Annotated in this window: 69 protein-coding genes and 5 pseudogenes (2 of these 74 only partly in view); 20 read left to right on the forward strand and 54 right to left on the reverse strand. The window is 41.4% G+C overall.

What is annotated here, in order from left to right:
* From J4N44_RS09320 to thrS, 6 genes are all read right to left on the reverse strand, one after another.
* Positions 1-353, reverse strand: the 5' portion of a protein-coding gene (locus J4N44_RS09320) for a VOC family protein (RefSeq protein ID WP_252044332.1). 37 nt of this gene lie to the left of the window's left edge; the window shows 353 of its 390 coding nt (coding positions 1-353); its start codon is at positions 351-353; its stop codon lies beyond the left edge, outside the window.
* A 12-nt stretch (positions 354-365) separates the two neighbouring features.
* A complete protein-coding gene (locus tag J4N44_RS09325; RefSeq protein ID WP_050939841.1) occupies positions 366-746 on the reverse strand; it encodes a RidA family protein in 381 nt (126 codons plus the stop codon).
* A 338-nt stretch (positions 747-1,084) separates the two neighbouring features.
* Positions 1,085-1,438 (reverse strand): 50S ribosomal protein L20, encoded by a 354-nt coding sequence (gene rplT / locus J4N44_RS09330; protein WP_004727974.1) that lies wholly within the window; start codon positions 1,436-1,438, stop codon positions 1,085-1,087.
* Positions 1,439-1,478: 40 nt separating this feature from the next.
* Positions 1,479-1,673 (reverse strand): 50S ribosomal protein L35, encoded by a 195-nt coding sequence (rpmI, locus tag J4N44_RS09335; protein ID WP_005445589.1) that lies wholly within the window; start codon positions 1,671-1,673, stop codon positions 1,479-1,481.
* Positions 1,674-1,796: 123 nt separating this feature from the next.
* Positions 1,797-2,348, reverse strand: a complete 552-nt coding sequence (infC, locus tag J4N44_RS09340; protein WP_074050532.1) for a translation initiation factor IF-3 — start codon at positions 2,346-2,348, stop codon at positions 1,797-1,799.
* A 3-nt stretch (positions 2,349-2,351) separates the two neighbouring features.
* A complete protein-coding gene (thrS, locus tag J4N44_RS09345) occupies positions 2,352-4,280 on the reverse strand; it encodes a threonine--tRNA ligase (RefSeq protein WP_005445593.1) in 1,929 nt (642 codons plus the stop codon).
* Positions 4,281-4,575: 295 nt separating this feature from the next.
* Between thrS and J4N44_RS09350 the strand changes: the two genes are divergently transcribed.
* Entirely contained in the window at positions 4,576-5,565 is a 990-nt protein-coding gene (locus tag J4N44_RS09350; RefSeq protein ID WP_005445595.1) for a DUF3187 family protein, read from the forward strand.
* Between the two features lie 4 nt (positions 5,566-5,569).
* Here the strand turns inward: J4N44_RS09350 and J4N44_RS09355 are convergent, their stop codons facing one another.
* Positions 5,570-6,313, reverse strand: a complete 744-nt coding sequence (locus J4N44_RS09355) for a sporulation protein (protein ID WP_009697351.1) — start codon at positions 6,311-6,313, stop codon at positions 5,570-5,572.
* Positions 6,314-6,506: 193 nt separating this feature from the next.
* Here J4N44_RS09355 and hutC point away from each other — a divergent pair, with 193 nt between their 5' ends.
* From hutC to J4N44_RS09385, 6 genes are all read left to right on the forward strand, one after another.
* On the forward strand, positions 6,507-7,214 hold the full coding sequence (gene hutC, locus J4N44_RS09360; RefSeq protein ID WP_005445599.1) for a histidine utilization transcriptional repressor HutC: 708 nt from the start codon (positions 6,507-6,509) through the stop codon (positions 7,212-7,214).
* A 121-nt stretch (positions 7,215-7,335) separates the two neighbouring features.
* Positions 7,336-8,586 (forward strand): imidazolonepropionase, encoded by a 1,251-nt coding sequence (gene hutI, locus J4N44_RS09365; protein WP_252044335.1) that lies wholly within the window; start codon positions 7,336-7,338, stop codon positions 8,584-8,586.
* A gap of 1 nt (position 8,587) precedes the next feature.
* Positions 8,588-9,601: a formimidoylglutamase gene (hutG, locus tag J4N44_RS09370; protein WP_009700164.1), complete on the forward strand. Its 1,014-nt coding sequence runs from the start codon at positions 8,588-8,590 to the stop codon at positions 9,599-9,601.
* Between the two features lie 113 nt (positions 9,602-9,714).
* Positions 9,715-11,412, forward strand: coding sequence for a urocanate hydratase (gene hutU / locus J4N44_RS09375; RefSeq protein WP_009700165.1), 1,698 nt, complete (start codon positions 9,715-9,717; stop codon positions 11,410-11,412).
* 11 nt (positions 11,413-11,423) lie between these two features.
* Positions 11,424-12,959 (forward strand): histidine ammonia-lyase, encoded by a 1,536-nt coding sequence (gene hutH, locus J4N44_RS09380; RefSeq protein ID WP_005445608.1) that lies wholly within the window; start codon positions 11,424-11,426, stop codon positions 12,957-12,959.
* A 569-nt stretch (positions 12,960-13,528) separates the two neighbouring features.
* On the forward strand, positions 13,529-14,254 hold the full coding sequence (locus tag J4N44_RS09385; RefSeq protein ID WP_047517083.1) for a DUF3581 domain-containing protein: 726 nt from the start codon (positions 13,529-13,531) through the stop codon (positions 14,252-14,254).
* 82 nt (positions 14,255-14,336) lie between these two features.
* On the opposite strand, the gene J4N44_RS09390 is transcribed toward J4N44_RS09385, so the two are convergent.
* Positions 14,337-14,798, reverse strand: a complete 462-nt coding sequence (locus J4N44_RS09390; protein WP_005445612.1) for a methyltransferase family protein — start codon at positions 14,796-14,798, stop codon at positions 14,337-14,339.
* A gap of 92 nt (positions 14,799-14,890) precedes the next feature.
* Positions 14,891-17,926 (reverse strand): D-2-hydroxyglutarate dehydrogenase YdiJ, encoded by a 3,036-nt coding sequence (gene ydiJ, locus J4N44_RS09395; protein WP_009697343.1) that lies wholly within the window; start codon positions 17,924-17,926, stop codon positions 14,891-14,893.
* Between the two features lie 259 nt (positions 17,927-18,185).
* Between ydiJ and J4N44_RS09400 the strand changes: the two genes are divergently transcribed.
* The 7 genes from J4N44_RS09400 (at position 18,186) to J4N44_RS09430 (ending at position 24,017) form a co-directional block, all read left to right on the forward strand.
* Positions 18,186-18,869 carry a DUF3334 family protein gene (locus J4N44_RS09400; protein ID WP_005445615.1) on the forward strand — a complete coding sequence of 228 codons (684 nt, stop codon included), beginning with the start codon at positions 18,186-18,188 and terminating at the stop codon, positions 18,867-18,869.
* A gap of 145 nt (positions 18,870-19,014) precedes the next feature.
* A complete protein-coding gene (locus tag J4N44_RS09405; RefSeq protein ID WP_005445617.1) occupies positions 19,015-19,710 on the forward strand; it encodes a DUF2786 domain-containing protein in 696 nt (231 codons plus the stop codon).
* 156 nt (positions 19,711-19,866) lie between these two features.
* Positions 19,867-20,535: a YiaD family glycine zipper/OmpA-like lipoprotein gene (locus tag J4N44_RS09410; protein WP_005445618.1), complete on the forward strand. Its 669-nt coding sequence runs from the start codon at positions 19,867-19,869 to the stop codon at positions 20,533-20,535.
* A 76-nt stretch (positions 20,536-20,611) separates the two neighbouring features.
* Positions 20,612-21,589 (forward strand): J domain-containing protein, encoded by a 978-nt coding sequence (locus J4N44_RS09415; protein WP_252044336.1) that lies wholly within the window; start codon positions 20,612-20,614, stop codon positions 21,587-21,589.
* 181 nt (positions 21,590-21,770) lie between these two features.
* Positions 21,771-21,956 (forward strand): hypothetical protein, encoded by a 186-nt coding sequence (locus J4N44_RS09420; RefSeq protein ID WP_005445621.1) that lies wholly within the window; start codon positions 21,771-21,773, stop codon positions 21,954-21,956.
* Between the two features lie 361 nt (positions 21,957-22,317).
* Positions 22,318-22,710, forward strand: a complete 393-nt coding sequence (locus J4N44_RS09425; RefSeq protein WP_009697340.1) for a SulA-like leucine-rich domain-containing protein — start codon at positions 22,318-22,320, stop codon at positions 22,708-22,710.
* 203 nt (positions 22,711-22,913) lie between these two features.
* Complete coding sequence (locus J4N44_RS09430) at positions 22,914-24,017, forward strand: phosphoribosylaminoimidazolesuccinocarboxamide synthase (protein ID WP_005445626.1); 1,104 nt, start codon at positions 22,914-22,916, stop codon at positions 24,015-24,017.
* 242 nt (positions 24,018-24,259) lie between these two features.
* On the opposite strand, the gene J4N44_RS09435 is transcribed toward J4N44_RS09430, so the two are convergent.
* From J4N44_RS09435 to J4N44_RS28200, 9 genes and pseudogenes are all read right to left on the reverse strand, one after another.
* Positions 24,260-24,583 (reverse strand): DUF6793 family protein, encoded by a 324-nt coding sequence (locus J4N44_RS09435; RefSeq protein WP_252044338.1) that lies wholly within the window; start codon positions 24,581-24,583, stop codon positions 24,260-24,262.
* Between the two features lie 265 nt (positions 24,584-24,848).
* Positions 24,849-25,295 carry a hypothetical protein gene (locus J4N44_RS09440; protein ID WP_017817978.1) on the reverse strand — a complete coding sequence of 149 codons (447 nt, stop codon included), beginning with the start codon at positions 25,293-25,295 and terminating at the stop codon, positions 24,849-24,851.
* 60 nt (positions 25,296-25,355) lie between these two features.
* Entirely contained in the window at positions 25,356-25,811 is a 456-nt protein-coding gene (locus tag J4N44_RS09445; RefSeq protein WP_029791151.1) for a hypothetical protein, read from the reverse strand.
* 132 nt (positions 25,812-25,943) lie between these two features.
* A complete protein-coding gene (locus J4N44_RS09450) occupies positions 25,944-26,189 on the reverse strand; it encodes a hypothetical protein (protein ID WP_017817976.1) in 246 nt (81 codons plus the stop codon).
* A gap of 665 nt (positions 26,190-26,854) precedes the next feature.
* Positions 26,855-27,106 carry a DUF2442 domain-containing protein gene (locus J4N44_RS09455; protein WP_252044340.1) on the reverse strand — a complete coding sequence of 84 codons (252 nt, stop codon included), beginning with the start codon at positions 27,104-27,106 and terminating at the stop codon, positions 26,855-26,857.
* An 842-nt stretch (positions 27,107-27,948) separates the two neighbouring features.
* Positions 27,949-28,183, reverse strand: a pseudogene (locus tag J4N44_RS28195) (hypothetical protein); the annotation flags it as partial.
* Positions 28,184-28,591: 408 nt separating this feature from the next.
* Positions 28,592-29,023: a GNAT family N-acetyltransferase gene (locus J4N44_RS09460; protein ID WP_045490299.1), complete on the reverse strand. Its 432-nt coding sequence runs from the start codon at positions 29,021-29,023 to the stop codon at positions 28,592-28,594.
* Between the two features lie 793 nt (positions 29,024-29,816).
* A complete protein-coding gene (locus tag J4N44_RS09470) occupies positions 29,817-30,089 on the reverse strand; it encodes a hypothetical protein (RefSeq protein ID WP_050903611.1) in 273 nt (90 codons plus the stop codon).
* 8 nt (positions 30,090-30,097) lie between these two features.
* A pseudogene (locus J4N44_RS28200) lies at positions 30,098-30,355 on the reverse strand (type II toxin-antitoxin system YafO family toxin); the annotation flags it as partial.
* A 62-nt stretch (positions 30,356-30,417) separates the two neighbouring features.
* Here J4N44_RS28200 and J4N44_RS09475 point away from each other — a divergent pair.
* Positions 30,418-30,570 (forward strand): annotated as a pseudogene (locus J4N44_RS09475) (IS30 family transposase); the annotation flags it as partial.
* A 43-nt stretch (positions 30,571-30,613) separates the two neighbouring features.
* Here the strand turns inward: J4N44_RS09475 and J4N44_RS09480 are convergent.
* The 13 genes and pseudogenes from J4N44_RS09480 to J4N44_RS09570 all read right to left on the reverse strand — a co-directional run bounded on the left by J4N44_RS09480 (position 30,614) and on the right by J4N44_RS09570 (position 37,479).
* Positions 30,614-30,916: a type II toxin-antitoxin system RelE/ParE family toxin gene (locus J4N44_RS09480; RefSeq protein WP_252044342.1), complete on the reverse strand. Its 303-nt coding sequence runs from the start codon at positions 30,914-30,916 to the stop codon at positions 30,614-30,616.
* Positions 30,904-31,158 (reverse strand): annotated as a pseudogene (locus J4N44_RS09485) (type II toxin-antitoxin system Phd/YefM family antitoxin); the annotation flags it as partial. The pseudogene J4N44_RS09485 and the gene J4N44_RS09480, both read right to left, overlap by 13 nt.
* Before the next feature lie 196 nt (positions 31,159-31,354).
* Entirely contained in the window at positions 31,355-31,771 is a 417-nt protein-coding gene (locus J4N44_RS09495; protein WP_226982075.1) for a hypothetical protein, read from the reverse strand.
* Positions 31,768-32,202: a T6SS effector amidase Tae4 family protein gene (locus tag J4N44_RS09500; RefSeq protein ID WP_050939856.1), complete on the reverse strand. Its 435-nt coding sequence runs from the start codon at positions 32,200-32,202 to the stop codon at positions 31,768-31,770. Before J4N44_RS09500 ends, J4N44_RS09495 begins: the two co-directional genes overlap by 4 nt.
* Before the next feature lie 259 nt (positions 32,203-32,461).
* The gene (locus J4N44_RS09505) at positions 32,462-33,262 is read right to left on the reverse strand and encodes an HNH endonuclease (protein ID WP_252044345.1); all 801 of its coding nucleotides are present in this window, start codon (positions 33,260-33,262) and stop codon (positions 32,462-32,464) included.
* A gap of 119 nt (positions 33,263-33,381) precedes the next feature.
* On the reverse strand, positions 33,382-33,915 hold the full coding sequence (locus J4N44_RS09510; RefSeq protein ID WP_252044347.1) for a GNAT family N-acetyltransferase: 534 nt from the start codon (positions 33,913-33,915) through the stop codon (positions 33,382-33,384).
* Positions 33,912-34,181 (reverse strand): type II toxin-antitoxin system TacA family antitoxin, encoded by a 270-nt coding sequence (locus tag J4N44_RS09515; RefSeq protein ID WP_038193591.1) that lies wholly within the window; start codon positions 34,179-34,181, stop codon positions 33,912-33,914. The genes J4N44_RS09510 and J4N44_RS09515 overlap by 4 nt, the downstream gene beginning before the upstream one ends.
* Before the next feature lie 220 nt (positions 34,182-34,401).
* Positions 34,402-34,680, reverse strand: a complete 279-nt coding sequence (locus J4N44_RS09525; RefSeq protein WP_031852102.1) for a hypothetical protein — start codon at positions 34,678-34,680, stop codon at positions 34,402-34,404.
* A gap of 209 nt (positions 34,681-34,889) precedes the next feature.
* Positions 34,890-35,360, reverse strand: coding sequence for a hypothetical protein (locus J4N44_RS09535; protein ID WP_188052486.1), 471 nt, complete (start codon positions 35,358-35,360; stop codon positions 34,890-34,892).
* A 133-nt stretch (positions 35,361-35,493) separates the two neighbouring features.
* Positions 35,494-35,637 carry a hypothetical protein gene (locus tag J4N44_RS28255; protein ID WP_252044349.1) on the reverse strand — a complete coding sequence of 48 codons (144 nt, stop codon included), beginning with the start codon at positions 35,635-35,637 and terminating at the stop codon, positions 35,494-35,496.
* A gap of 483 nt (positions 35,638-36,120) precedes the next feature.
* The gene (locus tag J4N44_RS09550) at positions 36,121-36,414 is read right to left on the reverse strand and encodes a hypothetical protein (protein WP_252044352.1); all 294 of its coding nucleotides are present in this window, start codon (positions 36,412-36,414) and stop codon (positions 36,121-36,123) included.
* A 178-nt stretch (positions 36,415-36,592) separates the two neighbouring features.
* Positions 36,593-36,925, reverse strand: coding sequence for a hypothetical protein (locus tag J4N44_RS09560; RefSeq protein WP_009387531.1), 333 nt, complete (start codon positions 36,923-36,925; stop codon positions 36,593-36,595).
* Between the two features lie 143 nt (positions 36,926-37,068).
* Complete coding sequence (locus J4N44_RS09570; RefSeq protein ID WP_021033956.1) at positions 37,069-37,479, reverse strand: cytidine deaminase; 411 nt, start codon at positions 37,477-37,479, stop codon at positions 37,069-37,071.
* Positions 37,480-38,168: 689 nt separating this feature from the next.
* Here J4N44_RS09570 and J4N44_RS09585 point away from each other — a divergent pair.
* Positions 38,169-38,744 carry a hypothetical protein gene (locus tag J4N44_RS09585; protein ID WP_252044356.1) on the forward strand — a complete coding sequence of 192 codons (576 nt, stop codon included), beginning with the start codon at positions 38,169-38,171 and terminating at the stop codon, positions 38,742-38,744.
* Between the two features lie 106 nt (positions 38,745-38,850).
* Here J4N44_RS09585 and J4N44_RS09590 read toward each other — a convergent pair whose 3' ends face one another.
* The 15 genes and pseudogenes from J4N44_RS09590 to J4N44_RS09725 all read right to left on the reverse strand — a co-directional run bounded on the left by J4N44_RS09590 (position 38,851) and on the right by J4N44_RS09725 (position 49,352).
* On the reverse strand, positions 38,851-39,153 hold the full coding sequence (locus J4N44_RS09590) for a type II toxin-antitoxin system RelE/ParE family toxin (protein WP_252044358.1): 303 nt from the start codon (positions 39,151-39,153) through the stop codon (positions 38,851-38,853).
* Complete coding sequence (locus J4N44_RS09595; protein WP_005448240.1) at positions 39,141-39,398, reverse strand: type II toxin-antitoxin system Phd/YefM family antitoxin; 258 nt, start codon at positions 39,396-39,398, stop codon at positions 39,141-39,143. The genes J4N44_RS09590 and J4N44_RS09595 overlap by 13 nt, the downstream gene beginning before the upstream one ends.
* A gap of 201 nt (positions 39,399-39,599) precedes the next feature.
* Positions 39,600-39,872, reverse strand: coding sequence for a hypothetical protein (locus J4N44_RS09605; protein WP_005445731.1), 273 nt, complete (start codon positions 39,870-39,872; stop codon positions 39,600-39,602).
* Between the two features lie 8 nt (positions 39,873-39,880).
* The gene (locus J4N44_RS09610; RefSeq protein WP_069510005.1) at positions 39,881-40,285 is read right to left on the reverse strand and encodes a type II toxin-antitoxin system YafO family toxin; all 405 of its coding nucleotides are present in this window, start codon (positions 40,283-40,285) and stop codon (positions 39,881-39,883) included.
* 3 nt (positions 40,286-40,288) lie between these two features.
* A complete protein-coding gene (locus tag J4N44_RS09615; RefSeq protein ID WP_155414572.1) occupies positions 40,289-40,465 on the reverse strand; it encodes a hypothetical protein in 177 nt (58 codons plus the stop codon).
* A gap of 254 nt (positions 40,466-40,719) precedes the next feature.
* Positions 40,720-41,364, reverse strand: coding sequence for a Type 1 glutamine amidotransferase-like domain-containing protein (locus J4N44_RS09625; RefSeq protein ID WP_061065168.1), 645 nt, complete (start codon positions 41,362-41,364; stop codon positions 40,720-40,722).
* A 768-nt stretch (positions 41,365-42,132) separates the two neighbouring features.
* Complete coding sequence (locus J4N44_RS09645; protein WP_252044371.1) at positions 42,133-43,482, reverse strand: hypothetical protein; 1,350 nt, start codon at positions 43,480-43,482, stop codon at positions 42,133-42,135.
* Positions 43,483-43,632: 150 nt separating this feature from the next.
* Positions 43,633-44,046 carry a hypothetical protein gene (locus J4N44_RS09650; protein WP_252044372.1) on the reverse strand — a complete coding sequence of 138 codons (414 nt, stop codon included), beginning with the start codon at positions 44,044-44,046 and terminating at the stop codon, positions 43,633-43,635.
* A gap of 135 nt (positions 44,047-44,181) precedes the next feature.
* Positions 44,182-44,558, reverse strand: a pseudogene (locus J4N44_RS09660) (hypothetical protein).
* A 142-nt stretch (positions 44,559-44,700) separates the two neighbouring features.
* Positions 44,701-45,108, reverse strand: coding sequence for a hypothetical protein (locus J4N44_RS09670; protein WP_005448070.1), 408 nt, complete (start codon positions 45,106-45,108; stop codon positions 44,701-44,703).
* Positions 45,109-45,416: 308 nt separating this feature from the next.
* On the reverse strand, positions 45,417-45,689 hold the full coding sequence (locus J4N44_RS09680; protein WP_045132854.1) for a hypothetical protein: 273 nt from the start codon (positions 45,687-45,689) through the stop codon (positions 45,417-45,419).
* Positions 45,690-46,298: 609 nt separating this feature from the next.
* The gene (locus tag J4N44_RS09695) at positions 46,299-46,712 is read right to left on the reverse strand and encodes an RDD family protein (RefSeq protein ID WP_114321754.1); all 414 of its coding nucleotides are present in this window, start codon (positions 46,710-46,712) and stop codon (positions 46,299-46,301) included.
* A gap of 158 nt (positions 46,713-46,870) precedes the next feature.
* On the reverse strand, positions 46,871-48,037 hold the full coding sequence (locus J4N44_RS09705) for a DUF4062 domain-containing protein (RefSeq protein WP_029811084.1): 1,167 nt from the start codon (positions 48,035-48,037) through the stop codon (positions 46,871-46,873).
* Positions 48,038-48,186: 149 nt separating this feature from the next.
* Positions 48,187-48,819: a hypothetical protein gene (locus J4N44_RS09715; RefSeq protein ID WP_045604826.1), complete on the reverse strand. Its 633-nt coding sequence runs from the start codon at positions 48,817-48,819 to the stop codon at positions 48,187-48,189.
* Positions 48,820-48,962: 143 nt separating this feature from the next.
* Positions 48,963-49,352, reverse strand: a complete 390-nt coding sequence (locus J4N44_RS09725) for a DUF4345 domain-containing protein (RefSeq protein ID WP_074050579.1) — start codon at positions 49,350-49,352, stop codon at positions 48,963-48,965.
* A 206-nt stretch (positions 49,353-49,558) separates the two neighbouring features.
* Here J4N44_RS09725 and J4N44_RS09730 point away from each other — a divergent pair, with 206 nt between their 5' ends.
* Together J4N44_RS09730 and J4N44_RS09735 are read left to right on the forward strand one after the other, a co-directional pair.
* Complete coding sequence (locus J4N44_RS09730; protein WP_005377003.1) at positions 49,559-49,807, forward strand: type II toxin-antitoxin system Phd/YefM family antitoxin; 249 nt, start codon at positions 49,559-49,561, stop codon at positions 49,805-49,807.
* The gene (locus J4N44_RS09735) at positions 49,797-50,087 is read left to right on the forward strand and encodes a type II toxin-antitoxin system RelE family toxin (protein WP_005377002.1); all 291 of its coding nucleotides are present in this window, start codon (positions 49,797-49,799) and stop codon (positions 50,085-50,087) included. The genes J4N44_RS09730 and J4N44_RS09735 overlap by 11 nt, the downstream gene beginning before the upstream one ends.
* Before the next feature lie 144 nt (positions 50,088-50,231).
* Here J4N44_RS09735 and J4N44_RS09740 read toward each other — a convergent pair whose 3' ends face one another.
* The 4 genes from J4N44_RS09740 to J4N44_RS09765 form a co-directional block, all read right to left on the reverse strand.
* Complete coding sequence (locus tag J4N44_RS09740) at positions 50,232-50,660, reverse strand: GNAT family N-acetyltransferase (protein WP_252044377.1); 429 nt, start codon at positions 50,658-50,660, stop codon at positions 50,232-50,234.
* A gap of 153 nt (positions 50,661-50,813) precedes the next feature.
* Entirely contained in the window at positions 50,814-51,887 is a 1,074-nt protein-coding gene (locus J4N44_RS09745; RefSeq protein ID WP_074050580.1) for a GTP pyrophosphokinase, read from the reverse strand.
* Positions 51,888-52,665: 778 nt separating this feature from the next.
* Positions 52,666-53,079, reverse strand: a complete 414-nt coding sequence (locus J4N44_RS09760) for a hypothetical protein (protein ID WP_074050581.1) — start codon at positions 53,077-53,079, stop codon at positions 52,666-52,668.
* Entirely contained in the window at positions 53,072-54,007 is a 936-nt protein-coding gene (locus J4N44_RS09765) for a ParA family protein (RefSeq protein ID WP_074050582.1), read from the reverse strand. The genes J4N44_RS09760 and J4N44_RS09765 overlap by 8 nt, the downstream gene beginning before the upstream one ends.
* A gap of 712 nt (positions 54,008-54,719) precedes the next feature.
* Here J4N44_RS09765 and J4N44_RS09775 point away from each other — a divergent pair.
* Complete coding sequence (locus tag J4N44_RS09775; protein WP_074050584.1) at positions 54,720-54,911, forward strand: hypothetical protein; 192 nt, start codon at positions 54,720-54,722, stop codon at positions 54,909-54,911.
* A gap of 2 nt (positions 54,912-54,913) precedes the next feature.
* A complete protein-coding gene (locus tag J4N44_RS09780) occupies positions 54,914-55,090 on the forward strand; it encodes a hypothetical protein (protein WP_155771768.1) in 177 nt (58 codons plus the stop codon).
* Positions 55,091-55,262: 172 nt separating this feature from the next.
* Here J4N44_RS09780 and J4N44_RS09790 read toward each other — a convergent pair whose 3' ends face one another.
* The 4 genes from J4N44_RS09790 to J4N44_RS09810 all read right to left on the reverse strand — a co-directional run.
* Positions 55,263-55,613, reverse strand: a complete 351-nt coding sequence (locus J4N44_RS09790; RefSeq protein ID WP_005537156.1) for a hypothetical protein — start codon at positions 55,611-55,613, stop codon at positions 55,263-55,265.
* A 133-nt stretch (positions 55,614-55,746) separates the two neighbouring features.
* Positions 55,747-56,256, reverse strand: coding sequence for a YajG family lipoprotein (locus tag J4N44_RS09800; protein WP_074050590.1), 510 nt, complete (start codon positions 56,254-56,256; stop codon positions 55,747-55,749).
* Between the two features lie 223 nt (positions 56,257-56,479).
* The gene (locus J4N44_RS09805; protein WP_339374562.1) at positions 56,480-56,698 is read right to left on the reverse strand and encodes a DUF2314 domain-containing protein; all 219 of its coding nucleotides are present in this window, start codon (positions 56,696-56,698) and stop codon (positions 56,480-56,482) included.
* A 172-nt stretch (positions 56,699-56,870) separates the two neighbouring features.
* A protein-coding gene (locus J4N44_RS09810; protein WP_074050591.1) for a hypothetical protein crosses the window boundary here: on the reverse strand, positions 56,871-56,879 show its final stretch. The gene runs 525 nt beyond the window's last position; 9 of the gene's 534 nt are visible here — the last part of the coding sequence; its start codon lies off the right edge, out of view; its stop codon occupies positions 56,871-56,873.

Raw genomic sequence — 56,879 nt, forward strand, 5'->3', positions numbered from 1 at the left:
TTACCATCTGGGTCTCTAATGTAAACCGATAGGATGTTACCAATTGCACCTATCCGTTGAACAGGACCATCAATAACCTCGACAGAATGGGAGTCTAAATGGGAGAGCACATTTGCAATTGGCGTATCACATACAAAACATAAATCAGCACTCCCAGAAGCTACTTGACTTGCCTTAGGTTCAAATTCATTGCCAAGCTGATGCAAATTGATCTTCTGCCTTCCATACACAAGTGCAACACGCCCCTCACCAAAGGTGATGCTTTCCATACCAAGCACTCGCTCATAAAAATCCACCGTGGTTGCAATGTCTTTTACTGTTAAAACCAAATGGTCTAATCGATTTATTTTCATCCCTACCTCTTATTACAACGCCTCGCTTGAGATTACTGCCTCTATTTCTATTGCCAAATCAGCATGGATCAAGGCACTTACTTCCACCAGCGAACACGCCGGCAAGTAGCCCTCATAGAAATCAAATAGTACTGAACGAATCGCCGCGAGTTGACTCATATCAGTAATAAACACCGTCAACTTCACCAGATCACACTTCTCTCGTTGCTCTTCAGCCAGTATTTGCGATAGATAAGATAAAACTGTCTTTGTTTGATCTACTAGCCCCTCAGCTTGGCTGGAAGAGCCTAACGCAGTCAACCCTGAAACATATAAGGTCTCACAGTGTCTAGTAGCATGAACATAAGGACCTGAAACCTGTGGCAAAAATTCATAACTGATTCGTTGAACCATACATTCCTTCCCTAGCGGTTAAATTTTCGTTTGTTCAGTTGCTCTTTCTAGTCGTGGAGCAACGCCATAGTTCCCTTAATGATGTCCTCTAACGGCTGCGCCTTGGTGTCTTTCCTAGCTCTTTTGCTCGTTATGCCAATAAACCCTACCACAGATTAATAACAAAATGATTTAGCAAGCACTGAGATGGAAGTGAGAAGTGAGAAGTGAGAAGTGAGAAGTGAGAAGTGAGAAGTGAGAAGTGAGAAGTGAGAAGTGAGAAAACTTACGGATAACAAAACAAAAAGCAATAAAAAAGGAGAGCTAATGCTCTCCTTCTCTTAATCCTAAACTGCTAATTAAAGAGCAGCTTTCGCTTTTTCAACTAGAACAGCAAATGCTGCTTTGTCGAATACTGCGATGTCCGCTAGGATCTTACGGTCGATCTCGATAGATGCTTTCTTAAGACCGTTGATGAAACGGCTGTAAGATAGACCATTTTGACGAGATGCCGCGTTGATACGTGCAATCCATAGTTGACGGAATTGACGTTTCTTAGCGCGACGGTCACGGTAAGCGTATTGACCAGCTTTAGTAACTGCTTGGAAAGCTACGCGGTAAACACGTGAACGTGCACCGTAGTAACCTTTAGCTTGTTTTAGAACTTTCTTATGACGTGCACGAGCTTGTACACCACGTTTTACGCGAGGCATTATGCTTCTCCTAAACTAAACGATTGATAACTAAAAAGAATTAAGCGTATGGCATCATACGAACAACTGCAGCCACTTCACAACGAGGAAGGATTGAGTTTGGACGTAGTTGACGCTTGTTCTTAGTAGTACGCTTAGTCAGGATGTGACGTTTTGTAGCGTGCTTGTACTTAATACCACCAGCAGTTTTCTTAAAACGCTTAGCAGCACCTTTGTTGGTTTTCATCTTAGGCATGATGAATAACTCCGCATTGAGTAGGTTTAATAAACAACGTAATTAGGGCGAACAAAACCCAGCCGCTATACCTTTTATTAGAAGGAAAGGCGGCTAGGTTTTAATTACTTGATGAGCCGTTAATTACTTCTTTTTAGGGGCAAGAACCATGATCATCTGACGACCTTCGATCTTACTTGGGAAAGATTCCACTACAGCAAAGTCTACAGTGTCTTCTTTCAAGCGATGAAGAACGTCAACACCGATGTCTTGGTGTGCCATTTCTCGGCCACGGAAGCGAATTGTTACCTTCACTTTGTTGCCTTCTTCAAGGAAACGCGTCAGGTTGCGTAGTTTTACCTGATAGTCTCCAATATCAGTTCCAGGACGGAATTTTACTTCCTTAATCTGAACCTGTTTTTGCTTTTTCTTCTGCTCTTTAGCAGATTTGCTCTTTTCAAAGAGGAATTTGCCGTAGTCCATAACACGACAGACTGGCGGCTCAGCGTTAGGACTGATCTCCACAAGATCCATGCCTGCTTCTTCAGCAGCTGCGATCGCTTCTTGAATCGATACAACACCAACTGATTCACCGTCAGCGCCAGTTAGTCGAACTTCACGAACGCCACGAATTTCACCGTTCATACGGTGTGGGTTTTGTTTTACCGGCTGTTGGCCGCGTCTTCCGCCTTTAATAGCTTATTCCTCCAGATTGAGCTTACGGCTAGAGATCTCGTCTTGGATGTATGCGATAAAGTCATCCACTTTAAATTTACCGAGATCTTTACCTTTACGAGTACGTACTGCGATTTCGCCTGCTTCCATCTCTTGGTCACCGACAACAAGCATATACGGTACACGCTTCAAAGTGTGTTCGCGGATTTTAAAGCCAATCTTCTCATTTCTCAAGTCCGCTTTAGCTCTAATTCCACTTTTTTGTAGTTTTTGTACTACTTCCTGAACATAATCTGACTGTTTATCAGTAATGTTCATAAGAATTGCCTGTTCTGGCGCCAACCAAGTTGGGAAGAAACCAGCATATTCTTCGATAAGGATACCAATGAAACGCTCTAGTGAACCTAGAATTGCACGGTGAATCATTACCGGTACAAGACGTTCATTGTTTTCACCTACGTAAGTTGCACCTAGGCGACCTGGTAGGTTGAAGTCTAACTGAACAGTACCACACTGCCACGCACGGTCTAGACAGTCGTATAGCGTGAATTCAATCTTAGGACCGTAGAACGCACCCTCACCTTCTTGAATTTCGTATGGGATTTCCATCGATTCAAGAGATTGTTTCAATGCTTCTTCAGATTGATCCCAGATTTCGTCTGAACCTACACGTTTTTCTGGACGAGTGGACAGTTTCACTACGATGTTGTCGAAACCAAATGTTTGGTACGTATCGTACACCATCTTGATACAGTTTGTTACTTCTTCTTGAATTTGGCTCTCAGTACAGAAAATGTGAGCGTCATCCTGAGTAAAGCCACGTACACGCATAATACCGTGTAGTGCACCAGATGGTTCGTTACGGTGACATGAGCCGAACTCAGCCATACGTAGCGGTAGGTCACGGTACGATTTTAGACCTTGGTTAAAGATCTGTACGTGACCTGGACAGTTCATTGGCTTAATCGCGTATTCACGGTTTTCAGAAGAAGTTGTGAACATCGCATCAGCGTATTTGTCCCAGTGACCAGAGCGTTCCCAAAGAACTCGGTCCATCATTAGCGGACCTTTTACTTCTTGGTAACCGTACTCATCTAGCTTAGCGCGAATGAATACTTCTAGATCACGGAAGATAGACCAACCATTGTGATGCCAGAACACCATACCCGGCGCTTCTTGCTGCATGTGGAATAGGTCTAGTTGCTTACCAATCTTACGGTGGTCGCGCTTCGCCGCTTCTTCTAGGCGAGTTAGGTGCGCTTTCAGAGCTTTCTTATCGTGGAAAGCTGTACCGTAGATACGTTGAAGCATTTTGTTGTCGCTGTTACCACGCCAGTATGCGCCTGCCACATTTAATAGTGTGAAATGTTGACAGAAGCTCATGTTAGGTACGTGTGGACCACGACACATGTCGATGTATTCTTCATGGTGGTAAAGACCTGGACGATCATCACGAGATACGTTTTCGTCTAGGATTTCCACTTTGTATGGTTCTTCACGTGATTCAAACGTATCACGTGCTTCCTGCCAGCTTACTTTTTTCTTAACCACTTCGTACTTGGTTTTCGCTAGCTCTTTCATACGCTTTTCAATCTTTTCAAGATCGTCTTGCGTTAGAGACTCGTCTAGGTCGATGTCGTAGTAGAAGCCGTTGTCGATTGTTGGACCAATCGCCATTTTAGCTTGAGGGTAAAGCTGCTTAAGAGCGTGACCAAGAAGGTGAGCACAAGAGTGACGAACGATTTCTAGACCGTCCACTTCATCTTTAACTGTGATGATCTCTAGGCTTGCGTCTTCTTCAATTAGGTCACACGCATCTACGCGGTTACCATTTACACGACCAGCGATAGTTGCTTTTGCAAGACCAGGACCGATCGATTGCGCAACTTCCATAGTAGAAACTGGGTTGTCAAATTGACGCTGACTGCCGTCAGGAAGAGTAATAATAGGCATGCTATGTCCTTTACAGTGGTGTTGCACACCAAGCAACACATGTTATTCAAATTAGAAGATATTTCGAAAGTTGATGACGGTCGCTCGGTAACACGAATACCGGACCTTCATCAGAACGAGGATTGTACCTAGCTCACATTTAGAATGCAAAGAGCGATTTCAAAATGTCATCTAAACTTCATTACTACCAATTCAACACTAAGCCCAAATTGTATAATTATTACAATTGAACGGCATTCAAAACATGAAGACACTATAGTTAATTTATTGAGTAATCTCATTTTAGGCTTTCATCATGATGGATTTAAGATGGCAACCTACTCTTTTGAGTTGCGCCTTGTTTCTAAGTACCCCAGCGTTCAGCGCATCCGATTTGTATGGTCCACTGCGCTCTTATGCGCAATCTCCAATACAAGTGGTCAGTCATACTAACGTACTTCGCTCTGGGTATAGTCTTCCCTCTGGCTACGTTGAAGCATATGGCTCGGGCACCATCGCAAGTGTCTGGGCTCACACAAGCGATTATTCTCTCGATTACTATCACAACCAACTTGAGCTCGGTGGAAAATGGCAAATCAACGACCAGTGGCAATGGGAACTGAACTATCGTTGGGTCTTTGCTGCAGACAACCATTTAGATGGACTGACCGAAAGCTTTCACGACCTATTTGGTATCGGACAAAATGGGCGAGATGAAGTCGACAAGAACCGCTTTTATATGTCGATGCCCGAGTACGACATTTTAATAGAGGATTTTGAAGGTGAAACACTGGCAAACAACCTCTCAACGTATATCCAATACCAAATAATACAAAATGAACATCATGGTTTATCTGTCGGTGGTAGTCTCTACTATAACGATGTCGCTCACGGCTCCTTTAAAGGAAGCAGTTTTGAGCAAGGAGTACAAATTAACTACAGCTACCGACTCAATGCAGCCAATGTATTCTATTCCATGGCGGGGATGACGTTTCGAAATAGTGATCGAGCGCTTGTTGACTTCCCATACCGGCACAACACGGCAGCGCTTGCAGGCGGATATCGTTATGCGTTAAACAACAATCACCACTTTATCCTTGAATATCATTGGTATCAGGGCTCCACTGAAGGTCCAAGCGAGTTTGCTGACGCATCGAATGAGTTTGTTATTGGTTATCGCTATTTGATGGAGAACTCTGCCATTGAAATCATGGCGATTGAGAATGCGAGAAACATGGATAACAGTACCGATATCGCCTTCACTTTTGGATATCGGTACCTATTCGTTCCAGAAACGGAAAGTTAGATGTTTACAGATTCAATGTCGGCGCAACTGCTGCCGCAACTTCTGAATCAGAAGCTCCAATCGGTAACGAGAAAGAACGGTATTGATCGCCTGACATACTAAATGAACGGTCGATCTCTGCTAAACAGTGGATAATCCCACCATCTAGGATAAATGAGAGTTCGATCTCTTTAGTTGACACAAAACCGTTATTACGAAATTCCAGTTCTTGATAGATGCCCGAGCGTGAAGAGAACGTATTGCCACGCAAGAAGCCTTTCTCGACATCCGCTTTCACCATAGTAAAACCCGCTTGTTCGATGGCTTGGATTACACGCGAAGCAACTGGTAACGGCTTAACCTCGATGTAATCTCTATCACGCGGGTCAATCGCAAAGCCAATATCTAGCGTAGTTTCTACCCAAACATGGCATTGATTTTTCTGTGCACTCACAGCTGTGATTGGTGTTTCGTCATGAAGTTTGAGCTCGAATGGCACTTGTTTTTCTTCATTCGGTTGAATGACAAACGGTTCGACCGCTTTAAGTTGGTCTATCGTGAAAGTTTGGTAACTGATACTGTCATCCACTTCCACTTTCATTTCGGTGTTGAGCTTGATGGTAATGGCATCAATTTGTTGCTCTACGTCACCACCTTTGATTTGAACATGACCGCGCAGTGTTGCCCCTTGGTACACGCTCATTTCATCTAAGATCGTATCGACTTTAGCTGAGCCGATCCCAAGCGACGCTTTGAGTTTTTTAAACATGCGATTCCTTTGTGACTGTCTATTTTCATTGTTTTGATAAGTCTCTGTTTACACAACTGCAGAAACTCCTGCAAGTAATAGACGACAAGAATGCGGACTAATTCCTTTTATCACTGCACAAAATAGGTATGTTTGTTTGCAATTTGTCCATAGATTACGCACTATTTGTATAGTCAATTAAAAGGAAATCTTTATGTCTGCGCCACTCTACATGCAAATCAAGCAATTCATCCTCGATAAAATTGACTCGGGAGAGTGGATAGTTGGGCATCGTATTGCGACAGAGATCGAGTTGACTGAGCAGTTTGGTGTGAGTCGAATGACCGTCAACAAAGCCATTCGGGACTTAGTCAATGAGGGGAAACTGCAACGTCGCCCTCGCCTTGGGACTTTTGTTTGTGATCCGGCGGAGAAATCAGAATCGCCCCTTTTAGACATTCGCAATATTGCCGATGAAATCAGTAATCGCGGACGAGAACACCGCAGCGCAGTGTTACAACAAATCGCTATAAAAGCCGATGACGCTATTGCAACCAAGCTTGGCGTGATGTTAGGCACAACAGTATTTTATAGTGAAATCATACACTTTGAAGATAACAACCCGATTCAACTTGAATTGCGTTGGGTCAACAGCCAATATGCGCCAAATTATCTACAACAAGACTTCACTTGTAAGACGCCAAACCAATACCTATCAGACAATTGTCCACTGAGCGCCATAGAGCATACGGTCGAAGCGATTATACCGGATGGACGCGTTAAGCAAGACCTGAAAATGCAAGCCAATGAACCGTGCTTACTCCTCAATCGCCGGACTTGGAGCCAAGATAAACTGGTCAGTACAGCCCTTCTGTATCACCCTGGTAACAAGTACAAATTAAGCTCTAAGATCCTGTTATAAACTGGACGTTACTTCTTCGTTTCGATCACATTTCCGCAACATTAGCCTTGTCAGTGATGCTTTTTTCTCCTATTTATTTGTATATACATTTAAAGAATACGAATTGAAAGGAACGACAAGAATGGATCTGTTGATTGAGAACGCCCGTTTAGTCACGATGCAAGAAGGAGAACATGGTTACCTGCCTTCTCCTCCTGCCCGCGTTGGCATTCGTTCGGGAAAAATCGTTGCCATCAGTACCACAGAAAAAGGCAAAGACAGTGCACAAACCGAATCCATTCTGAATCCAGATCATTACGAACAAACGCTTGACCTTCAAAACAGGTTGTTACTGCCAGGGTTAATAGATTGCCACACCCACCTCGTATACGCGGGTAATCGAGCCAACGAATTTGAAATGCGCCTCAATGATGTGCCTTACGAAACAATCGCCAAGCAAGGCGGCGGTATTCTCTCTACCGTTTATGCCACACGAACCGCAACTAAAGAACAACTAATTGAGCTCGCTTTGCCACGCCTTGACGGTTTGATTGCAAGCGGCGTCACGTCGATTGAAGTCAAATCCGGTTATGGCTTAACTCTGGATGATGAAATAAAAATGCTACGTGCAGCCAAAGCCTTGGAACATGAACGTAAGGTTAAGATCACAACCACCTTACTCGCTGCTCATGCGCTTCCTCCAGAATATAAAGATTGCGCTGACGACTATATTCAGCATATTTGTGACGACATTATTCCTCTTGTCGCTCAAGAAAATCTCGCCGCCAGCGTCGATGTGTTTTGCGAATCGATAGGCTTTAACTTAAAGCAAACCGAACGCGTCTTTCAATCGGCTACCCAACACGGATTAAGAGTGAAAGGCCATACTGAGCAGCTTTCTATGCTTGGCGGTACCGCTTTAACCGCTCAATACAATGGTCTGTCTACCGATCACATCGAATACCTAGATGAACAAGGCGTAATAGCTTTAGCCAACTCTCCAACGGTTGCGACGCTGCTCCCCGGCGCGTATTACTTCCTACGTGAAACCCAATTACCACCGATTGATTTACTCAGAGAACACAAGGTTCCAATGGCGATTGCAACAGACATCAACCCAGGAACATCCCCGTTTGCCGATTTAACCTTGATGATGAACATGGCATGCACACTTTTCCGTTTAACACCACAAGAGGCATTGCGTGGTGTTACGCAAAACGCTGCAAAAGCATTGGGTTACGGAGAATCTCGTGGCGTCATTGATATTGGCTGTGATGCCGATTTCTCCATCTGGGATATCGAGCATCCAGCAGACCTCAGCTATCAAGTCGGTGCAAAACGCTTAGTAGGTCGTATAGTGAATGGTGAATACGTTTCCCACGGAGGGCATTAAAATGTCTCAATCCGATGTAAATCACCCACCCTTTCACTGGCAAGGTCGTCACGATGCCGAAGATGGAGAACAAGGAAAGCGTGTCCACCACGTGATCAAAAATATCTCCACCGAAGAACTACCACATTTAAGCGAAGGCGTTTCAATACTTGGCTTTGCTACCGACGCAGGTGTGGCGCGTAACAAAGGTCGCATTGGTGCGAAGAAGTCACCAGATTTAATCCGTCGTGCCTTAGCCAATCTTGCATGGCATCAGGACGCGCCACTTTACGATATAGGAACCGTCGTTTGTGAAGACGATTTACTAGAGTCAAGTCAGAATCTGTGCGCGCATACTATTGCTCAAGTCCTACCCTATAGCCCTGTCGTCGTCTTGGGTGGAGGGCACGAAATTGCGTGGGCTTCATTTTCTGGATTGGCCAAATACTTCAAAACCCATCACCCAGATAAGCAGCCAAAAATCGGTATCATCAATTTCGATGCACACTTTGACTTACGCGCTTTTGAAAGCCCCATTGCAGAGGTAAAGCCAAGTTCTGGTACACCATTCAATCAGATCCATCATTTTTGTCAGCGTAACGATTGGGCATTTCATTACGCCTGCATAGGTGTCAGTCGCAGCAGCAATACTCAGGCTCTTTTTCAAAAAGCAGATCAACTCAACGTCTGGTACGTGGAAGATAATCAGCTTTGTTACATGAACCACAGCTATCATTTAACCCAGCTCCAGCACTTTATCGATGACTGTGATTATCTCTATCTGACGATTGATTTGGACGTATTTCCAGCGGCAACTGCACCTGGGGTAAGCGCGCCAGCAGCGAGAGGCGTAAGCTACGACATCCTTGCACCGTTTCTCGATCGAATACTGCATTACAAGAACAAACTCATGTTGGCAGACATTGCAGAGTACAACCCCACTTATGACGTCGATAGCCAAACGGCTCGATTGGCAGCACGTCTGTGCTGGGATATTGCCAATGCCATGGCAGAGAAAGACCATAAACCCAAATAACCGAATTCAATAACACTTAACTCGAATAATGGTTAGTTCTCATGCCAAGTTATTTGAGGAGAAGTAGCCAAGCAGAGACTTGGATATAAACGTGAAACTAAAGGAGTCTTAAAATGACACAGCGCCAGGGACAAGATCCACGACTTGATACGAGCAGAACAATTCGTGCTCCACACGGTACACAACTGCGCGCCAAATCTTGGCTGACGGAAGCGCCACTTCGTATGCTGATGAACAACCTTGATCCAGATGTAGCCGAGCACCCTCACTCGCTTGTCGTTTATGGTGGCATTGGTCGAGCAGCACGAAATTGGGAATGCTTCGATAAGATTGTTGAAGTGTTAGAAAGACTCGACGATGACCAAACTTTACTCGTCCAATCAGGCAAACCTGTCGGCGTTTTTCCGACGCATAAAAACGCGCCGCGCGTGCTGATTGCGAACTCAAACTTAGTGCCACATTGGGCGAATTGGGAACACTTCAATGAGCTCGATAAAGAAGGCTTGATGATGTACGGTCAAATGACCGCAGGCAGCTGGATTTACATTGGCTCACAAGGCATTGTTCAAGGTACTTATGAAACCTTTGTGTCTGTGGCGAAAAAGCACTTTAAGGGTGATGCCAAAGGTCGCTGGATCTTAACTGGGGGCCTTGGTGGCATGGGTGGTGCTCAACCTCTTGCTGGCACCATGGCTGGCTTTTCCATGATTGCGGTCGAGTGTGACGAATCACGCATCGATTACCGCCTACGCACCGGTTATGTTGACAAAAAAGCAACGTCTTTGGATGAGGCACTAGCGATGATCAAAGAATCTGACGCACCAATTTCAGTTGGTCTATTGGGCAATGCAGCAGATATCTTCCCGGAGCTTGTAGAACGTAACATCACACCAGACGTAGTAACAGACCAAACCTCTGCGCACGATCCATTGAATGGTTACTTACCTCAAGGTTGGAGCATGTCACATGCAGCAGACATGCGTTTACAAGATGAAGCGAGCGTAGTTAAAGCAGCCAAACAGTCGATGGCGATTCAAGTGAAAGCTATGTTGGAGCTTCAAAACCGAGGCGCGGCAACGCTCGATTACGGAAATAACATCCGTCAGATGGCTTTAGAAGAAGGTATTGAGAACGCGTTTGACTTCCCTGGCTTTGTACCGGCTTACATTCGCCCGTTATTCTGTGAAGGCATCGGACCGTTCCGCTGGGCAGCATTGTCTGGAGACCCAGAGGACATCTACAAAACCGACCAAAAAGTGAAAGAGCTGATCCCAGATAACCCACATCTACATAACTGGCTAGACATGGCACGCGAACGCATTCAGTTCCAAGGTCTACCAGCACGTATCTGCTGGGTTGGTTTAAAAGATCGAGAACGTTTAGGTCAAGCCTTTAATGAAATGGTGAAAAACGGTGAGCTCAAAGCCCCTGTCGTCATTGGTCGTGACCATCTAGACTCAGGGTCTGTAGCAAGCCCGAACCGTGAAACCGAAGGCATGATGGATGGCTCAGACGCCGTTTCAGACTGGCCACTACTAAACGCATTGCTGAATACCGCAGGGGGGGCGACATGGGTATCTCTTCACCATGGTGGTGGCGTAGGTATGGGCTTCTCACAACACTCTGGCATGGTGATTTGTTGTGACGGCAGTGATGACGCGTCGGAGCGCATTGCACGTGTTCTACATAATGACCCAGCAACGGGGGTTATGCGTCACGCTGATGCAGGATACGACATCGCAAAACAATGTGCAGCTGAGCAAAAACTGGATTTGCCAATGCTCAATGAAGAACTGAAAAAGCTGAAGTAAGGATGAAAGACATGCTCAATTTAACGCTAAAGCCAGGTCATATTAGCTTAAACGAACTACGCCAAGTGAGCCGCTCACCCGTAAACCTTACTCTGGATCCAAACGCGATTCCAGCAATAGAAGAAAGCACTCAAGTGGTCGATCGAGTGATTGCAGAAGACCGGACGGTTTACGGCATTAACACCGGCTTCGGTTTGCTAGCAAATACACGCATTGCACCAGAAGATTTGGAAACACTGCAGCGCAGTATCGTGCTTTCTCATGCGGCTGGTATCGGCAAGTTCATGTCAGACGAAACCGTTCGTTTGATGATGGTATTAAAGATCAACAGCCTCGCCCGTGGCTTCTCTGGCTTACGTTTAAAAGTCATCAACATGTTGATTGATTTGGTGAATGCTCAGGTCTACCCATGCGTCCCTCAGAAGGGCTCTGTAGGCGCATCTGGTGACTTAGCGCCATTAGCTCATATGAGTACGGTTCTTCTTGGTGAAGGTCAAGCTCGCCATAATGGCAAAGTGATATCAGGTCTAGAAGCACTGCAAATCGCCGGTCTTGAGCCAATCACTCTTGCTCCAAAAGAAGGGTTAGCACTGCTTAATGGTACTCAAGCGTCAACAGCATTTGCACTAGAAGGTTTGTTCATTGCCGAGGACCTGTTCTCATCAGCGACGGTTTGTGGTGCGATGTCAGTAGAAGCGGCTTTAGGCAGTCGTCGTCCGTTCGACCCACGTATCCATCGTGTTCGTGGTCATCGTAGCCAAATGGATGCCGCCTTGGCGTACCGCCACCTGTTAGAGGCGACCAGCGAGATTGGTGAATCTCATACCAACTGTGAGAAGGTACAAGATCCTTATTCACTGCGTTGCCAACCTCAAGTAATGGGAGCTTGTTTGCAGCAAATTCGCAATGCAGCAGACATTCTACAAGTGGAGGCCAACTCTGTGTCGGATAACCCGTTGGTCTTTGCGGAAGATGATGACATCATCTCCGGCGGTAACTTCCATGCAGAGCCAGTCGCTATGGCAGCGGATAACCTTGCACTTGCGATTGCTGAAATTGGTAGCTTGTCAGAGCGACGCATGGCACTGCTTATAGATAGCGCTCTATCTAAGCTTCCTCCCTTCTTGGTCGACAATGGCGGCGTGAACTCCGGCTTTATGATTGCTCAGGTGACATCGGCAGCATTGGCAAGTGAAAACAAAACATTGGCTCACCCAGCTTCTGTCGATAGTTTGCCAACATCCGCAAACCAAGAAGATCACGTTTCGATGGCTACTTTTGCTGCTCGTCGTTTAAAGGAAATGGGAGAGAATACACGTGGCATTTTGGCGGTTGAATACTTGTCAGCTGCTCAAGGGCTAGATTTCCGTGCGCCAAACAAATCTTCAGAGCGTATCGAAATTGCCAAGCAAATGCTGCGTGAGAAAGTGTCGTTCTACGATAAAGACCGCTACTTCGCGCCAGATATCGAGCAAGCCAATGCACTACTCAAGCTCGCTCTGCACAACGCATTAATGCCAGAAAACTTACTACCAAGCGTGCATTAATTCATAGTGAGTGATGACTTTAAAGGCTCCTGCGTGGAGCCTTTATTGTATTTATATATACCCAAGTAACCTCGAGATGCTAGGTTCAGCGAGAATGACTTGGTTTGTAGACGCGGCGGCGATTTAAAGGTCTAGTGGATCTAAATCAAGAATCGCCAATAAAATATACAAGCCAAGGTCCTTACTATTTGTAAAGAGTACCCTTTGGAAGCGTGTCATTGACTCGCTTTTCTATTAAACCAATGGCTAAGTCAAACAACTTGGAAATAGCTGGCTGTTACGCTGCGTTGTTTTCCTTGCTTGCTTTCGGTAAGTAGGGAATCAATGACAACGCTCTGAACCCTGCATCTTGAAATCACTTGGGTATATACTCATCGCCCGAAGCGAATGGTAAATTCCTGATTTATAGCCATACTGAATAATGTGACACAAAAGCACTCTTTTTGATGCTTAATTGCCCTGCGTTATCGTTTCATTGTTAAGATACAGTGAAGTTTTCACTGGATGGACCATTGCTACGCAGATATTCGCATATAATCCCTGACAGTTTTGGTTACTACGTAAAAATTATGTTTCTAACACCTTATTTTTCAAACACTAATCACCAATTTCAGTTCACTCGTGAGCAAGCAAGTCACTTCGCTAAACGCGTCGCTGGTGATTACAACCCTATCCATGATGAAGACAACAAACGCTTTTGTGTGCCGGGCGATTTACTTTTTGCCGTATTGCTAAGCAAAGAAGGGGTAAGCCAAAAGATGCGTTTCGATTTCTCCGGAATGGTGAACGATGGCGTAGCGCTTCATATCGAGAATAAGTGTGAAAAAGAAAGTGCCGTAGTCGATGAAGCAGGTAAAGAATACCTGCACATGTCTCGTGAAGGCGAAACTAACCTCAACCCTGAGTTCATTGAACACGTGGTGACTAACTACGTTCAATTCTCTGGCATGAACTTCCCTCACATCATGGTTCCTCTGATGGAAGAGAAACAAATGATGATCAACTGCCAACGACCATTAGTGATCTACGAAAGCATGGAAGTAGAATTCTGTCGTTTAGACCTAACTCATCCAGAAGTAGATTTCACTGGTGCGACGTTCGATGTTGAAGGTAAGCGCGGCGTAGTAACACTAAACTTTGCCTTCAAAGAAGATGGCGAAGTTGTTGGCAAAGGCATCAAGCGCATGGTTGCGAGTGGTCTTAAGCCATACGACCAAGATGCAGTGGACGATTTGGTTCAACGCTTTAACGAGCGCAAGGATGCCTTCCTAGCAAAGTTTGCTAAGGCAGCATAATCATCCCACTGCCGACAGATTTCAAAAAGAAAGCCCAGCGTGTTGCTGGGCTTTCTTTCATCTGTAACTCGGTATCTTTGCGTCAAATCCAGCGACGCACTTGGTTTTTATAATCCAAATAGTCTTCGCCAAACAACCTCTCTAACGCACGTTCTTCTGGTTTTATTTGATAACGGTTCATGTAGGCCACAAACAATACACCACATAAAATGACGCTTAAGTGTTGCCACCACAAACCTATAGCGACAATAACTAATAATAACGCCACATACATTGGGTTACGCGTGTAGGCAAAAACGCCGGAATCCACCACTAGTGAAGCTGTCTCTGGTTTTACCGGATTTACGGTCGTCTTTGCTTTGCGAAATTCATAAACACCGGCAATACCGATAAAACCAGCAAGAATAATGAGCCCCGCCGTAACGAACTCGACAAACGGCACTGTAATTTTCATTTCAGGCATCGCTTCTTTTAACCCATACATCAGCAGTATCATCAAGAAAAATAGAGCGACAGGCGGCACTTTAAGCTCAAGCTTTTTCAATCTTCATATCCTTATGAAAGTAAAAACAAATTCATGTTCAGTTACATAGCACTAATGACAACAAGTCCAGTAAAACTGGGCTTGAGTAAACGTTATAACAAGGTTAGCAAAGCTTGCACTGGGTGTTTAGGTTTGATGCCTTCAAAACGCTTTACTTGGCTTCGACAGGAATACCCTGTAATCAAGCATCGGTCATTATCAAGCTTATCTAAATTTGGTTTCCAGCTTAGATCATAGATATCACGAGACATAGTTAGCTTATCCACTTCATGGCCAAAAGTGCCCGCCATACCACAACAGCCTACAGGCACAGTATTCAAGATCGCACCAAAGTGAGCAAAGATTGCCCCCCACTCTTTCTCAGCATTTGGCATTTTTGTTTTCTCAGTACAATGCGCAAACAAATACCAAGGTGCTTGTTCTTTGGTATCTAAAGCCTCGAACTCGCTCAGTCTTGGATAAAGCCATTCATGAGCAGTTAAAACATCAAACTGACCACGCTTACTGCCCAATACCTCAGCATACTCATCGCGATAACAAAGCACTAGCGCGGGATCAACACCCACCATTGGAATGTCTAAATCCGCAACCATCTCCAAGAACTTAGCGGTATCTTGAGCGGTGTGCTTGAACTGGCGTAAGAAACCTTTAATGTGCTGTGCTTTGCCATTTGGCTTAAATGGCAAAAGAACAGGGTTCATACCCAACTTCTTAACCAGCTTGATAAAGTCTTCCACCACCTCAGCATCGTAGTAGCTGGTAAATGGGTCTTGTACAATCAGTACATGCTGTTGTTTGTCCTCACTTGATAAACCACTCAGCACTTGAAGATCATAAGCCGTCGTTAACGTGTCTACACGATCCTTCAAAGTAGGCACAGACAGCAACGGTGCATCGACATAACCCACAGTAGATGCCGTTAAACTTTGCACCCAAGACTGCTTAAGCACTCCATTCACAAGCGTTGGTGCTTTTGCCATTAAGGGCAGCATCGACTCAATGTTCGACACCAAGTAATCTTTTGCCGGACGTTGGTAGCGCGAGTGATAGATGTTTAGGAAACGAGAGCGGAAGCTAGGCACATCAACCTTGATAGGACACTGACTCGCACACGCTTTACATGCAAGACAACCATTCATTGCTTCGTATACTTCGTGAGAGAAATCATACTCATGACGACGATTGATTGAATGACGTACACGGTCGATCATGGTTTTGATAGGCGTTTTATTTTCTAGCGTCTGCTTCTCTAAGTCGAGAATATCAATGCCTTGCTCTGTCAACTGACGTAACCATTCACGCACCAAACCCGCTCGCCCTTTTGGTGAATGGCGACGATCTGCTGTCACTTTCATCGAAGGGCACATCGGCGAGCTCGTGTCGTAGTTAAAACATAAGCCGTTCCCGTTACACTCCATTGCCTGCTTGAAGCTATCACGCACCTGAACGTCAATCTGACGGTCGAAGTAGCCACGTTTCGTATCCGTGACTTTCACAAGTTCTGCATCACTGTTTAACGGTGTACAGATTTTGCCAGGGTTCATTTTATTGTGCGGGTCGAACGCCGCTTTCACACGTCGTAGCTCGGTAAACAGTTCCTCACCGAAGAACTCAGGTCCATATTCAGAACGAAAACCTTTTCCGTGCTCACCCCACATCAAGCCACCGTATTTGGCAACCAGCTTAACAACCTCGTCTGAGATTTCATGCATTAAGGCTTCTTGATGAGGATCGCATAAATCCAATGCAGGACGGACGTGAAGTACGCCAGCGTCTACATGACCAAACATACCGTAGTTGAGTGACTTCGCATCCAGCAGTTCACGGAACTCAACAATAAAGTCCGCTAGGTTCTCTGGCGGCACACAAGTGTCTTCCGCGAACGCTACCGGCTTAGCACGCCCTTTCGCGGCCCCCAACAGCCCCACAGCCTTTTTACGCATGTTGTATATACGCCCGATGCTCGCAACATCATTACATACTTGATATCCAATAATGCCCGCTTCTTCGGTCTCTAGCATGCTATCAAGTCTGCTCGTCAGGGAGGCCACTTGCGCGGCAACTTCCTCTTCATCTTGACCTGCGTATTCCACCATATTGATGCCAAGCATCTCTTTGTTGGGAACGTCGGTGATCAGGTCGCTGACGGTGTGCCAGACAATGTCTTGTTTGGCAAGGTTAAGCACCTTAGAGTCGACGGTTTCGACTGATAGAGCATTTGCCTCAACCATAAATGGAGCGTTACGCAATGCAGAGTCAAAACTGTTGTATTTTACGTTAACTAACGTTCGAGCTTTAGGGATGCGAGTTAAGTTAAGTTTTGCCTCGGTAATGAATGCCAACGAACCCTCAGCCCCACACAGTACGCGAGTAATATCAAAACGATCTTCCTGCTCATCAAACGCGTTCTTTAGGTCATAACCGGTTAGAAATCGATTTAATGGTGGAAACTTATCATTAATTTGCTGACGCTTATCACGACACACCGCTTCGGTAATGCGCATCGCGTTGTGGGCAAATTCACCTTCAATGGGCATACCATGAGACAGATCCGATTCTAAGATGGAACCGTCAGCAAACACCGCTTGCAGTGACAAAACATGATCTGACGTTTTACCGTATTTGAGAGAACCTTGACCAGATGCATCGGTATTGATCATCCCACCAATCGTTGCTCGGTTACTGGTCGATAGGTCTGGTGAAAAGAAGTAACCATAGGGGCGCACGGCATCGTTGAGTTGGTCTTTGACAACTCCCGTTTGAACACGTACCCAACCTTGCTCTTCGTTAACCTCTAACACCTTATTCATGTGACGCGATAAGTCGACCACAATGCCTTTGGTTAACGACTGTCCATTGGTACCTGTTCCGCCTCCACGTGGTGAAAACGTTATACGTTCATAAGCTTCCTTATTGCTCAACCGACCAATAAGGGAGACATCTTGAGTGTTTTTGGGGTGAACAACAGCCTGAGGAAGTTGCTGGTAGACACTGTTATCGGTGGCTACCGCAAGGCGGCTAGAATACTGGCTTTCAATATCGCCAGTGAACCCGGATTGCTCAAGTTCTTTGAGAAAACTCAGAACAAGAGGATCGACATCCGTTTGCGAGTGTAATCTTGGTAACATTTGCTTCCTGCCCCTACTGCGCTGATCCAATCAGCTGCGGGTTATGTAATTTTTAAGCACCCACGCCTCGGAACTACACCGTCAACAGCAGAAGACAGAGACATGAATGAGGTAATATTCTTTGAATTACGTCACTTTACAACATTTAAAAAGGCGTTCAAATCAGAATCTCCAAACAAGAATTAAACTTATGCTTTATTTTTTGAGGCTTGATGCCTTACATTGAAAGGGAAATAGCCCTTTAATATGAGCTTTCAGGATGAAAAAAAATAAAGTTGTAACCACTGAAGATATCCTTCTAAAACTTTGCCAGTCGGTTTCTGGCGTTCTTACTTCGGCGACTTCCTCTCAAGTTAACTACTCAGCAATGGTGCAAAAGATCAACAAAACCAGCCTCAAGCCGGATTTTGGTTGTTTTGTACTGTTTGACGGTGGGTTTACTGGATTGGTGGTCATTAACTTTACTGCTAAAGCGGCACTGGAGGTCTACACCAACTACATGCGCAATATGGGCATGCCAGAAGAGGAGTTAGCGATCTCGCACACCTCTGACGAAGTAGGTGATGTTCTTGGTGAGCTGATGAATCAGCTGGTTGGCGACTTCACCAACAAGATCCGCAAAGAGCTACAAACCAACATTACTCAAAATCAACCCAAAATGTTGGCTCTGAATAAACAGGTAATTTTGCAAGTAGACACCAACCTCGACCGACCTCAAGCGCGTCGCGTGACCTTCTCTACGGCAAATAACAACATTTTCTACTTAGAACTTGCGATGGACAAAACCGAGTTTATTCAACTTGAAGAGTTTGAGGTGGCGGAAGACGAGAGTCCAGACGACATTTTAGAAGCGACTCGCAAAAGTATGGAATACAAGCAAGCGTCACAATCAAGTGGTTCTAAAAATGACGCAGATGATCTGTTAGACCAGTTAGGTTTATAACGTTTCAATCGCTATTAACACCGTATTAAGCCCCTTTTAATAAGGGGCTTTCTTTTTGCTCACAGCTCACCTTTCTGGCGTTTTTAGTGCGAAAAAGGTAATATGTCCGACTTCTTAAATTTTCTGCTCTTGGTACTGTTCATCGATGGATAAACAAAAAGCTCTGAAGAAAATCGCCAAATGTTTAGAACTGGGTAATTCCGCCAACGTCAATGAGGCTGCAAACGCCATCAAAATGGCGCATCGTTTGATGCTTAAATACGGGTTGGATAAAGATGACATTGAGTTTATCAAGATGGGTAAGACGCAATCGTCACACCTGCTGCCAGCCAACATCAGTTCAACATTGCTGCGTGTGATCCGCGGTATTAACACTAAATTTGGTGTCGAGGCAGTACTTCTAAACCATAAAGGATTAAAACGAGTTGAGTTTATCGGTGAAGCAGACCGTGCGATTTTTGCTGCATTTGCATTCGATATTATCTATCGTGAAATGAACGAAAGTACTGGTCAGTTTCGTAACAGCTTTGCCGGTTCAGGCACCTCATCAATGGAAGTCACTCGTCGCGTGAACTCTTTTGTTTCAGGTTGGGTTGAAGGAGCACTTGAGAAGCTACCAGTGATCTCCCCTGATGAAGAGTCCGCAAATAAGATCAATAACTACATTGATAAAGAATTTAAAAACATCGACCGAGAGACGTTCAAGAAACAACTCAAAGAAGCGATGAAAAACCTCACAGCAGATTATGAAGTTGGCCTAAAGAAGGGTCGTAAGGTCTCCGTTAACCGCGGAGTGGGCGGAGAGCAAGCGAGAAAAATGTTGGATAACCCATCGAAGTGAGCCTATCACTGGTTATTCAATCGCCAACTATCAGAAAAAGCTGACGAACGTCCTATCAATCTGACGTTCACATAACAAATATCAATACCTTCTATTCCATAATTCACATCCCATTATGAGGCGCCATTGCGCCTCGGCTTATACGGAGATTTTCCTTTGAAAAAGATGTCTATTGCACTTGCGCTAGTGCTGGCTCTTACAGGCTGTCAAGCAACCCAACGCCAAAACGCAACCACAGGTGAATACGAAACAAATTCCACCACACAAGGTGCGCTTATCGGTGCGATTGCTGGCGCAGCAATCGGTCTTGCGACGGGCGACAATGCAAAAGAACGTCGTCAACATGCATTAATTGGCGCTGCAGCTGGTGGCGCAACTGGTGCTGGCATTGGTTACTACTTTGACCAACAAGAAGCAGAATTGCGTCGTGCACTACTGAATTCAGGTGTGCAAGTTGAACGCGTAGGTGAAAACAAACTGCTTCTTCGCATGGAAAACGGCATTGGCTTCTCTTCAAGCTCTTACCAATTAGACGCAAGCATCCATAACACACTACGTGGCGTGGCGCGCATTCTGGTTGAATACCCAGATACTAGCCTTGTGATCGATGGTTACACCGACAGTACTGGTAGCGATTCATACAACCAAACGCTATCTGAGCGTCGTGCTGAATCGGTACGTCAATACCTAGTATCACAAAACGTCGCAGCAGGTCGCGCAATCGCACGTGGCTACGGTGAGCGTAATCCAATTTGCTCAAACCAAACTTCTGAAGGCCGTGCTTGCAACCGTCGTGTTGAAATCCAGATCTTGCCACTGAAGTAATTTGGTTGCACCATATCGGTAATAACTAAAATTACCGGAGCAGGTCTAGCGATAAGCGCTAGACCTGACATACCTCATGTGTTTCAAAACTTTTGCCCTTTCTCTGGTATTGATGACCAGTCTGACGGGCGCAGCATTCGCCTCCCAAAACCCAACTCAGCCTGAGGCGCAATTCGAACTAGCGCAGCAACTGGCTCTATCCCCTAATCCAACTTCACCTAATGACGCACGCTATTGGTTAGAACAATCGGCACATCAAGGGTATATTCCAGCGCAAAAGCAGTTAGCCGAAGACTACGCTAGAGGTTTAACCGGAGGCGTAGATTACACCTTAGCAGTGTATTGGTTTACATCAGTGGCACTGGATGATCCAAACGATCGCGGGTTCTTGTTGGCTGATTTTGTAGAACATCATCAGCAAGAAGTATCAAACGCCGATTTGGTTGAAGCCTGGTATCAACTTTCGGCTTTAAAAAACCCGCAAGCAGAGCAAGCGTACAATCAATTTTTGGAAGCGCGGTTTAACCAATTACGAGCTAAACAAGTATCGGAAATCGTCGAGTTAGACAAAAAAGCCACCGACGAAGAAGAACAAGACCAAAAACAAGCGAAGTCCACGCAACAAGCACAAGAGTCCACACTTTGGTACTTCTTTGGCGCCCTAGGTGCTGCTTTAGTAATTGCTGGAGGCGCATTCGCAACTCGCCGACATCGTCAGAATATCAATGCAAATACCGCCCACCAAGTATCCAGAACGCTGCAGTTAGAAACTCAAACTAAAGAACTTGAATTTGCAAATAAGCAGCTTAAACGTCAACTTGAAAAGGTATTCAAAGAGTTTAGGAAGATCAAAGGTCAATCGGAAGGACACAGATTGGCTGTAGCATGCGCCATGTTCGGTTATACCCCACAGAGTATCCCAGACAGTAAAGCAGTGAAATTGCGCTACAGACAACTATCAAAGCTCTATCATCCTGATTCCAGAGGAAGTGAAGAAGAAATGAAGCGTTTAAATCAGGCGTTTAAAACCATTTCACAGAATGTTACAAAATAGTAAAACCAAGTCAAACCCCTTTAGCACGCGAGCTTTTCTGCCTCTAAAATAAAGGCTCGCAATCGATCTCCCTCTCAAACAAATTAACAGACATTTAACCTAGCTATCTTTTGTATGCCATAATACTTGGCGAAAAATAACACCTAGCGACTCAAAATTCATGTAGGTGGGGAGAAAATCAATGTTCACTGAAGAAGGCACCTGTGACTGGTGCAAAAAACCTAGCTTTGTTACTCGTCATGATTACCTAGATGGTAAATACCATCGTTCTTGCAAATCTTGCTACGACATCGCCAAAATTGATGTGCGCCTCTTTAACCAAGGTGAATTGCAAATGCGTGAACGTATGGTTCAGCGAGCAAGCTAACCACAACAAATCAATGGAACTGATTTTCAAAGGCGCCTTGTTTAAGGCGCTTTTTTGATCGTATCAGCTTACCACTTTCCATCCTGCCTTCTCGTCTCCGAGTCAAATCCTACTGTGCCCCCCCTGTCTATACAGTAGAAAAACACTGTATAGACAGGAAGCGCAATGTCGATGAGTTCACATTTTTTCACACTGCCAATCTACACTCGATAATAACTTTATCCCTATAATTCAACAATTTAACAAATTTTCAAGCCATAAAAATGCGACATTTATTCTAAGTCATCGATAAAAATGGGTTGATCAGACTTCGAAAACAAACTACTGTATACGCATACAGCATGTATAAAGGAACAGTAAGATGCAGTTACAAAGTCAAACTCATACATACTCTCGCTACAACGTATTGGCGCAAGCAACACAACCGATGGATGTCTCTGACCAACTTCTTTCTCAGTTGGCAGTATTATCTCAGCAACAGCAGTGGATTTTGTTTACTGCTCAGTGCCCGCGTCCTGATTTTGAGCAACTTGCTGCTTCTAATATTCGCTGTCAAAACATCATTCAGATGAAGCCATCTCAGCAACTTTCTGAAGTGGAAATCGTTATTAAAGCCATCCAATCTGGCAATGCTAGCGCAGTTGTTGCTTCGAATGAGATTGCTCTTATCAATCAATCTATGCTTCGTGACATCGCTCAGCGTTATCAGTGCGAAGTCTTTTTCGTCGAAGGCCGTCCAAGCCAATACCACTAATAATATCGACGTTATCCATCCTGCATCTCGCCTCCTTTTAAGGGGGCTTTTTTATACCAAAACAAAATAAGGCAAACGTTTGCTTTTTCTCTGGCGAGTTAAAATAGTTCTGGTATGATGCCCTCATTCGGTTTATTCAGTGCGCACTGTGCGCTGAGTAAGTTCTCTTTCTGACGTTTGATTAAGATGATAGGAATGTCGCAATGAGCCTTGCTAATCAAGTACTTGCCGTCAATGACGACCTGCCAATTCGCACTCACAAGCCCGTCCACAGCGGAAAAGTTCGCTCTGTTTACTGGTTAACAGAAAAAGACAGCGCACGACTGATCAAAGAAAAAGGATACGACGTCGCCCCAGATGCGCCCTTGGCCATTATGGTAATCAGCGATCGCATCTCAGCATTCGATTGTATCTGGCACGGAGAAGGAGGACTAAAAGGCGTTCCGGGTAAAGGAGCAGCGCTGAACGCAATTTCAAATCACTGGTTTAAACTGTTTAAAGAAAACGGTCTTGCAGATAGCCATATTTTAGATATCCCCCACCCGTTTGTCTGGATTGTACAAAAAGCCAAACCAGTTAAGATTGAAGCTATCTGTCGTAAGTACATTACGGGCTCTATGTGGCGTGCTTATGCAAATGGTGAACGCAACTTCTGTGGTATTCAGCTTCCAGAAGGTCTTGAAAAAGATAAAATGTTGCCAGAGCTACTAATGACACCTTCAACCAAAGGTATCTTGAAAGGCATTCCTGACGTCCCTGAAGCTGATGACGTGAACATCACTCGCGAAAATATCGTGGACAACTTTGCAGCTTTCAACTTCTCTCATGCAGAGGACATAGCGCAGTACGAGAAGCTACTCAAAGAAGGCTTTAACGTGATCAGTCATGCACTGGAAGCCATCGACCAAACCTTTGTTGATACTAAGTTCGAGTTCGGTTACGTACACGATGCCGCAGGTAATGAAAAACTAATTTATATGGATGAAGTTGGCACACCTGATTCATCGCGTATTTGGGATACCAAAGCGTATCAAAAAGGTCAAATCGTCGAAAACTCGAAAGAAGGTTTCCGTCAATTCCTGCTAAACCACTTCCCTGACCCAGATATTTTACTTAATAAAGAGCGTATGTCAGAACGTGAAGCATTGGCTCGCAACAACGAATTGCCAGTCGAATCTTTAATGGATATCTCTCGCACTTACATTGGTATTGCAGAAAAAATTACCGGAAAGCCAATTACGTTAAGCCAAAACCCTAAAGCTGAAATCATAGAGATTTTAAGTAAAGACTATGGCTTAATTGACTAAGCTACCCATTGCCGTTTACTGGCAGTATAGTCTCGATTAAAAAACCCGCACATTGCGGGTTTTTGTTTTTATTCGTTTGCATTTAGCTAACTTAATAAATGTTTCGTAAGTAACGCATTGTTCAGCTTCGAACCAATGTGAAGACAGGACAGGCCTTCAGAATACAACCTTGAGAGTTGAGTGACAACGTAACCACAACAAAGACTACTATACCAAGTTAAATAGTGTGTTTATACCCAAATTCAAAGTAAATATGATTGAGTTAAATACTCTTGAGTTCTATATCGACAGGCCCAAGCAATCTCTTTTTCCAATGTTTCTATAACCCTTTTAGCATCTCTCAGCGAAGCCCCCATCTCTTTTCTATAAAGACGAATAGCTTTTAATTTAGCCCCGGATTTAACCGCATCACACACCTCGATTGAGACACCAAACCGTTGATCGACCTCTAAACCTGATTGTTCCAATAAGAGATTTATCTTGCGCTCAATTATCTTTTGTCGATACTTAATTGAAGAGAACTCGTTTTGTCCCCAAAATACAGCAAAAGCTAATATGCCTAACATCTACTCCACAAAGCCCTCCTTTGACACACGTTACTCCCCTAAACAGGAAAAGTTGTGAGGAATAAAATCAATAATTAACATGAGTTCAAGTGCTCCAGTATAACTATCTCTAATTACGCCAGTAATCATGGCTTTTACTGCGATGCACCTTCAAGCTTCTTGAATTAGAAGGCATGGTTAAAACGAAATAACTCATCTTTTCGTAGTCCATCGCCATACCGGTCATCATCAGATGTTGACACAATATAATTCTCACAGCTTAGGTTCATTCGTGTTTTATTAACCCCATCGCTTCTGCTGTTGTTATAGCATTGAAAGGTCCTAAAATTTGATTAGAGAGAAAGATAAGCTGCTGTTCATCTAAATGTTTAACATCAACATTGCTTGGCATGTCGAAGTAGATAAATCCTTTCAGAACCTCATTGAGCGTTGTAATGTCATATTCGCTCAAAACACTTTTAAGTTTTTCGGCTTCTTCTTGAGTGCACTCGTAATCCTTAAGAAAATGTATGTATAAGAATACTTTTCTTTTGTTATCTAGCGTCAAACTTTTGAACCAATCAGACTGAGGAAATACAATAGTCGTTTCCTTGCCTACCTTGTCACACTCTTGCCACTTGTCATTCCATGTTTCCAAGTAGCTCAGTTTATCCACTTTTGACACGCATCCAACTAAAATGAGTAGCGTCACGTTGATAACGAGTGTTTTCATTATCCCCACGCAATATAAACAACAAAATTGATTCATTTTTTCCTCGTTCTTACAGAAGCATTAAATCAAGCGCTCGTTACAATCTAACATTTTGACTGGTAACTGGTTATCCACGAGAAAGTAATAAAATCGCAAATCCTCGATCAAATCTTTCGAAGCAAGTTCAAAATCTTGGTAAGTCTGATTTTTGTAGCGAAAACGAACCGTGTGTTCAAACCTCTTGGTTTGTCCATACAGAATTTCTTTTACATCAGATGTCATGATACACATATTGAGAAACCTCAACTTAGTGCCATCAAACGAGACCTCGACAGACTGTCGTGGTTTTGATACTGAATAATCGATAAGTAGTGAGAAACCACAACCAAAGGCTATAAAGCTGAGTTGAGTAAGCAATGGTTCTTCTGAAATGATCACTAAGTAGTAAGCTAAAATACTAAAGAAAAACACTCTGTTTATAAAACTATGAAGTAGCTTAATATTGGACAACTTGTTTTGTCTTAATAATGTTTTCATGTTTCCATTTATCATTTTCACTAAGAAGTAATAATTTTTCTAAAATTTTCCAAAGCCCAAAGATAATTTGGTCACTCTTCCCGTTTTTAGTTTGTAGATCCTAATGCCCGTATTGGGTGGAAATAAACTTATTTATATTTTAGTAAATTTAAAGATTAAACATTCCAGTAGCATGAGATCGTTTGCAAGTTCGATATAATCATCACTGTCTTCATCTAATTTAGCTAACAAAGCTAAATCACGCTCATACTTCTCAATTAAGTAAATCTTTATGTACCTCAGTTCTTTATCATCAAACATAGAGATCCAAGCCTGTTTTAGCGCTGCTTTGAAATCCATAGCTGATAACGTTTTTGTGCCGTTGGCGAAACGTAACACTCTTTACTTTCAACCCATATAGGGCGCTGTCGCCTATTTAGAAGCGAAATATGTATCGTACTTCCATCATCTGCAGTGCACTCGTCCCCACCGAGACAACATTGGTTTCGCTGCCATCGCTTTCCTTGAAAGTAGTAAGACTGACCATTACGAGTTAGTGTTATCAGATCTATCAAGATATCTCCATTTTGTAACTCAACATATGCGAGTAAATTTCGTGACTTGCGTTTCACTTCTCCCTCCAATGGAGCAACATTGAATAAGGTTTTCACTTTCAATACATCTAAGGAATCCTATCAGCAAAGCGAGTATCATAAGTCTTCTTGGTTAAAATTAAGTATTTGTTCCCCAAATACAACCTTCGCCTCACTCTCAAGTGACTTTCTGAGTAGTTGAACCTTTATATAATCATTAGCAGCATTAGCGCGAACATTTTCATCATCGGAAAACTCACTTATACTCCTTAGCCTTTCAAGCTCATTAAGCGTAGATTCTAATATTATTCTAGTTTCCCAATCAACAAAGCTACATTTTAATTCCCTAACATATGTTATGTGACTTTTCTCTATTTTACTTGATGATATTAAGACTTTTCTTTTCCATGAACATTTCCGTCTATAATTAAGTTTTCGCAAACTAAAAATTTTTAAAACAAGGAAGAATCATTAATTAATGATATTATTTTCATAAAGATCTTCAATAGGAAAAATCATATTATAATCATGCCAGTTCAGATTCCCATCAACAATGTCAAAGTCAACAAAGAAACAAGTATCCCTGTACTGCTCATAATCCGGATGTTTTCCACTAAAAATAAATGATGAGAAGTCAACAATAGAGATGTGTCCGTCACTGAATTGTATCTTTAATATGTATCCCAAAAGGTGTTTTACCTTGACTATTGAAATATGTTCCACTTTTTCCTTCTAAAATCTGCTCAGGATCATTGTCCTTTTAGCGAAGATTACTGTTTATATAAAAAACGTTAATACCAATCTTTAAAATACGTTCCATTAGAGTTGGTGATAAGGCGTAAATTTCGAATTAATGAGTAGCTTTACACTTCAGTGTATTATCTCCAATAAAACTGTATGAGAGCATACCATTAGATTCAATATAATAAAAACATATTGAATACGCACACCAAAAAAATATATATCAAGATACTTACCCAGCCATTTTTAATTAACGACTAAACTAGGAAAATTAGAAGTAAAAACATATTTTTAATAAGTCCACTTCTTCTTTTGGATGCTTTTAATAACATAAATTCTGACGAATAGTATTTATCGTAAAGTAAACCCAATAAAAACGAAAAATATATTCCACATACAAACAATAACAAACTTATGTCGATTTTAATGAGCACTACAGCAAGGAAAGGACAAACTAGTAATATAGAGATAAGTATCATCCATATTCTGAGCATTGACACATTTTCAACCCACTCAAACTTCCTAGCCATAAGTTTCGGCAAACAATCCATTTTACCTCCTGATACATTAGACAGGTTTCATCTTGCCTATATGCTTCAAGTAAAAATATAAATCATATCACCCTAATAAAGAAGCCTCACCATTATATAATTGACACCTTGAGATCAATGACTCAGTTATAATGTTGTAAGTTACATTTTGTATTAATTTAGAAACATAACTAAACACTAATCCCGAAATTAGATTCTTGACTTAATAAGTTAACGCCACGGGCACTAATTACTATTCTGCAATAATTTCTGATATCGGAAAGTGTGAGGCTATCAACTGTGCGAACTCTGCATATACCGTGTATTATCTGCGGCTTTTTACCACCACAGGCTTTCCCATAATATTTAATGTCTGGCGAAGAATACAATACAATGATAGTGCTTTCTCAGCATAAGTCATTACAGTTCCCGCTTCGCCACACAACGCCCCAAACGCATAAGGCTTTATAAATTTATGGTGTTCTTATAGTAGTTGATCTTTTATCCAATATTCTGCGGTATTGTCATGCTACGCCCAAGCAAATAGCATACTGAACTTACCGTCAGTTGAACAAGGTGAATCATTCCCCAAAATTATAGGGTGTTTGTTCCATACACTTTGAAAGTCCGTAACTTACTCAAAATCATCAATATGATTAGTCAATTTAAACTCAGATAATACGACTGACAGAAATGTTATTGAATCATAATGCGACGGATTTCAAGGTAGCTTAACACCCAACAAAGGTGTGAACAACGCTAGCGCCTTACCTAAAGCATTGCGCCATAAACACTAAACTGGTTTGAAGTAAAAACGCCAAGCGTTTCGAATCACTCTTAAATTTATTGTTATGTGATTTTTCACCACATACGGAAACGCCCAAAGTTATTAGCTTTGGGCGTTTCTTCTAGCAAACTGGTTACGACAAACCGAGCTCTAAAGTGTCATATGCAGAATTGGAAAAGGTTTTCCCATATCATCAAGTGGTGAGCGAGAAACAACTCTAAAACCCATATACTCGTAAAAACCTACGGCTTGCGGGTTTTGTTCATTTACATCGACTTTGGTTGCACCTAACTGCTCTATTGCATATTGCAGTAGCACCTTACCAACACCTTGCCCTCTTGCCTCGTTCAAGATAAATAGCATTTCAACCTTTGAGTCGTAGATACCCACGAAACCTAAAATTGAGCCGCTATCATTTTTCACACATCTCAACGCGACAGCAGGAAAAGCCTGCTCAATGATAATTGGTTTAAAAAACTCAATATCTTCTTCTGTTATGAAGTCATGAGTTGCTCGGACTGAATTTTCCCAAACATTAAGCATTTCTGCATAATTTTCAGGAAGCACATTTTCTACAATCATCGTATTTTCTCTAAAGTTGACTGAAATTCATGTGCAGCCGCGAGGAGGAATGTTAACCTCAATAGGTATGAGTTGTCCACTAATCGCATAATTCCCTGCTAAGAGTGAGCAACACAGAACAAAAGCTGTCGCACATCACCTTAGTCACTAAAATCAAGGGATGATAAAAATGCTACGCGTGATGCCCCCCTAAACAGTTTGTTATGTTTATGTGTTGGAGCGAATGATCTCAAAACCGTCGTCAGCGGCAATCCTAAAGTTATTGCTAAATCCATTTTTTATGGTTACGTCTAATGATTTTTTGCACTGTTTGATATCAGGACATACTCCATTTTCTACTTCGAATACGTATCCTCCTGGAGCTAAGTAAATGGTAATTTCCTCCATCACGTTAAGCCACACCACGTATTCTCCATCTATTTTCAAGAATGTAGTAGCCCAAAGACCCTAAAACACCAGTGTCCCGTGTTATCGTCACTGGAACAGTTCTAAGTTCAGAAGGTTTATATAATTTTTGATTATATAATCGTTTATGAGACGCTAGCTTGACATCAGATGGTACTGTTGGAGCTGTAGCGCATCCAACTAATCCAACAATTAAAAATAAACACAAAATCCTTTTCATATATTTCTCGACAAATTAGCTATACGTTTTTAAGCTACATACACATAACGCCTTGTTAAGGTATAAAGCACGCAATACCGAAGCTCCTGCATACCACCTCAAACACCAAACGCAACGCATAGTAAAAATGCCAAGCGTTGAGAGTTACTCTTAAATTCTTTGTTAGCCCTAGGATTCTGACCAAAGATCAGAGTCATCTTCTGATAGTTGTTGAAGCTCTCTTTGTATAAATACATCTTCAGGCCATTTGATATCCAAGGAATTCTTGAATTCTTGAATATCTACATAAGCAATTATATCACCCTCTATTTGTAACTCCCACGCTGAGCCATTCCACTGAGCAAAATCGTAGACGCCAGCAGCGGGTCCTAGTTTTACCGCAACAAAATACATACCAACAAATGATGGCAATCCTTTTTCCCAATTCAACTCAATACTCATACTACCTCCTAAAACTTTTCACGAAAGCGTTCAGCTACGTCGGCCAATTCCATTAAGTAAAGTGGTTTTAATTTAAATAATTGAAGAGCATTTTCAATAAAACCTGAGAGTAAAAAGTAATTTTTATTCAAAAAGCCCTCGCAGTAGATCAACGCGGTGTTACTGGTCTTATGATATGAAAGCTTCTTCAAATGCCAACGTTTGGATGAAGAATGTCTAATATGGATGTGAAACATCCCAGCCTGCTTGACCTGACTTGGAAAATTATAAGTAGTGTCTTAACCAAATGATTCGTGAAGAACACCCGTTTTCTTGTAACCTTTGAACTGTACGCCAATATTTACCTAAGAAAACCTCAATGGCTTATGTGACACAAAGAGTGTGCAACCACAACCAGATAGCATATAAACTGAATAACAGACCACGCCAAAGGCTTGGTTACAAGACACCAACGGAGTATATTTATGAGCAGCTACTCTAAGTGTCGCACTTCAAGCTTGATACTAAGCGCTCATTCCTAAAGGTTATTGATTATTTAACAAGAACTTACGCAAATCTCTCTCTGCGCGCATAACAAACAAAATAAACACTTTGTCACCGTCTTGTTTATAGAAAACACGACATGGATTAACAACAACTTCACGATAACTTAAATGTTTTAGATCGGGTGGAATACGACCTGACTCTGGGAAAGTTTGTAAACGTTCGACTTTGGAGAAGATCGTTTGCACTAACTGCTTTGCAGCTACGATATTTTCAAGTGCGATGTATTCAGCGATATCGTTGAGGTCAGATAACGCTGGCTCAGTCCAGATTATTTCAGCCATTTTGACATTTTGCCCTTGGCTTCATCATGACTTACCACTTTACCGTCAGCTAGTGCACGCTCACCTCGTGCAATACCCTCAAGAATAGCTAAACGATTTTGCATAAACTCGTAGTCATCAACATCAACGAGATACGCGGATGGCTTACCATGCTCAGTAATTAACACTGGTTCTTTGGTGTCGTGGAGATCGGCGAGAATCTTAGTTGCTTGACGTTTGAGTGATGTAACTAGTTCTACTTTCGTGAGAGTTGCTCCAAAGGAATACTAAAGTGATACTATTCTATCACTTTAAGTATAGCAAGCTCTATGACGGCTAACGCCTTGTTAAGGTGTGAAGCACGCAATGACCAAGCCGAAGCATGGCACGTCAACACCGAAACCAAAGCATAGTAAAAATGCCACGCGTGCTGAATCACTCTTGAACAGATTGTTAGAATTACTTTTGCACGGACTTTGATACAAAGTATTCAAAAACCCTTCTTTCTCTATCAGCCCCGCAACTACCACTTTCCTTAAACCAGTTGATCAACTCTACTGGTTTATCACGGCGGAAAATTAACGCTCCATAACGAGAAGTGCATTCTTTGTTGTCGAAAGATTGAGATTCAACCAAAACTACATATTTATCATTGAATCGCTCTAGATGAATTAAACTAGTTTCTCCAAACTTAATAAACGAACATTTTTTTTCCCCGATATCACTCAGTTCTTGAGAATATGAGAGATTCCCAGCGTTAATAACGTCTACGGTACAATCTTCATTTAACTTAATTTCTCTTTCAAAAATCGAGAATTGCTCTGCGCTAACGGAAAACGAGATCAAAATACTTATAAAGATAGAGAACTTACTCATGTTAATGTCCACATCCATATAGTTTTCGCTTCCCAATAGGCATCGCCTACAGCTTTAGTCCCATCCCATAAATCTATATGCCCTTGCCCTGAAAAGTCAGGAATATTCATATAACATACAATACCTTTCTTACCGATAGCATTGCTTGGCGGTTGCCCATTTGCTTGGCTTGTCCAACCGAGTGTACGTGTTCCTAAGACTTTTGGAGAACCTAGCACTGCAGCTAGATCTTGTGCCCCCCTTAAATAACCATGCGGGCATTTATTCTTTGACGAATTCTTAAAGGCTGTAAGGAAGTCACTATCTGTTTTAACTAAAGCTTCGCTCATCCTAATTGCGCAAGTATTGGGAAATGCCATTGAGCATGAATGGATTTGCGTAGGAAGAGTTTTATAGTTTACTTTGAGCTTGCTGAAACTTGGCTTTTTCATATTTAGCCTTTATTGGTGTGAGCTTAAGGGAATACTCACATATGCAAATATGTTGTTAAATATGAGTACGTCTTTTTGTCGACTCATATCGATATTTATAAGTCTATTAATTTCAAGTCGTTGCATGCGCCTTTGTAGTTCTAACACCCTGTTAAGGGGTGAGCAACGCAACCACGAAACCTAATCATACCACCGTAAACATAAAGCCCAGCGATGGAGTAAGAATGCCACGCGTTGCGAATCACTCTTGAACAGTTTGTTAGGAATTTGAACCCAGCAATACTTTTAGTTCTTCGAGCGACAGAGTCTGATCTTTTTTCCTATGAACCATTGCGTGACAATTTGCGCATAAAGGAACTAGATCTTTTTCTGGGTCTACTAACGTCGAAATACCTAATCGCGACACTGGAACTTTATGGTGGATATGAATGTAACCCTCGCCGATGCTGCCATAAACTTTGCCATAGTCGAAACCGCACGCAGCGCAGGTAGCCCCATGAATTGCTATTGCTTGGCGCCTTAATTTTGGATTTCTCTCATACGTAGTGACGTACTTCTTATTGAAGTTACCCTCATGAAATGACTCAAACATGTTCGATTGGTCACTACTTTCTTCCACTCCATACTTAGGCTTGGCAGTTTGCAAGGCATCTTTAGAAAGGTGCCCTAATATCAGGTCATAGTTTTCTTTAGGTATAGGTCTAACACCGTTTCGCCAATAATTTGATATTAGGTTAGAGGGAATACTTTCTAAATATTTACCATCTATTTTGGCAAGGATTGGCTTAGAGAATGTTTCAAAACTATCGATAGTCCCAAAGTAGTCACTTTTAGTACTATTTCTATCGGGAAATACTTTGCCGATTGTTCCAATACCAAAATAGTGTGGTTCGTTTGACAATCTACTTACTTGATACGCTTTGTCTTTAATACGTCCCTTGTAGTAAATGACTTGAGTTCCTGGCTCTAGATACTTTAAGTACCTCTTCGGAAAATGATACAAAACGCCTGTACCATCGTCCCATTGAGAAACATCATTTTCTACTATCACCGCGTACATAACTTTCCTCAAATTTTCTAACGCCGCATTAAGGTGTGAGCTGCGCTCGGCTATACTTGAGCGAAGCGAAAATGCCGAGCGTTGCGAATCACTCTTAAATGCTTTGTTATATTCGTAGCCTATTGATTAAAAAGCTGTTCTACAGTTTTCATTGGTAAGAACATACGAATACGTCCATTGTGTTCACACAATACTTCAAAGCCAAATTTCGTATAGAACGCTTGAGCGGAATCTGTAAGACAATCCACAACAATTGCGTATGCCCGCATGTGGTGATTTACTTCCCACAAGTATTTCAGGGCACGAATTAGACTAACCTTTCCGAGTCCAGAGCCATGAAACTCTTTGTGCACAGCTAATTGAGCCAAAAGAAAAACTGGGATTGGGTATCTAGGAAGTTTCTTTGCTAGTTGTTCTGGTAATGTTTCTCGGCTGATAGAGCTCGGGGCAACACTATAAAATGCACAAATAGCGAATTTTTGATTGAGCATTGGTTGAGCACTAGGTAAGACCATTGTTCGACTAATGCCTGCTTGCATATGCTTTGCAGCTTGAGTTTTGATAAATGTGTTTAACTCTTGCTCACCACAATCAAATGAGTTGCGGTCATGCTTTGATTTACTAAGTTCTACGAACTCTTTACCCCAACTCACTTAATACCACTCTCATCTGTAAATTTGGCAGCATCCAACAAAGCTTGATTCGGAGCTTTCGCTTTATTACACGCAGCCATAAACTCGTCAAAGACACTGTCTTTGACCATAATACTTTCATGCTCTTCAATAACATGAGTCGCATCTTCGTCCATAAGTCTCACAACATATTCAGTAAGACTTTTTAAACCAAGTAAAGCCGATGCTTTTTCGGCTTTTGCCTTGATCTCTTCATCAAGGCGGATATCTAAACGTGCAGTTGCCATAACCCCTCCGGTGTACGGATTCATTCCGTAATCATGGATGATTATAGTGCAAACTGAAAGCACATTCAATTTGTACGGAAGTTTTACGGATCGAGAGAGAATATAACGCCCTGTTAAGGGGTGAGCAATGCAATACAGAAGCCGCCGCATACCACCTTAAACACTAAAACCAACGCATAGTGAAAATGCCACGCGTTGCAAATCCCTCTTGAACAGTTTGTTAGGCGACATTTCTACGTTTAACTTCTTTCTCATACGAAGATTCGTTGTATAGCCAAATAGCCCAAAATGCGAAAAAGATCCCGATCGTGTAAATTGAGTAATTAAGAGCATTATCCGATAAGAAAATCGTAATGCTTGCAGCATCAGAAGATGGATAAAGGAAAATAACATTAAAAATCATGTACAAAATGGCTGTGACGAAAGTTGTTCTGAAAAGCCAATTTAAACATCCTTTCTTTCGCGATTTTTGCCAATTATCAAATGCTTTACCATTCATTAATCCACTCCTTTTCTGTTAACTGAAGCTAGATTCACGCCAAGATACTATCCACTAGTCTATCGTTTGTCTCATGTCGCCTAACGCCTTGTTAAGGGGGGAGCGACGCAATACCGATGCCACCGCATACCGCCTTAAACACTAAAACCAACGCATAGTAAAAATGCCACGCGTTGCGAATCCCTCTTGAACAATTTGTTAGGCATTTATTACTTGTTATGCTCCAAGACGTAATAAAGTACCGAGAGACGCGTACAAATAGAAACTAATAAGCTGGAAAATAGCCGTTGGTGGTTACCAACATTATCTTTTTTCAATTTTGTAAATGAAGAGCCTAGGGGACTACCCACTCTAAGTACGTCTGTCTCTGAAATTTCCATATCTAATTGGTGAGCGAATTTATTACGTATTTTATTCAAATTTCTTAGACTAGAAACTAGGTCATCAGGTATTGCCTCTGAAGCTTCACAGATTAAAAGCTTGTGGTGATAGGATAGGTTTCCATTTTCTATGAGCTTATCTCCTCGAGGTAAAGAGACTAGTATGTACTTTTCAAGGAAGTTTTCGGTGTATAAATGTGCCTTTAGTACTTGTACCAAAGGCTCTACTTCACCAACGAAAATTTTGCTCAGCTCAGCAGCCTCAATTTCCATTAGCTCATTTAGTTTTGACTCTTCCAATATATCCTCCAAATGCCTAACGCCCGCTTAAGTGGTGAGCAACGCAATACGATGTTTCCGCATTACACATAAATCACTAAAATCAACGCATGATAAAAGTGCCACGCGTTGCGAATCCGTCTTGAAGCGTTTGTTAGGTTGAAATGGTGAGGACTGCAATCATATCTTCATCGTCTTCATCCATACCAATTTCAACAAAACCAAAACTCGAATAGAACTCTCTGGCTACAGGATTCTCTGGGTCATAGCAAATCTCGACCTCTTTTAGCTCTGGCAATTGCTTTATTTCACTCAGTGCGAGATCTAAAATCTACGACCAATACCGCTTTGCTGATGTTTATAATCGACCATGAACCGCCATATTGAAACTTTAGACAATGACTCCTTGACCCACATAAAGAAGCCGACAGGTTCATTTTTGACATAAATAGCCCTAGTTTCATACCCCTCGTTGAACATTGACTCAACGAGAGACCACATATTGCAAGCAACGTATTGTTCTTGCTCCTTCAATACGTCTAGTTCACATACCTTTTCATAGTTTTTTTTTGTAATGTTGCGAAGTGAAACTTCCATTGTTTTCTACTTGAAACCTAACGCCTTGTTAAGGGGTGAGTAACGCAATACCAAAGCCGCCGCAAACCACCTTAAACACTAAAACCAACGCATAGTGAAAATGCCACGCGTTGCGAATCCCTCTTGAACAGTTTGTTATGTTTGCATCACCAACGTTTAAAAATTGAAAATATCATTACCCATTTTATCGGATATACTTATGAATATATTCACTCGTTGCTTTATAGTATTCTTTCATTAGCTCATCGCTAATAGGACGCTGCTTCTCATAATAATGCTTTCCTGATGAACTACGCGCCGAATCCGAAAGTTCGTGAATTACTTTCTCTCCAAATTTTAAATAACGAGAAACTTCATCAACCTTTAATAAAAAAGTAGCAGTTTCCTCTCCAATGCCATAATCACACCTTGAATTTAGAATGTAATTTTCCCCATCACTATATAAAAGCCAGTTATTATGTTTAGCCACAACTTTCATACTATTAAATTCCCTATTGTATATCATATTGCATTTTTGCTATTACCAACGATAACAAACATAACGCCCTGCTAAGGGGTGAGCAACGCAATACAAAAGCCGCCGCAGACCACCTTAAACACTAAAACCAACGCATAGTAAAAATGCCACGTGTTGCGAATCCCTCTTGAACAGTTTGTTATGTGTGTTTTTCTTGCAGTGCCTCGAAAGCTAACTCTTCAAACTCACCTGTTAACTCAGTGCCTAATTCATCTTGTAATTTGTAGCAAATCTGATGCTTACCGATAGCTGCGCTACCCTCTAAACCAAGTAGAATTGTATACAGAGCATCCGTCAAAGACTCATCCACAACGCCTTTTATTACATCTAACTGCTTCGCATCGATACCAGCGTCTTCCAACGTATTTAGGCGAGATATTTCTGAATCCTTCGAAAAATAGCCTTCAACTAGCTGACGTTTGAGCTCAGAGAACTCATTTACAAATTCCTCAGAAGATATTGAGATTTTCACTTTTGTTACAATTCCTTCAAAACACATAACGCCCTGTTAAGGTGTGAGCAACGCAATGCCGATGCCGCCACATACCACCTTAATCACTAAAACCAACGCATAGTAAAGATGCCACGCGTTGCGAATCACTCTTAAACAGTTTGTTATAGCGCTTTGCCGTTTACAAGTGACCAATGATGAGGCATTAATTCTCGTATAGTCTTGAAAACCAATGCATTCCCTGAAGTCGTAATTGCTGCTTTGACATCCCCCCCCCAATGGACGAGGCGCTCTTGGCAAACTCCGCATGGTGACAAAATTAGAAATTCATCGTTCTCGCTCTCACGACACAGGCATAATGAGTGGGTCACTCGCTCATTGAGTTTGTGAGCCTCTAAATACGCTCCCACCTCCATGCATAGTGAAAGAGCATCGTTTTTAGTATCAGGAGCAATGCTTGTTAATATTTTTCCTGACTCTGTTCTAACAGCCGCAGCTCCCCCCCAACCAGAAGGATATCGCATATTTACTAGTTCTATTGCTGCTTGATAGAGCTCTTTTTCGATATTATCCATGACCATCCATATTCAATTTTATCGTGCGCTATAACGCCTTGTTAAGGTGTGAGGCACGCAATACCGAAGCTCCCACATAACACCGTAAACACAAAAACCAACGCATAGTAAAAATGCCAGGCGTTGGGAATCAGTCTTAAATGCTTTGTTAGGCATCTTAATCTTTGTCATAAAAACTGTGTACAAGTGAACACAGCGATGATACATTCACTGAAATTGTTAGATAAATTAAGAGGTACCCACTAATTTCTAAACTTCATCATAACAAAGAAATTGATGCAGTTATTAGAATCGCAATGCAAAATGGATATGAAGTTAAAAGGGCTTCTGGACGCGCTCATATCTGGGGACGGTTGATACTACGCCAAGATGGAATGGTTATACATTCCATAAGAATAGCGTCAACACCTCGTAACCCAGAAGAATGTGCAAAAAGAATGCTTAAATGTGTCCAGCTGAGCTAAAACTAGGCGATACTAATAGTTGTAGTTACGAGAGAGCCTCAAGGTTTGAGGCTCTAGATGATGAAAGTTTAACAAACTGCTTAAGAGTGATTCGTAACGCGTGGCATCTTTACTATGCGTTGTGTTTTATGATTAAGGTGATATGCGGTAGCTTCGGTATTGCGTTGCTCACCCCTTAACAGGGCGTTAGGATTATTGAGAAATTAGTGGGTACTCAGAGGACATATGCACTCTTCCACATATGAATTAAAGTTAATCGTAAAATCGAAAACACAAAGTACTGATCGGTTGAGCGATGAAGTCATCGATGACATAAGTGATGAGCTAATGGCTTTTGATAAAGAGCATGATGTCATTGTAGAACAACACAGAAATGCGCTAAGAGTGTCTTTTCTGGTTAATAGTAATGACTTATACAATTCTGCCATTGAAAGAATAAAGTTAATCGAGTCACTTCAATACTGTGATTTAGAGGTAGTGTCGATTGACTCGCCTTATTACGTAAACCTAAGTGAGTCTGCGATGGAAGCTGGCTTAACGAAGTCTGCTATTAGCAACTTTCATCAAGGTTTGAGAGGAGATGGAAATTTCCCTTCTCCTTCAATGAAAGTGTCAAATAAAAACCCTCTATGGTACTGGTATGACATATCAAAGTGGCTAGTTAACAATGGGAAAGTCCCACAAGAAGTACTAGATTCAGCAAAAGTAATCCATAATATAAACCTCGCACTTCAAATTAGAAAAAACAGCTCGCTGAACGAAATCAAGAAAGCACTTACGGATATTATGAAAGATGCCTAACGCCGCATTAAGGTGTGAGCGACGCTTGGCTATACTTGAGCGAAGCGAAAACGCCAAGCGTTGCGAATCACTCTTAAATGCTTTGTTAGCCGCTCATTCCCAAAGTTTATTGCTTACTCAACAAGAACTTACGTAAATCTCTTTCTGCACGCATAACAAAAAGAATAAACACTTTGTCACCGTCTTGTTTGTAGAAGACACGACATGGATTAACGACTACTTCACGATAACTTAAATGTTCTAGTTCGGGTGGAATACGACCTGATTCTGGGAAAGTTTGTAGGCGTTCGACTTTGGAGAAGCTCGTTTGCACTAACTGCTTTGCAGCTACGATATTTTCAAGTGCTATGTATTCAGCGATATCATTGAGGTCAGATAACGCTGGTTCTGTCCAGATTACTTCAACCATTTTGACATTTTGTCCTTGGCTTCATCATGACTTACCACTTTACCGTCAGCTAGTGCACGCTCACCTCGTGCAATACCCTCAAGAATAGCTAAACGGTTTTGCATAAATTCGTAGTCATCAACATCAACTAGATACGCAGATGGCTTACCATGCTCAGTAATTAGCACTGGTTCTTTGGTATCGTGGAGATCGGCGAGGATCTTAGTTGCTTGACGTTTAAGTGATGTAACTAGTTCTACTTTCATGAGAGCTGCTCCAAAGGAATACTAAAGTGATACTATTCTATCACTTTAAGTATAGCAAGTTCCATGACGGCTAACGCCCTGTTAAGGTGTGAGCAACGCAATACCGATGCCGCCGCATACCACCTTAAACACCAAACACAACGCATAGTAAAAATGCCACGCGTTGGGAATCACTCTTAAATGCTTTGTTAGCCTTTAGTTTTAATCTTCTACCCAAATATCATTAGGGAGATCTTTTTTATTGGTTTGAGGCAATTCTCTATCAGAATTCTCTGGCCACTCTGGGGATAACGCCATTTTGATATCATCGGCATCTACATAGGCTATAATTTCAACCTGCTGATCTGTCTCCCACACCTCTCCACTCCACAGCATGAAGTCATATCTACCTATAGATTGCCCCAACTTCAGTGCTACAAAGTAAATGCCGGGAGTTGGTGGTGTGCCTTTTTTCCAGTTTAAAGTGGTTTTCATATTTGTTCCTATAAATTTTTATTGCTAAAGCTATCAGCAATATCAGACATTTCCAATAAATATAATAGGTTATTTTTGTAGGCGTGATGAGCATTATCTAGCAAACCAATAAGTAAATAGCAATTGTCATCAAAATAGTTACTAGAATAGATAAGAGCCGTATTGCTAGTTTTATCAAATGCAAACTTCTTCAAGTTCCAACGCTTGGACGTTTTATCTTTTATATGTATATGTCGCAACCCGGATAATCGAAGCTTTTCGGGAAAATCAAACGTCGTATCTCTCCCAAAATCATGTGGTTGCACACCTTTTTCCTTGTACTCACGAAACTTGTTTTTTAAAGCCTCATAAACATCAGGGGAGAGCGAATCTTTAAACGGCTTATAAGCAAATATTCTAACTTTATCACTCATTCACTATTCCTCTTCCACAATGAGTATAGTTTTTGCTATCTCAGCTCGTGACAATATTTTTCTCTTTGAGTTGACCGCAGCAGAAATAATCCGCACCTTGTCATGCAACGGATCTCCTGAATAAGTTACACATTGAGATTTTGATTTTAATAATACAATAGGTCGATTTTTTATTTTCATTTGTTGATCTCCTTTTCTCAAGAGATCGAAGATATTCAGTCCAAACTTATTTACCTATTTGTCAATCGTCGATATGCGACAAAACCAATGACTACTGTGTAACACAATGAAATACGTAGCTGAGTTCGGTAAAAAGGCTAACGCCCTGTTAAGGTGTGAGCAATGCAATACCGATGTTGCTGCAACCACCTTAAACACCAAACGCAACGCATAGTGAAAATGCCACGCGTTGCGAATCACTCTTAAACAGTTTGTTAGAGTGCATTTTCGAACGTTACTTTTGCATCAAATTTACTAGTAACCGTCTGATATAATTGACCATTAATAAAGTGCAGGGCGGCATAATCGCTAATACCATAGCACGGTACACTACTGTTATTTTGAGAAAAATCAGAAAATAAGTCAGCCTTTTCATCACTGCCATTAAAATGAGCTGAGGCTAGACCACGCACGAAACCCAAGCCGTCAATAACTGTATATTCTTCAGGATTGCTGTCGGTGATGCCTAAGTCAAACCAACATATAGCCCCTGCACTCATACCGCACAATACCACACCATTTTCGTAGCATTCTTTGAGTATTGTATCTATGCCCCACTCTCGCCAGATAGCTAACATTGAACGGGTATTACCGCCCCCAACATATATAACGTCTTGCTCTTGCAGCTTTGTGCGCCAATTGGAGTCTGGTTTGAACAATGGAAAATGGGTCAAATTACAACTAAGACCTGAATCGTAAAAACGTTGAATAGCTTCTTCTGCGTCACCAGTTGCTGTAGGAAGATAGCAAACTTTTGGATCACGCTTGCCCGTAAGATCAAGTGCATAACGGTCTAATTTGCTGTGTTTTTCTCCCATCATCCAACCACCACCGCCTAAAACAACGATGTGTTTATCCATAAACTATACTCCTATGCTGAACTCGGCACTCTAACGCCCTGTTAAGGGGTGAGCAACGCAATACCGAAGCCGCCGCAAACCACCTTAATCACTAAAATCAACGCATAGTAAAAATGCCACGCGTTGCGAATCCCTCTTGAGCAGTTTGTTAGTCGCGAGGCACCGAGCGACAATTTTAAGCCGAACTAAATTTTGCAAACAACAAATTTTATGTGCTTTGATGCATTTCAGTCAGGCGTAGTCTCAAAGCAGCTACTCAATGAAACCACTTAGAAAAAACAGCGCCGCAGAAAACGAACTGACAACACCAAAAAGCGCTTTTGGAAAACCAATCTCACAGTGCGAACTTTCAACAAAGTCACTGAAACCACGTAGAACTTACCACACCAGAGAAGACGACTTTTCAGCGAGTAGATCTGCTTTTGAACCAACAAACTCACCGTGCGGAGTTGCAACCAAAAACAAACTCTCAATTGCCCTGCTCTGTCAGCACCAAAGAACAAAACTACCGCTAGGACACTTCCAAAACTTTGGACTTAAAACAGCTGAAACTTAGTTTTGATCACCGACGACGAACCTGTATACCAAACAATCATCAGCCAAATTTTAAGCTTAGGAACATGATTTTGATTGCTAGCTTTTTCTGGCGACTAACGCCCAATTAAGGTGTGAAGCACGCATCCACAACACTCAATTTGAACACCTTAATCACTAAACTTAACCCAAACCAAAAATGCCAAGCGTGCTGAATCACTCTTAAATTGTTTGTTAAGTATATGGTTCCAAATTAGTCAAAACTTCTTCAAAAGACCAATCTACAATACCCTCTAAACCATACCGTAGATAGTCGTTCGGAACAGGAGCCATTGGCTCAATCATTTCACCAACTCTTTGTGTAATAGCCTCTTGATGATAGCTAGTTATGCTTTCCCACCAGAGCGGTGAAAAAGCATGATTCTCACATGATGAAATAATGAATCGAAAAAGAGCATCCTCAACACACTGGCTAGAGTTAATAACCTCAGCAAGACTCTGTATGAAAGTATCGCCCACAGCACCACCTTCAGTGTGCCATGCTATTAAGTATCCCCAACCATCAGACATCGCAGCAGAACATGCAGTAACAAGAGACAGCTGAGCTTGCGTGTCGGCTAGGTCTTGAAGTTGATTGCCCATGAAATCAAAGTCTGGATATATTAGCCCAGAAAATGCCATATTGGGTTTACTGCTACACTTAAAAATAACAAATTTCATATCATTATAAGTTTTGTTTATCAGTGTATTATCGTAAATGCTCTTAATTCTAATCAAATTATCCAAGCCATATTTTGTACCTTGGAGTAAATCATTTATAAATTTCCATTCAGCACAATCAGGCTCTAAAGCGGAGATTGCCTCATTAAGAATATTCAATGCTTTATTTTTTTCAAACACCTCTTTACATATAGAACGGTATGCATAGAGAAATACCTGATGTTCTGTGGGAAATAAAATATTGTTATCTATTTCCTCAAACAACTCATTATCATGCTTCTTACAAAAACCACGAAATACTGATGCCTTATTTATACCTTCTTTTTGATATTGAACTGCTGATGATTTCGAAGAAAGCGAACTTCTAGAAAGTTGATATATATGGCTATCCACAGCAATTGCTGATAGAGCCTGATTTTTTTGAATAGAATGCGCTTTGATAATTTGGTTACAACAAGACTCTGAGTCTGGATGCAAGCAGTAGCCTTTCCTTAATACAGAACTACGACCACTATAGAACTTCTTTTTGTTTAGCTTGTTCCTAGTTTCAAGTACAAGCTCCGTCTCTTTTTCTACATTTTTGCTCCATGCAAAATAATAGATAGAGTGTCCATCATTAACTGCTAAATCATAGTGTTTTACGTGAAAATCACTTTTTTGAATCATACCTCTGGAGATAGGAAACGGATCGATTTCCAATGTCTCAATAGTCCATTCATCCCTCTCAATTAAGTACTTTGCTTTTATAAATGCACTCGTACTGTCACTCGCATTAATCCAACATGCTGCATACGCACCTTCTGATTGAACACTATGAGTATTGTTCTTGCGTGGATACACTGTTAATTTGAGAAAAAATATCACCGAACATACCTACTTAAATATACTTAACGCCGCATTAAGGTGTGAGCAACGCTACCACGGAACTCAACCTTACCACCGTAAACACAAAGCCCAACGATTACACCAAAAATGCCAAACGTTGGGAATCACTCTTAAATGCTTTGTTATGCATCAATTTCGCGACCAGCGTCTCTCGGGTTTTTGACCCAATTGCCAATCAATATAGCTTTGAGGCGGTCGGCTTATGTCGATGACGTGCTCAACTGAAAATGGTATTTCAACGCCAAAACCGAGATACACACCTGACTCATCAGGCTCAATACAACTTGGTTGAAAGTCTAAGATACCAATAAATTTATCTGACACTAATTCTGAGACGATGACATAACCTCTCTCAGATTCAACATAAACATCACCATTTTCATCCTCAAATTCAATTTCTAAGATGATTTTGCCTGCATCACCAATTTTTAGCGACTTACGAGCATCTAGAGTTGGAATCCAAAACGTTTCTGGATTATTGCGATGGGATTCCTCCCCATTTCGTAGTCGCCAATAATCTTCTTCGATACTTGCTAATCGCATGAGGTTCTCCTTGATGCATAACGCCCTGTTAAGGGGTGAGCAACACAATACCAAAGCCGCCGCATACCACCTTAAACACTAAAACCAACGCATAGTAAAAATGCCACGCGTTGTGAATCCCTCTTGAACAGTTTGCTATGCGACTGGTGATGATAGCTTTGAATTTGCCATTCTTACGATCTGGCGGACGGGCTGCAAATGAATTTCAGCAATAATTGCGGATACAAAACCCATTATCACTACGGGAATGCCAACCGAAAAGCTAAACCACATTGCGCCACTTAACTCTGGCTGTCCCCACTGACTAAAAAGCGACGATAGAATTGAAAAAAGCACCAGCGTCAAAGCGATAAGCTGAGTCCAAGTATGAGTAGACACCACAAAAGTATTTGAATAGGCACTTTTACGAATAATCGCCTTACCCGTTAATGCCCCCATCTTCACTCGAATACTTGAATTGCTACCAGATACTTCATAGCCCTGGCAACTAACTGATCAATTATTTCTTCCACTCGAAACTCCTATTTCTGGGTCGCATAACGCCGCATTAAGGTGTGAGCAACGCAATACCGAAGCTTCCGCAAGCCACCTTAAACACTAAATGCAACGCATAACAAAAATGCCACGCGTTGCGAATCACTCTTAAATGCTTTGTTATACGATATTGCGGACTAAGTTTTCTTCAATATCTTTGAATAACTTAGCTTCCTGGGCGGTTCTACCGTTAGCAATTGAAATCCATTGAACTCCAACTTCATTGCAATGGTCAAATTCAACTTTAAGCTGATACTTTGATTTGAAATAGGATACAAGTAAAACCACTGGAAACGTGATTATAAACGCTATTATCCCTACATTGAGGTCAAAGCCCCAAGGTGTAGCAAACGGCTCAAATAACCAAAGGATACTTGAGACAATGAGAGAGATGATTACAGACTTCGTTGCATGAGAAACAAGCTCATTCTCGACAACCCGAACTCTTCGAATCTTGCTTATCGGGTAACTATCTTTTTTGACCTTTAGCTGACCATTTTCAATTGAAAAATCGTTCTTCTTGAACATGCTATTTCCTGGTTTGGGTTAAAAAGTTAGATAAAAACGACCACGCAAACGATTAACAACATAGTAACAATTAAATATAAGTTTGCAATAGATATAACCCCACCATATATCGTATAACGCCCTGCTAAGGGGTGAGCAACGCAATACCGAAGCCGCTGCAAACCACCTTAATCACTAAATTCAACGCATAGTAAAAATGCCACGCGTTGCGAATCACTCTTAAACAGTTTGTTATGTGCGCGGCTAAGTGATTCTCATATCTTTTCTGAACGATGCATCACCGTATAGTGAGTGCCCAGTTTTGTACATTAATCTGGGATTATCACATTACCGTAAAGATCTTGATTTGTAAGTTGATTCACTTTTTCTAACAAGCTTGCCACCTTAAAATAGGCTGAAGTGTTATCTGCCTTTTTATATGCTAAATCCATGCATCTCGACCTAAGATCTGAAGAGACAACTTTCAGCGCCTCAACTACTTCGGCGTTACTCGGACTCTTTTCTAGGTATTTTTTCCCAACGAAGTAGGCTTTCTCGTACTGTTTTTTCTTCGCTAAGTTCATTATCTCTTCTGCTGACATGAATACATTATTCCTATAAGCACATAACGCTCTGTTAAGGGGTGAGCAACGCAATACTGAAGCCGCCGCATACCACCCTAAACACTTAAACCAACGCATAGTAAAAATGCCACGCGTTGCGAATCCCTCTTGAACAGTTTGTTAACTGAGCGCCTTTCAGTTTTCGCCGATCTTTCAGCCACTTTCGCCAAAGCTCGTTTTGCTAATTAATTAGCAAAGCTAACTCAAATATGTATTTAACCAAAAAATTACCGTTTATCTTTAGTTTGAAATACGTCTCACAACACCATACTTCGGCGATGTAAGTTCGCCGAACTAATCGCGAATGCCTTATATTATTAGAAGGCTTTGTGCCGCCTTTCACATCAGTAAACTTAAGTATCAAACTGAAATTAGTCGCATTAGCTCAGCTAAGGAAACCGACCGAACACGCTAAATCTCTGAACCTAGAAACTGTATCATTGTGCTTTCATATTTTCTGCGCCAGTTAACGCCCTGTTAAGGGGTGAGCAACGCAATACTTAAGCTGCCGCATACCACCTTAAACACCAAAACCAACGCATAGTGAAAATGCCACGCGTTGCGAATCCCTCTTGAACAGTTTGTTAGCTAATTTACTACAACGATTGTTTTCGCAAGTTTGTCACCTAATCTCTGTCTTCTTTTACCTAGAATAAAGATCGCGTCAATCATGCCGATTATTGGTGTCAAAACATTGCGGAAAAATGACTGAGGAAAACTACAACTTTTTCCAGTAACTGAGTCTATAACTGAGATACCTAGTAGCTTCTTACCAAGGCTTTGACCTTTTGCGAAACCATCAGAAAGTAGGAAATAAAAAGCAGCGGCAGAAAAGGCGATTAAGCCAGATGAGTCTTGGGATAAACCAATTAATGTGCCGAGCCAAAGAAAGAAAATGAATATTGCGGCACTTATTGCACCATCAATGATTTGTCCTAAATACCGAAGACCCGGGCTTGCAAGCCTATGCGATTGGATAATCGAATCTCTATCTGTTTCCACTTACTTTTCCTCCATGTGAGTTAGATGTCGAATAAATTTGCTAACGCCCTGTTAAGGTGTGAGCAACACAATACCGAAGCTTCCGCATACCACCTTAGACACTAAACGCAACGCATAGCAAAAATGCCAGGCGTTGCGAATCACTCTTAAACAGTTTGTTATACAAATTCTACGTCATCGTCTTCTAACGACGACTCTTTGGCTTCAAATTCATCTTTGTTATACAGATCATCAAAAGACTTATTTACTTTTCTTGCAGCCATCGGACCTCGGAATGAACTTTCACTAACAGCCTCTATAATTGCAGAACGAGACTCTTGGTTTAATTCAACAAAGCTCCCCCACTCTAGCGCTAAGTCCTGATACAAGCGATATGGAAATCTAGTTTCATAGAAAGTGCCATCGGAACGAATTAACGCTGCACCAGAACGATTTACAATACTTCCGCCTTTACCCGGTATTTCCTTGACATCTACAATATCTGCGGAGCGAAGCAAATCATCCCAAGTGCAATTAGACAAGATAATATGGTGGTAGTCTTGTATTTCAATAGAGCGAACAAAGTCAATCAACCTGCGAAACCTAATTGCACCACTCGCAGTGAGCCTTAGATCTGGAGTTTGTATAGAACTCATTACTGCTGCTTTCAAGTCTGCAATTTGATTAGCAAAATAATCAATTCTCTTTCGTTCAGCCTCTTTATTTCTTTGTTCATGTAACAACCGTTGAAATAGGGATGACCATTGACTACTTAAATATTGATTGATGTCCTCTACTTTTGAAAAACCATTAACACTATTACCCTCTGTTCTATGCCTTAGGAAATTAATAAACTCAAAAATATATTTTGCACTTTCAGGCTTTTCAATTGAAGGGAACTTTATATGGTCTATAGCTTCACTATTTTTATTAGTTTCGTACACTAAGTGATCGTGAAGAACTCGATCATCTACAAAAGTAAAAACTGGAATATTATCTTCAATTGCCTTACAAATCTCCAATTGTGTTACTGAGAGTTTTTCTTTCATTTGAAGCACACTGGTACTCTTACTCTTTTCATTCAGCGCGTCAAAATCGATGCCATCAAATGCAGCAGGAACTCCTTTACCGCCAAATCGAGAACCTATTATTAAAACGACCACATCACAACCAGATACTTCTTGGATACAGCTCTTATGGGTATGCTCTCGTGGATCATATAGTACTTCCATATAGTCACTCATCACTGGGTCATGACCCAATTGCTTCACGTAACTGCGTACTTGTGACCTAACTATACTCAAGTCGTAACAAGTTGAAGAAACAAATACTTTTAACCTAGCCATTTATTTACTAACTCCTAATTTTCTGATTTGTATAACGCCTTGTTAAGGTGTGAGGCACGCAATACCTAAGCTCCCGCATAACACCTTAACCACTAAAGCCAACGCATAGTAAAAATGCCACGCGTGCCGAATCACTCTTGAACAATTTGTTATAAAGATTTTTTCTCAGTTGCCTTTTCATAGTCATTGAGTGCTCTATTGATGTGATATACAGAAAACAAAGCACTGCCATCATTGAGCATGTAAAAACCTAATGGTAGGAAGATAACACCAGAAATAAGAAGGCTTGGCTCAAATCCAGTGACAATGGAGTAAATCGATAGTAAAAATGTTATGAACCCAAAGCCAGCTATGAGCAATCCAAACACCAGGTTATAAGAAGCAATAACCTTATCTAGGATATTTAATCTGATCCGGTACGACAAAAGCTCTACATCTGAAATATCAGGTAAAAGTTGGACTGTTTTCAAGACATGTCTGAAAGAGACCGTCGCCCCAACCCTTTCATTAAGTACATAAACTGCTTTTAACATTGGGAGACTAACGCGGATACCATGAATACCTTTAAAACACTCAATATCGAGCTCATTTTTCAAATGAGTCTTTAGTTCTTCCGAAACACTCGGTTCTTGTAAAGCAGATAAAATCTGAGCCATTCTATTTTTTCTAAGTAAGAAGTAGTACTCGGTTACTCTAGGAGCATTTATAGCAATAGTTACGATCACTACAACAATCGCAATCCAGTAATCACCACTTTTTAGTAACTCAACAACTAAGTCCATTTATCGTGAAAGTCTCCTAATCTTTATAACGCCCTGTTAAGGGGTGAGCAACGCAATACTGAAGCAGCCGCATACCACCTTAAACACTAAAACCAACGCATAGTGAAAATGCCACGCGTTGCGAATCCCTCTTGAACAGTTTGTTAGGCATTGGCTTCCGGTGCCTCTGACTTTCTGAGGTATAGAGCCAATGACCCAAAAAGTAACTCTGCAACTAAATAAACATACATTAGTGTATTAGGTTGACCATCAAGCAAGATACCAATTAGACGACCAAACGCCATAGATAACAATGTAATAGCTACAATGACTAAAGCCAAAGTTACATCTTGCTTAATCTTGAGGACGAGTATCAAAGCAAGACCGACTGCAAACTGGGCACCACCATACGTAGCCCTAAAATCAATAGTCGCTGAGGTAGAATTAGGGCTTGAGCCTGTAATTAAGTTTGCCATTTCTACCGGGAACACTGCAAAAATAGCTCCGTAGAGCAAAAAGAATAGCGCAGTTAAGTAAACTAATAATTTCGACATACCTACTCCCTTAGGTTCGAAAAGATGCCTAACGCCTTGCTAAGGTGTGAGCAACGCAATACCTTAGCCTCCGCATTATACCTTAAACACATAAACCGACGCATAGTAAAAATGCCACGCGTTGCGAATCACTCTTAAACAACTTGTTATACCGCTTGGTTGAGGCTAAAATGACCAACATAAAGACCACTTAAGAGACCGATTATATGACCACTAGAATTTTAGCCGATGTTGCTGCAAGCATTACTGAGTTGAAAGCTAACCCTATGAAAGTTGCAACTAGTGCTTACGGCGAACCTGTAGCTGTATTAAACCGAAATGAACCAGCATTTTATTGCGTACCTGCCGAAGCGTACGAAATGATGATGGACAGACTCGAAGATCTTGAACTACTCGCTATCGCTAAAGAGCGTGAATCTGAAGAGAGCATTTCGGTAAATATTGATGACCTATAAACTCGACTTTAAAAAGAGCGCCCTCAAAGAGTGGAAAAAGCTTGGTTCTACTCTGCAACAACAATTTAAGAAAAAGCTAATCGAGCGCTTAGATAACCCACATGTTCCGGCTTCAAAATTGTCTGGAGCTGACAACATGTATAAAATTAAGTTGCGTCAATCGGGCTACCGTCTCGTCTACAAAGTTGAAGACGATGTGATCATTGTAACCGTCCTAGCAGTTGGAAAGCGCGAACGTAGCGATGTTTACCGTAAAGCCATGAAAAGGTTAGATGACTGATTGCGGTATAACGCCGCATTAAGGTGTGAGCAACGCTACCGCGAAACCCAACCATACCACCGTAAACACCGCACTCAAAATTGGAATGAAAAGTGCCAAGCGTTGGGAATCACTCTTAAATGCTTTGTTATACGTGTGGTGACACTACAACTGAACTTTCATAACCCTATGATTTGGCTCACTTTCAATGTCAACCACTGACCAGCCTAAAGACTCATACAACGGTGGTACATTTGTGTAAGCATACAGATTACTTTGAGTTGTTGCTGCTACTTGGCTAACACCTCGATTAATCAGTTCACTCGCAATACCCTGACCACGCCAATTTGGTGATACATAAACTGCATTAAACCACACTACTTCTGAAATACCATGTGGCTCTTGATAGCGAGAATATGCCAAACCACCGATTACCTCATTGTTTCTCAGGGCAACAATAACAGGAGGAAGCTCAAATTCAGGTTTGTAGGTGGCTGCAAACGAAAAGTCAGACCATTCACTTTGAAATAACCTCTCAAGATCAAACAAATACGGACTATTCTCGTCACAAACTCTGAATATTAATTTGTTCATATTTGATTGTTTCCTCAAAGCGTATAACGCCGCATTAAGGTGTGAGCAACGCTACCACCAAACCTTAACCATACCACCGTAAACACAAAACCCAACCTTGAACTGAAAATGCCAAGCGTTGGGAATCACTCTTAAATGCTTTGTTAGCTTTCTTTATGACTTCTGTTTGGGAATGTAGCTACCAATATCAATGCCCTCTTTAGTCAAAGCTTCAATTTGTCGGTTACACATATCTGTATGCCAATCACTTGAAACCCAAGGATGGTGATCTATGTAATACTGCCCCATACTAGCTAAGAGGATCATTTCGAATCGCGTTAGCTGCCCTTGTCTTGTTCCATAGATAACACGATTTATTTCATCTGCATCGTAACCAACAAAGCACTCTTGAAGCTGTTCGAAAGAACTAAATCCAAGCCTCTTGAGCATGTTAGCTGTAAACTCATAACCATAAGGACTTATTCGACTATCACGACCAAAATTCTTGTCCAAGTATGCTTTTAAAGCATCGGGTGTAATTTCGATACCCTTCACCTCACCCTTCTTCAATGACTTTCTTGCGGATTCTCTAAGCTTCAAGTCTTCTTTTTGTATAGCTTGGAACTCCCTGTCGGCGACTTCTAACATACCAGCTAACGCCATGAATCTTCGCTTAATGGATGAAGGAATTGTTGCTACTGACTTATATTGGATATCGTGTTCTATTTCAGCCCATGAGTGTTGCAAAATTGTTCGAATTTGAATTTCACATACCAAGTCATTACAAAGCCGATATTCTGGCAAGCTGGCTCTATTTGACTTCAACTTAACCAAAAAATGCACACTTTGATAACCAAACTTTTCCTCTTCCTGCAAGATACTCGATTTATCAATGCGTTCAATTATGTCAAATTCTCGTTCAAGCACTACTTGAATATCTTCAACGGTTTTCAAGAAGAAGGTAATAATCCGTACACCTGATAAATCTGTTATTTGTTCTAGTGGATTATCATATTTTGGTTTTTCTGGATCAGTTTTGCTCGGTTTCAGACACTTCTTTTCAAAACTATCAAGATCTTTGGCTCTGCTTTCGATTGAGTGAATTAGCAATTTTTCATGTTCAAGAGCATTTTCGATAATCAGTTTGATTGCGGTAGCTAGACCCTCATACTGATTACGGATTTTAGAAAAATCTTCCCTTGCATTTCTTCCATGCTCAACAAAATCGAATTTTTGAACTTCAGTCATATAGAAACCAATACCTCTTTGTTATCTAACTGAATTAGATCGAAATAAAATCTAGTGTATACCATGCACTATTGATAATTTTGAATAGTTGCCGCTTGTTCGTGCCATGAAAGCTAACGCCTTGCTAAGGTGTGAGTAACGCAATACAAAAGCTACCGCACAGCGCCTTAATCACCCTAAGCCACCGCAAAGTAAAAATGCCACGCGTTACGAATCACTCTTAAGCAATTTGTTAGTACATGCGCTACTTCTATTTATGCGCTCCAAGATATTGAAAACTGAGATGATATGAAAGGCTTTGAACACTGAAGTGAGACGGGCAGCTACAAAACTTAAACTCGGTTAAGAGACGAGAGTTGGCTAGAAGAAAAACGCACTGAACTCCCCTACCTGTACTGACCTCAAATTAGAAAAGGATTCGTTCCTCGCACTTCGACGGCAACACCAAAGAAAGACAATTCTGACTTAGTAAAAACCACGAAAGAGAAGAAGCGCCACAGAAATAGGCTAAGAGTTAGAAGCCGTAAACAGTGAAATCAAAGCGAATACTCCGCATATAGTGCCACCGGAAAGAACGTGAAAGGCACTAACTTTAAGGTGTAAAGACGAGCGCCAAAACAGATTAACACCAAAACTTATAACCTTTGATGTCAAACCCGTACTAACGCCCAATTAAGGTGTGAGGCACGCAATACGATGCTCCCGCATACCACCTTAATCACTAAAACCAACGCATAGTAAAAATGCCACGCGTGCCGAATCACTCTTAAACAGATTGTTATATTTCTTTGCCTTGAATAGCACTCGAACGTAATCGCGCCCCTACGGTCGCATCAACTAAACGTTCTTTGATAGAATCAATCCTGTCACTTTTTTGAAAAGCAACATCAATATACTTAGCGAACATTTCTAACTGTTTCTTGTTTTTAAAGTGCTGGTTAACAATTTCAAGACCTAGTTCTCGACTTGTAGCATTATCTAACAGCCCACTTACTTGTTTTAGCAACTCTTCATCAATGACTACAACCGTCTGCTTCTTACTATTATCACTCTGCTTGGAGAGTTTATCTGAAATATCAATTGATATTGAAAAATCATTTTTCATCAGTGCTTCAAATTCACTTTCACTCAATGAGCTGATAGCTTTTTCCAGCTTAGAAAAGCACTTTGCAAATAGTTTCTGATTACTCATAGTCACCACCTAACGCTTCTGTAAACTCAGCCACAAAGTCTTCAATCTCAGAAACGACTTCTGAGTGAGTGTTATTGGAATAATGATTTAGCACCACAGGCACACCATTTCGAGGAGCATCAGCAAAAATCGTTTTATTTTCACGGAATATAGAATCAAAAACCGGAACGCCTAAGCGCTTAGTTTGAGCAATATATTGTCGCTGCGCTGCAATTGGAACTCCTGAGTTAATTTGAATCATTGTAAACACTACACCCATAAATTCGGGAGAAACTTCTTCGTAGTCCTCATCTTTAGAAGCATACCAATTAAAATCTTCAATAAGTGCATCTACACTTTTCTTTAAGTAATCAATACCTAGTGTTGATAGGTAATCAGGCTTTGCTGGAATCAATATTTTATCAGATGCAATAAGTGCATTTTTAGTAACAATGTTAAAATTTGGAGGACAGTCAATCAAAACGATATCATAACTATTTTCTTCCGCTAGGTTTAATAGCTCCTCACGTAATTTACCATGAACTTTTAAGTATTTTTTTCTTGTCTGAGTTGGACTAGCACCACTTAATAATGTCGCCAACTCCAAATCAACATTAATCAACCCAAGGTGCGAAGAGATGATATCAATATTTCCTCTATGGGAACTTAAACGCTTATTCACCTCATATGGTCTAATGGTCAACTCGGACAATGGCATAGTTGGGTTTCCCTGACTAACGCAGTCAAACCAATTCTTAATAGTATGATCTTCTTTTAGTTCTTCATCCCAGTAATCAGGTGTCATAAAAGAGAATGTCAAACTAGCTTGAGCATCCATATCAAGAATTAAAACGTTCTTACCTTCCCAAGCTAATTGAGCAGCTAAGTTAGATGTTACAGTGGTTTTACCAACACCACCCTTATAATTAATAATTGAAACAATATCCATTAGTAAGCCTTTATATTTAGTTCACTTAGGAGCAATTATTCCATATGATGCATATTTTTATCATGACTTTAATCATAATAATGGAAATATCATAAAGCTATGATTACATACAAAGGTACAGAAGAGAAATATAACGCCCAATTAAGGTGTGAAGCACGCAACCACTACACTCAATTTGGGCACCGTAATCACTGAACTCAACCCAAACCAAAAATGCCAAGCGTGCTGAATCACTCTTAAATTGTTTGTTATACGAAAGTTTTACTCAGAGCAAATGACCATAGTTTTCTAACCATGTAATTAGGCGCTCCTGTTCCCAACGAGGACTCCTACCAATAAACAAATCCGGTTCGGGGAACGCAACACGTCCAAATGCTCTCAAGGGATGGGTTCTTAAAGTAAATTCAACGTTTCGCTCATCCACAACTAAAGTTTCTGAACGCATTCGTTCCAACGTCCTGCGACTTATACTCAACATTTCACACACATCATCTATCGTCAAATACTTCATTTACCACCTCTAGAGTTACCGTCGCATTTTGACGCATGGTTGCAATGCCGTCAAACGAATGAGCCAAGTAATTAATATCACCAGACAGGAGTCCTCGTACAACAAAGATAACAAATGACGCATAAAATCGTCAAATGTCGCACCCTGACGTATTGATTTTGATTGACAATTTAAAAACCGTACTTATAGTAAGGGAAGAACGTGAAATCAGAGGTTGGTATGACTAAGCAGTACGAAATGAAACGAGAGCAGACAATTGTGCTCGATACTCAAGAAAAAGTAGACAAGGTAAACGAAGCTTGTGACTTGATGGAAGACCTTACTGGCTCTAAGTGGTCTGTAAACAAATGGTTCAAAAGAAATGCTGTAATTGCAGCTCAAAAGGAAGACTAAACATGAGCAAAAAATCATCTTCACGAGCAAAACTCGGAAAGCCAATTAAAGTCACGTTTGGTGTTAAGCAGGTTGAAGAAGTTTCCAACAAAGCAAATTCACTTAATTTAACTCCTCGCGATTTTGTAACCAAATCTGGCTTAGATGCAGCAGATAAGCTTTTAGATGCAAAAGCTTAATTCCAACATTACTTTAATTTTAGCGTAGCAGCCCTCGTCGGCTGCTTTTTTCGTATAACGCCTTGCTAAGGTGTGAGCAACGCAATACCTTAGCTCCCGCATATCACCTTAATCACATAAACCAACGCATAGTAAAAATGCCACGCGTTGCGAATCACTCTTAAGCAATTTGTTAGGTATTTTTTGCCCGTTTTCGCGCTGGCTTTTGAAACACTGATTTTGGTACAGCGGTAGACTTTTGTTTAGTTGTGACTTCTTTTTCATCAAACGGATTGCCCCGTCCAGGTGTAAATATATAACCACTCTCGAATAGAGGTCGTAACTTTTCCCATGCCTTAATATCATGCTGCTTTGGAGCTTTAAACGCTGAACCTGTTTCGTACGTTTTTCCATGACATTGAGGACAAACTACCTCATATGTGACCTCTGTCCAAGTACCAGATTTGGACTGGTCATACTTATGCTTTTTAAACACCTTCCTACAATTAAGGCACGCAAATTTTGAAGTAATACTTGATTTCATACCGAATACCTAACGCCCTGTTAAGGGGTGAGCAACGCAATACCGAAGCTCCCGCATACCACCTTAAACACTAAACGCAACGCATAGTAAAAATGCCAAGCGTTGCGAATCACTCTTAAACAGTTTGTTATGTTTATGAATCCGTCAGATACGCAATAACCTTTGGATCACGAAACATCGCTGACATTGCCTCTGCTAAAGTGTGACTTGCGGTATCGTTTACTGTATATCCGTTCTCACTGTATGCGGTGTAGACTGCACTGTAGTCGGTACCAATAGTCAAAGAAATTTTTGTTGTGCACGACGGTCCGAACATTCCTTTTTTGCAACTTAAATCATCGACCGACAACGATAGTTCTTTTTTAGGGTTATTCGAAGTTATTATGCCTTTTCTCTTAACCAATTCTTGCTCTGTTATTTCAATGAGAGTCTCGGTGAAATCAAACTTAGAGCCTGTTACTGCCATTAAATCCAAATCAGCAACAACTACCTCATCGTGACTAGATTGAGCGTTAGTCACCGAAATAGTCTCGTTAACATTGAATTCAATGAAAGGACTGATTTCCGAAACATCTGCTTCTGTCTTTAATGGTTGAACACAACCTGAAAGTATTATCGGAAGAAATACTATTACTTTTTTCATTTAACCGTTTACGCAATGTGTTGTTTAACTGAAAGGCGAAAGTAACAAATTGAAACACCAGAATATGGGATCGATATCACACATTAAAAGAGAAACATAACGCTGCGTTAAGTGGTGAACAACGCTACCACCAAACCTAAATCATTGTGCCGTAAACACTTAAGCTGATTCAAACCAAAACTGCCAAGCGTTGTGAATCCGCCTTAAACGCCTTGTTATGTGTTTATTCTTCGTAGATATCAATAATATGCTCAGGACCAAATACGACATTATCGCCGCATTTAAGTAATACGTTCCAATATGGATCGTTGTCCAATGTACCTACATATAAACCTTTCTCTAGCGCTTTGACTTCCACCCACATTCGTTCAATGGAAACCTCTTCTTCGGACTCAGGCTCAAGCATATTAAAGATAAGCTTAACAATAGATCCTAACTTAATTGAAGATCGGGCATCAGAACTAGGAACCCAAAACGTGTCAGGGTATTCTTTGCTAAGTAGCTATGCATCCTCAAGAAAGTAACTATCTTTCTCATATGTTGCTAGTTCCATACTTCCTCCCACACATAACGCTTGGGTCAGGTGCACTTTAAGCATCACCTGGACCCACTTGTTATATTTT

Origin of the sequence: Vibrio sp. SCSIO 43155 (assembly GCF_023716605.1) — a bacterium.
GTDB classification, from domain to species: Bacteria; Pseudomonadota; Gammaproteobacteria; order Enterobacterales; family Vibrionaceae; genus Vibrio; species Vibrio harveyi.

Coding starts and splice junctions, on each gene's coding strand:
- J4N44_RS09745 (WP_074050580.1), bottom strand. CDS start 51,887: ATGACTGAAGTTCAAAAATTCGATTTTGTTGAGCATGGAAGAAATGCA.
- J4N44_RS09650 (WP_252044372.1), bottom strand. CDS start 44,046: ATGCGATTAGCAAGTATCGAAGAAGATTATTGGCGACTACGAAATGGG.
- J4N44_RS09550 (WP_252044352.1), bottom strand. CDS start 36,414: ATGAAAGTTGTGGCTAAACATAATAACTGGCTTTTATATAGTGATGGG.
- J4N44_RS09350 (WP_005445595.1), top strand. CDS start 4,576: ATGATGGATTTAAGATGGCAACCTACTCTTTTGAGTTGCGCCTTGTTT.
- J4N44_RS09435 (WP_252044338.1), bottom strand. CDS start 24,583: ATGTTAGGCATATTAGCTTTTGCTGTATTTTGGGGACAAAACGAGTTC.
- J4N44_RS09325 (WP_050939841.1), bottom strand. CDS start 746: ATGGTTCAACGAATCAGTTATGAATTTTTGCCACAGGTTTCAGGTCCT.
- hutC (WP_005445599.1), top strand. CDS start 6,507: ATGTCTGCGCCACTCTACATGCAAATCAAGCAATTCATCCTCGATAAA.
- thrS (WP_005445593.1), bottom strand. CDS start 4,280: ATGCCTATTATTACTCTTCCTGACGGCAGTCAGCGTCAATTTGACAAC.
- J4N44_RS09590 (WP_252044358.1), bottom strand. CDS start 39,153: ATGGTTGAAGTAATCTGGACAGAACCAGCGTTATCTGACCTCAATGAT.
- J4N44_RS09780 (WP_155771768.1), top strand. CDS start 54,914: ATGAGCAAAAAATCATCTTCACGAGCAAAACTCGGAAAGCCAATTAAA.
- hutH (WP_005445608.1), top strand. CDS start 11,424: ATGCTCAATTTAACGCTAAAGCCAGGTCATATTAGCTTAAACGAACTA.
- J4N44_RS09500 (WP_050939856.1), bottom strand. CDS start 32,202: ATGAAAAAGCCAAGTTTCAGCAAGCTCAAAGTAAACTATAAAACTCTT.
- J4N44_RS09670 (WP_005448070.1), bottom strand. CDS start 45,108: ATGTTCAAGAAGAACGATTTTTCAATTGAAAATGGTCAGCTAAAGGTC.
- hutI (WP_252044335.1), top strand. CDS start 7,336: ATGGATCTGTTGATTGAGAACGCCCGTTTAGTCACGATGCAAGAAGGA.
- J4N44_RS09445 (WP_029791151.1), bottom strand. CDS start 25,811: ATGAAAACATTATTAAGACAAAACAAGTTGTCCAATATTAAGCTACTT.
- J4N44_RS09715 (WP_045604826.1), bottom strand. CDS start 48,819: ATGGACTTAGTTGTTGAGTTACTAAAAAGTGGTGATTACTGGATTGCG.
- J4N44_RS09430 (WP_005445626.1), top strand. CDS start 22,914: ATGAGCCTTGCTAATCAAGTACTTGCCGTCAATGACGACCTGCCAATT.
- J4N44_RS09470 (WP_050903611.1), bottom strand. CDS start 30,089: ATGAGTATTGAGTTGAATTGGGAAAAAGGATTGCCATCATTTGTTGGT.
- J4N44_RS09420 (WP_005445621.1), top strand. CDS start 21,771: ATGTTCACTGAAGAAGGCACCTGTGACTGGTGCAAAAAACCTAGCTTT.
- rplT (WP_004727974.1), bottom strand. CDS start 1,438: ATGCCTCGCGTAAAACGTGGTGTACAAGCTCGTGCACGTCATAAGAAA.
- J4N44_RS09605 (WP_005445731.1), bottom strand. CDS start 39,872: ATGAAAACCACTTTAAACTGGAAAAAAGGCACACCACCAACTCCCGGC.
- J4N44_RS09730 (WP_005377003.1), top strand. CDS start 49,559: ATGACCACTAGAATTTTAGCCGATGTTGCTGCAAGCATTACTGAGTTG.
- J4N44_RS09515 (WP_038193591.1), bottom strand. CDS start 34,181: ATGGCAACTGCACGTTTAGATATCCGCCTTGATGAAGAGATCAAGGCA.
- J4N44_RS09765 (WP_074050582.1), bottom strand. CDS start 54,007: ATGGATATTGTTTCAATTATTAATTATAAGGGTGGTGTTGGTAAAACC.
- J4N44_RS09440 (WP_017817978.1), bottom strand. CDS start 25,295: ATGAAAACACTCGTTATCAACGTGACGCTACTCATTTTAGTTGGATGC.
- J4N44_RS09400 (WP_005445615.1), top strand. CDS start 18,186: ATGAAAAAAAATAAAGTTGTAACCACTGAAGATATCCTTCTAAAACTT.
- J4N44_RS09735 (WP_005377002.1), top strand. CDS start 49,797: ATGACCTATAAACTCGACTTTAAAAAGAGCGCCCTCAAAGAGTGGAAA.
- J4N44_RS09790 (WP_005537156.1), bottom strand. CDS start 55,613: ATGAAATCAAGTATTACTTCAAAATTTGCGTGCCTTAATTGTAGGAAG.
- J4N44_RS09595 (WP_005448240.1), bottom strand. CDS start 39,398: ATGAAAGTAGAACTAGTTACATCACTTAAACGTCAAGCAACTAAGATC.
- J4N44_RS09585 (WP_252044356.1), top strand. CDS start 38,169: ATGCACTCTTCCACATATGAATTAAAGTTAATCGTAAAATCGAAAACA.
- J4N44_RS09705 (WP_029811084.1), bottom strand. CDS start 48,037: ATGGCTAGGTTAAAAGTATTTGTTTCTTCAACTTGTTACGACTTGAGT.
- J4N44_RS09505 (WP_252044345.1), bottom strand. CDS start 33,262: ATGTACGCGGTGATAGTAGAAAATGATGTTTCTCAATGGGACGATGGT.
- J4N44_RS09615 (WP_155414572.1), bottom strand. CDS start 40,465: ATGAAAATAAAAAATCGACCTATTGTATTATTAAAATCAAAATCTCAA.
- J4N44_RS09355 (WP_009697351.1), bottom strand. CDS start 6,313: ATGTTTAAAAAACTCAAAGCGTCGCTTGGGATCGGCTCAGCTAAAGTC.
- hutG (WP_009700164.1), top strand. CDS start 8,588: ATGTCTCAATCCGATGTAAATCACCCACCCTTTCACTGGCAAGGTCGT.
- J4N44_RS09405 (WP_005445617.1), top strand. CDS start 19,015: ATGGATAAACAAAAAGCTCTGAAGAAAATCGCCAAATGTTTAGAACTG.
- J4N44_RS09425 (WP_009697340.1), top strand. CDS start 22,318: ATGCAGTTACAAAGTCAAACTCATACATACTCTCGCTACAACGTATTG.
- J4N44_RS09415 (WP_252044336.1), top strand. CDS start 20,612: ATGTGTTTCAAAACTTTTGCCCTTTCTCTGGTATTGATGACCAGTCTG.
- J4N44_RS09460 (WP_045490299.1), bottom strand. CDS start 29,023: ATGATTGTAGAAAATGTGCTTCCTGAAAATTATGCAGAAATGCTTAAT.
- J4N44_RS09495 (WP_226982075.1), bottom strand. CDS start 31,771: ATGAGTAAGTTCTCTATCTTTATAAGTATTTTGATCTCGTTTTCCGTT.
- J4N44_RS09625 (WP_061065168.1), bottom strand. CDS start 41,364: ATGGATAAACACATCGTTGTTTTAGGCGGTGGTGGTTGGATGATGGGA.
- J4N44_RS09760 (WP_074050581.1), bottom strand. CDS start 53,079: ATGAGTAATCAGAAACTATTTGCAAAGTGCTTTTCTAAGCTGGAAAAA.
- ydiJ (WP_009697343.1), bottom strand. CDS start 17,926: ATGTTACCAAGATTACACTCGCAAACGGATGTCGATCCTCTTGTTCTG.
- J4N44_RS09570 (WP_021033956.1), bottom strand. CDS start 37,479: ATGGATAATATCGAAAAAGAGCTCTATCAAGCAGCAATAGAACTAGTA.
- rpmI (WP_005445589.1), bottom strand. CDS start 1,673: ATGCCTAAGATGAAAACCAACAAAGGTGCTGCTAAGCGTTTTAAGAAA.
- J4N44_RS09725 (WP_074050579.1), bottom strand. CDS start 49,352: ATGTCGAAATTATTAGTTTACTTAACTGCGCTATTCTTTTTGCTCTAC.
- J4N44_RS09480 (WP_252044342.1), bottom strand. CDS start 30,916: ATGGCTGAAATAATCTGGACTGAGCCAGCGTTATCTGACCTCAACGAT.
- J4N44_RS09800 (WP_074050590.1), bottom strand. CDS start 56,256: ATGAAAAAAGTAATAGTATTTCTTCCGATAATACTTTCAGGTTGTGTT.
- hutU (WP_009700165.1), top strand. CDS start 9,715: ATGACACAGCGCCAGGGACAAGATCCACGACTTGATACGAGCAGAACA.
- J4N44_RS09610 (WP_069510005.1), bottom strand. CDS start 40,285: ATGAGTGATAAAGTTAGAATATTTGCTTATAAGCCGTTTAAAGATTCG.
- J4N44_RS09525 (WP_031852102.1), bottom strand. CDS start 34,680: ATGAATGGTAAAGCATTTGATAATTGGCAAAAATCGCGAAAGAAAGGA.
- J4N44_RS09680 (WP_045132854.1), bottom strand. CDS start 45,689: ATGTCAGCAGAAGAGATAATGAACTTAGCGAAGAAAAAACAGTACGAG.
- J4N44_RS09385 (WP_047517083.1), top strand. CDS start 13,529: ATGTTTCTAACACCTTATTTTTCAAACACTAATCACCAATTTCAGTTC.
- J4N44_RS09740 (WP_252044377.1), bottom strand. CDS start 50,660: ATGAACAAATTAATATTCAGAGTTTGTGACGAGAATAGTCCGTATTTG.